The sequence below is a fragment of the Catellatospora paridis genome, assembly GCF_009720365.1.
Classification (GTDB): domain Bacteria; phylum Actinomycetota; class Actinomycetes; order Mycobacteriales; family Micromonosporaceae; genus Catellatospora; species Catellatospora paridis.
The window spans coordinates 301,607-359,277 of sequence record NZ_ML769317.1; the positions used below are offsets into that span (position 1 = coordinate 301,607).

Annotated in this window: 41 protein-coding genes (1 of these 41 cut by a window edge); 17 read left to right on the plus strand and 24 right to left on the minus strand. The window is 71.9% G+C overall.

All coding sequences use genetic code 11. The annotated features are described in order from the left end of the window. Positions 1-99 precede the first annotated feature (99 nt). The 5 genes from F9C41_RS19265 to F9C41_RS19285 all read right to left on the minus strand — a co-directional run bounded on the left by F9C41_RS19265 (position 100) and on the right by F9C41_RS19285 (position 10,224). A complete protein-coding gene (locus tag F9C41_RS19265; RefSeq protein WP_230689751.1) occupies positions 100-3,654 on the minus strand; it encodes a LamG domain-containing protein in 3,555 nt (1,184 codons plus the stop codon). An 801-nt stretch (positions 3,655-4,455) separates the two neighbouring features. After that, on the minus strand, positions 4,456-6,039 hold the full coding sequence (locus F9C41_RS42030; RefSeq protein ID WP_330164775.1) for a SigE family RNA polymerase sigma factor: 1,584 nt from the start codon (positions 6,037-6,039) through the stop codon (positions 4,456-4,458). A 99-nt stretch (positions 6,040-6,138) separates the two neighbouring features. Continuing rightward, on the minus strand, positions 6,139-6,933 hold the full coding sequence (locus F9C41_RS19275) for a class I SAM-dependent methyltransferase (RefSeq protein ID WP_155388209.1): 795 nt from the start codon (positions 6,931-6,933) through the stop codon (positions 6,139-6,141). Between the two features lie 66 nt (positions 6,934-6,999). Next, positions 7,000-8,883, minus strand: coding sequence for a hypothetical protein (locus tag F9C41_RS19280; RefSeq protein WP_155388210.1), 1,884 nt, complete (start codon positions 8,881-8,883; stop codon positions 7,000-7,002). Between the two features lie 123 nt (positions 8,884-9,006). Beyond that, a complete protein-coding gene (locus F9C41_RS19285; protein WP_155388211.1) occupies positions 9,007-10,224 on the minus strand; it encodes a serine hydrolase domain-containing protein in 1,218 nt (405 codons plus the stop codon). Between the two features lie 381 nt (positions 10,225-10,605). Here F9C41_RS19285 and F9C41_RS19290 point away from each other — a divergent pair, with 381 nt between their 5' ends. Continuing rightward, on the plus strand, positions 10,606-11,835 hold the full coding sequence (locus F9C41_RS19290) for a hypothetical protein (protein ID WP_230689753.1): 1,230 nt from the start codon (positions 10,606-10,608) through the stop codon (positions 11,833-11,835). Between the two features lie 9 nt (positions 11,836-11,844). Here F9C41_RS19290 and F9C41_RS19295 read toward each other — a convergent pair whose 3' ends face one another. Together F9C41_RS19295 and F9C41_RS19300 are read right to left on the minus strand one after the other, a co-directional pair. Next, positions 11,845-14,409 carry a helix-turn-helix transcriptional regulator gene (locus tag F9C41_RS19295; protein ID WP_230689754.1) on the minus strand — a complete coding sequence of 855 codons (2,565 nt, stop codon included), beginning with the start codon at positions 14,407-14,409 and terminating at the stop codon, positions 11,845-11,847. 52 nt (positions 14,410-14,461) lie between these two features. Further along, a complete protein-coding gene (locus tag F9C41_RS19300) occupies positions 14,462-15,739 on the minus strand; it encodes an Hsp70 family protein (RefSeq protein WP_155388213.1) in 1,278 nt (425 codons plus the stop codon). Positions 15,740-16,028: 289 nt separating this feature from the next. Here F9C41_RS19300 and F9C41_RS19305 point away from each other — a divergent pair, with 289 nt between their 5' ends. The 3 genes from F9C41_RS19305 to F9C41_RS19315 all read left to right on the plus strand — a co-directional run bounded on the left by F9C41_RS19305 (position 16,029) and on the right by F9C41_RS19315 (position 20,267). Further along, positions 16,029-16,898, plus strand: coding sequence for an IniB N-terminal domain-containing protein (locus tag F9C41_RS19305; protein ID WP_155388214.1), 870 nt, complete (start codon positions 16,029-16,031; stop codon positions 16,896-16,898). 100 nt (positions 16,899-16,998) lie between these two features. Then, positions 16,999-18,810 carry a dynamin family protein gene (locus F9C41_RS19310; RefSeq protein WP_230689755.1) on the plus strand — a complete coding sequence of 604 codons (1,812 nt, stop codon included), beginning with the start codon at positions 16,999-17,001 and terminating at the stop codon, positions 18,808-18,810. Further along, the gene (locus tag F9C41_RS19315; protein ID WP_155388215.1) at positions 18,807-20,267 is read left to right on the plus strand and encodes a P-loop NTPase family protein; all 1,461 of its coding nucleotides are present in this window, start codon (positions 18,807-18,809) and stop codon (positions 20,265-20,267) included. The genes F9C41_RS19310 and F9C41_RS19315 overlap by 4 nt, the downstream gene beginning before the upstream one ends. A gap of 25 nt (positions 20,268-20,292) precedes the next feature. On the opposite strand, the gene F9C41_RS19320 is transcribed toward F9C41_RS19315, so the two are convergent. Beyond that, entirely contained in the window at positions 20,293-20,955 is a 663-nt protein-coding gene (locus tag F9C41_RS19320; RefSeq protein WP_155388216.1) for a response regulator, read from the minus strand. Further along, positions 20,952-22,082 carry a sensor histidine kinase gene (locus F9C41_RS19325; protein ID WP_155388217.1) on the minus strand — a complete coding sequence of 377 codons (1,131 nt, stop codon included), beginning with the start codon at positions 22,080-22,082 and terminating at the stop codon, positions 20,952-20,954. Before F9C41_RS19325 ends, F9C41_RS19320 begins: the two co-directional genes overlap by 4 nt. A 228-nt stretch (positions 22,083-22,310) precedes the next feature. Between F9C41_RS19325 and F9C41_RS19330 the strand changes: the two genes are divergently transcribed. Together F9C41_RS19330 and F9C41_RS19335 are read left to right on the plus strand one after the other, a co-directional pair. After that, positions 22,311-22,754: a DUF6223 family protein gene (locus F9C41_RS19330; RefSeq protein ID WP_155388218.1), complete on the plus strand. Its 444-nt coding sequence runs from the start codon at positions 22,311-22,313 to the stop codon at positions 22,752-22,754. A 187-nt stretch (positions 22,755-22,941) separates the two neighbouring features. After that, a complete protein-coding gene (locus tag F9C41_RS19335; protein ID WP_155388219.1) occupies positions 22,942-23,370 on the plus strand; it encodes a glutaredoxin domain-containing protein in 429 nt (142 codons plus the stop codon). 50 nt (positions 23,371-23,420) lie between these two features. On the opposite strand, the gene F9C41_RS19340 is transcribed toward F9C41_RS19335, so the two are convergent. The 3 genes from F9C41_RS19340 to F9C41_RS19350 form a co-directional block, all read right to left on the minus strand. Continuing rightward, positions 23,421-24,317, minus strand: a complete 897-nt coding sequence (locus tag F9C41_RS19340; RefSeq protein WP_155388220.1) for a permease prefix domain 1-containing protein — start codon at positions 24,315-24,317, stop codon at positions 23,421-23,423. After that, positions 24,314-24,727 (minus strand): PadR family transcriptional regulator, encoded by a 414-nt coding sequence (locus F9C41_RS19345; RefSeq protein WP_230689756.1) that lies wholly within the window; start codon positions 24,725-24,727, stop codon positions 24,314-24,316. The genes F9C41_RS19340 and F9C41_RS19345 overlap by 4 nt, the downstream gene beginning before the upstream one ends. An 81-nt stretch (positions 24,728-24,808) precedes the next feature. Beyond that, positions 24,809-25,195: a VOC family protein gene (locus tag F9C41_RS19350; RefSeq protein ID WP_155388222.1), complete on the minus strand. Its 387-nt coding sequence runs from the start codon at positions 25,193-25,195 to the stop codon at positions 24,809-24,811. Positions 25,196-25,381: 186 nt separating this feature from the next. Between F9C41_RS19350 and F9C41_RS19355 the strand changes: the two genes are divergently transcribed. The 3 genes from F9C41_RS19355 to F9C41_RS19365 all read left to right on the plus strand — a co-directional run bounded on the left by F9C41_RS19355 (position 25,382) and on the right by F9C41_RS19365 (position 29,068). After that, complete coding sequence (locus F9C41_RS19355) at positions 25,382-26,785, plus strand: cellulase family glycosylhydrolase (RefSeq protein ID WP_155388223.1); 1,404 nt, start codon at positions 25,382-25,384, stop codon at positions 26,783-26,785. A 183-nt stretch (positions 26,786-26,968) separates the two neighbouring features. Then, positions 26,969-27,619, plus strand: a complete 651-nt coding sequence (locus tag F9C41_RS19360; protein ID WP_155388224.1) for a M23 family metallopeptidase — start codon at positions 26,969-26,971, stop codon at positions 27,617-27,619. A gap of 45 nt (positions 27,620-27,664) precedes the next feature. Beyond that, a complete protein-coding gene (locus F9C41_RS19365) occupies positions 27,665-29,068 on the plus strand; it encodes a mannosyltransferase family protein (protein WP_155388225.1) in 1,404 nt (467 codons plus the stop codon). 61 nt (positions 29,069-29,129) lie between these two features. On the opposite strand, the gene F9C41_RS19370 is transcribed toward F9C41_RS19365, so the two are convergent. The 4 genes from F9C41_RS19370 to F9C41_RS19385 form a co-directional block, all read right to left on the minus strand. Then, positions 29,130-30,536 carry a carboxylesterase family protein gene (locus F9C41_RS19370; RefSeq protein WP_155388226.1) on the minus strand — a complete coding sequence of 469 codons (1,407 nt, stop codon included), beginning with the start codon at positions 30,534-30,536 and terminating at the stop codon, positions 29,130-29,132. Between the two features lie 123 nt (positions 30,537-30,659). Further along, positions 30,660-32,660 (minus strand): FAD-dependent oxidoreductase, encoded by a 2,001-nt coding sequence (locus F9C41_RS19375; RefSeq protein ID WP_230689757.1) that lies wholly within the window; start codon positions 32,658-32,660, stop codon positions 30,660-30,662. 116 nt (positions 32,661-32,776) lie between these two features. Beyond that, entirely contained in the window at positions 32,777-34,444 is a 1,668-nt protein-coding gene (locus F9C41_RS19380) for a heparinase II/III family protein (protein WP_155388227.1), read from the minus strand. A 14-nt stretch (positions 34,445-34,458) separates the two neighbouring features. Then, positions 34,459-35,586 (minus strand): substrate-binding domain-containing protein, encoded by a 1,128-nt coding sequence (locus F9C41_RS19385; RefSeq protein WP_155388228.1) that lies wholly within the window; start codon positions 35,584-35,586, stop codon positions 34,459-34,461. A gap of 330 nt (positions 35,587-35,916) precedes the next feature. Here F9C41_RS19385 and F9C41_RS19390 point away from each other — a divergent pair, with 330 nt between their 5' ends. The 7 genes from F9C41_RS19390 to F9C41_RS19420 all read left to right on the plus strand — a co-directional run bounded on the left by F9C41_RS19390 (position 35,917) and on the right by F9C41_RS19420 (position 46,203). After that, on the plus strand, positions 35,917-36,927 hold the full coding sequence (locus F9C41_RS19390) for a hydroxyacid dehydrogenase (RefSeq protein WP_155388229.1): 1,011 nt from the start codon (positions 35,917-35,919) through the stop codon (positions 36,925-36,927). Beyond that, complete coding sequence (locus F9C41_RS19395) at positions 36,924-39,005, plus strand: DUF2264 domain-containing protein (protein WP_155388230.1); 2,082 nt, start codon at positions 36,924-36,926, stop codon at positions 39,003-39,005. The genes F9C41_RS19390 and F9C41_RS19395 overlap by 4 nt, the downstream gene beginning before the upstream one ends. 26 nt (positions 39,006-39,031) lie before the next feature. Beyond that, positions 39,032-40,300: an ABC transporter substrate-binding protein gene (locus F9C41_RS19400; protein WP_230689758.1), complete on the plus strand. Its 1,269-nt coding sequence runs from the start codon at positions 39,032-39,034 to the stop codon at positions 40,298-40,300. A gap of 61 nt (positions 40,301-40,361) precedes the next feature. Further along, positions 40,362-41,303, plus strand: a complete 942-nt coding sequence (locus F9C41_RS19405; RefSeq protein WP_155388231.1) for a carbohydrate ABC transporter permease — start codon at positions 40,362-40,364, stop codon at positions 41,301-41,303. Next, positions 41,300-42,163, plus strand: coding sequence for a carbohydrate ABC transporter permease (locus F9C41_RS19410; protein WP_155388232.1), 864 nt, complete (start codon positions 41,300-41,302; stop codon positions 42,161-42,163). The genes F9C41_RS19405 and F9C41_RS19410 overlap by 4 nt, the downstream gene beginning before the upstream one ends. Positions 42,164-42,169: 6 nt before the next feature. Beyond that, on the plus strand, positions 42,170-42,811 hold the full coding sequence (locus F9C41_RS19415; RefSeq protein WP_155388233.1) for a DUF624 domain-containing protein: 642 nt from the start codon (positions 42,170-42,172) through the stop codon (positions 42,809-42,811). Between the two features lie 200 nt (positions 42,812-43,011). Next, positions 43,012-46,203, plus strand: coding sequence for a GH92 family glycosyl hydrolase (locus tag F9C41_RS19420; RefSeq protein WP_155388234.1), 3,192 nt, complete (start codon positions 43,012-43,014; stop codon positions 46,201-46,203). Between the two features lie 89 nt (positions 46,204-46,292). Here the strand turns inward: F9C41_RS19420 and F9C41_RS19425 are convergent, their stop codons facing one another. The 8 genes from F9C41_RS19425 to F9C41_RS42035 all read right to left on the minus strand — a co-directional run bounded on the left by F9C41_RS19425 (position 46,293) and on the right by F9C41_RS42035 (position 54,924). Beyond that, positions 46,293-47,750: a right-handed parallel beta-helix repeat-containing protein gene (locus F9C41_RS19425; RefSeq protein WP_155388235.1), complete on the minus strand. Its 1,458-nt coding sequence runs from the start codon at positions 47,748-47,750 to the stop codon at positions 46,293-46,295. Between the two features lie 50 nt (positions 47,751-47,800). Next, complete coding sequence (locus F9C41_RS19430; RefSeq protein WP_155388236.1) at positions 47,801-48,472, minus strand: response regulator; 672 nt, start codon at positions 48,470-48,472, stop codon at positions 47,801-47,803. Then, on the minus strand, positions 48,460-49,791 hold the full coding sequence (locus tag F9C41_RS19435; protein WP_155388237.1) for a sensor histidine kinase: 1,332 nt from the start codon (positions 49,789-49,791) through the stop codon (positions 48,460-48,462). Before F9C41_RS19435 ends, F9C41_RS19430 begins: the two co-directional genes overlap by 13 nt. A 96-nt stretch (positions 49,792-49,887) precedes the next feature. Next, a complete protein-coding gene (locus tag F9C41_RS19440; protein ID WP_155388238.1) occupies positions 49,888-50,508 on the minus strand; it encodes a response regulator in 621 nt (206 codons plus the stop codon). Further along, positions 50,505-51,698 (minus strand): sensor histidine kinase, encoded by a 1,194-nt coding sequence (locus F9C41_RS19445; protein ID WP_155388239.1) that lies wholly within the window; start codon positions 51,696-51,698, stop codon positions 50,505-50,507. The genes F9C41_RS19440 and F9C41_RS19445 overlap by 4 nt, the downstream gene beginning before the upstream one ends. A gap of 20 nt (positions 51,699-51,718) precedes the next feature. Further along, a complete protein-coding gene (locus F9C41_RS19450; RefSeq protein ID WP_155388240.1) occupies positions 51,719-52,540 on the minus strand; it encodes an ABC transporter permease in 822 nt (273 codons plus the stop codon). After that, entirely contained in the window at positions 52,537-53,373 is an 837-nt protein-coding gene (locus tag F9C41_RS19455) for an ABC transporter ATP-binding protein (protein WP_196279844.1), read from the minus strand. Before F9C41_RS19455 ends, F9C41_RS19450 begins: the two co-directional genes overlap by 4 nt. Before the next feature lie 141 nt (positions 53,374-53,514). Then, a complete protein-coding gene (locus F9C41_RS42035; RefSeq protein ID WP_155388241.1) occupies positions 53,515-54,924 on the minus strand; it encodes a SigE family RNA polymerase sigma factor in 1,410 nt (469 codons plus the stop codon). A 190-nt stretch (positions 54,925-55,114) separates the two neighbouring features. Here F9C41_RS42035 and F9C41_RS19465 point away from each other — a divergent pair, with 190 nt between their 5' ends. Beyond that, on the plus strand, positions 55,115-57,671 hold the 5' portion of the coding sequence (locus tag F9C41_RS19465) for a S8 family serine peptidase (RefSeq protein ID WP_230689759.1). Its footprint extends 1,169 nt past the window's final position; 2,557 of the gene's 3,726 nt are visible here — the first part of the coding sequence; it begins with the start codon at positions 55,115-55,117; its stop codon lies beyond the right edge, outside the window.

Consider the following 57,671-nt stretch of genomic DNA (forward strand, 5'->3'; position numbering starts at 1 on the left):
CCCCCCCCCCCCCCCCCCCCCCGCTACTGACCGGCCGGTGGCGCCGGCCCCGAGTCGGGACCGGCGCCACCGGCAGGTATCACCACTCTCCGGAAGGTGTTACGGCGTCTCCGGCACCTCCACCGGCGCCTGTGCCGTGTGGTGCTGGAGCACCTGGGCGTCGGTCAGGGCGCCCTGCCAGACCTGCAGGTCGTCGATGCCGCCGAAGAAGTTGTTGATGTAGCTGCCGTGCCAGAGGGTCCGGCCGACGGCCAGCGGGTTGCCCGAGGTGAACGGGGTGAACCCGACGGCCCGGGTCTGGCTGAGCTCACCGTTGAGGTAGAGCCGCATCATCCCGGCCCCGGCGTCGTAGACCGCGGTGAGGTGCGCCCAGTCGTTGGCCGCCTGCGGCTGCGCCGCGGTGACACAGGTGCCGACCTCGGGGTTGACGTCCTCGTCGGCGAGGCAGAACTGCCAGGTGCCCTGCGAGCCCTGGTACTTCAGCCGCATCGCGCTCTCGACGGTGCCGGGCTGGGAGACGACGGCGTAGTTGCCGGTCTCATCGTCGACGACCGCCCACACCGAGATGGTGAAGGACTGGTCGGTACGCAGCACCGGGGTGTCCTGCCAGTTGGTGCGCTCGAATCCCTGGCCGTCCGGCGGGAGGTAGCCGAGCTTGTAGGCGCTGCGACCGTACTCGGTGGTGACCTGCGTGTAGCCCTCCTCGGGGAAGTACTCGTTGTTCAGGCGCATGCCGATGTCACTGCCGGGACGGCCGGCGGCCATCGAGGTGCCCCGGGTCAGTGCCAGCCAGCGGTTCCAGGCGCGGCCGTCGGGGGCCTCGCAGGTGTCCCGCAGGTTCGTGACGTAGCAGGGCGTGCCCGCGCTGAAGTCCCAGGAGCCGACCTCGACCGGGGACAGCAGGCCGGGCTCGTCGAAGCCGCCCGACTGCGGGTCGGAGGCCAGCTGCCCGGTGAAGTCCTGCGGCACCAGCACCCGGTTGAAGACCTGCAGGTCCGCGAGCTGCACGCCGCCCAGGTTCATGACACCGGTGCTGCCGATCTTCGACCAGCCGACGTGGAACTTGCCGTTGGACGCCCACGGGGCCGCCGTGCGGGCGGTCTCACCGGTCAGCACGCCGTCGCGGTACATGCGGACCTTCTTCTCCGTGGCGTCGTACACCGCGGCGAGGTGGACCCAGACGTTCGGCGTGGCCGGGGCGTACGCGACCGTGCCGGCCGTGGAGGTGGCCGAGTCGGTGTCGTAGAGCAGGAAGCCCCAGTTGGCGGCGTCCTTGGTGTTGTACACCTGGAACCCGCTGGTGTTGACGCCTTCCTGCGAGACCACGTTGCGGTAGGCGTTGGTGGTGTCGGTCAGCTTGACCCACATCGCCACGCTGAACGACTTCGTGGTGTCCACGACGGCGCCGCTGGTCTGCGCCGTGGTGGCGGTGGTGGTGCCGGACAGCGTGGCCGTCTGGCCGTCCATCAGGCGTGTGTCGTCGGTCCAGTTCAGCCCGGACGCCACGGTCAGCGGGGTGTTCGCCGTGGTCGGCTGCTGGTCGGCCAGGGCCGCGGTCTGGTCGATGCCGGGGTAGGTCTCCAGTCCCCACCGCGCGATCGGGCCGGCCGGGTGGCCGACGGTGAACTCGATGGAGCCGATGCCCTCGTTGGCGGTGGCGTCGACCGCGGAGACGTTGAGCACGTTACGGCCGAACTTCGGCGGGGCCACGGTGACCACCGCGTACTTCGGGCCGGTGCCCGAGGCGGTCACCTCGGTGGTCGCCGCGCCCCAGCCGTACTTGAACTTGGTGACGTCGGTGTCCGGCGACTCGATGCGGATGGTGCCGGTCTGGCCCGGGCCCGGCGGGATCGTCACCACCGAGGCGGTCACGGTCGGCCGCTGGGTGTCCACCGAGAACTGGCACCACGGCGACCACGCGCTGGAGAAGTTGTAGGGGGCCTTGTCGGTTGTCTTGGCCCGGTAGGCGTAGAGGGTGTTGGCCACCACGGTGACCGTGTTGCTGGTCGCGCGGGTGTTCGGCGAGATGCCGGTCTTGGCGGGCGGCGCCGTCTCCCGGGTCGGAACGGTGTCGGTCACCGTGGCGATGCCGCCGGCCGGCACCTTGATCCACTCGAACGTCCCGGTGAGCGAGTCGTCGCTGTCGGCGTCGGGGAACACGCCCGAGAACGTCGGGGTGTACGAGCCGATCGGCAGCACTCCCGTGGCAGGGCAGGCCACGCCCGCGACCTGCAGGTTGTTCGGCACTCCCGGCTTGGTGTCGTAGGTGACGTAGAGCGCGGCCTTGTTGGGCAGGAACTTCTTCCACCGGTCCTGCGTGGACTCACCCGATCCGCCGGAGTAGGCGGTGAAGGCGTACGTGATGGTGTTCGCGTTGGCGTTGGCGGCGTTCTGCACCTGCGCCGTGACGGTGCTGCCCGAGTAGTTCATCGGCATGTCCGCCTGCGAATCGGAGCAGCCGCCGGCCTTGTTGGCGTGACCCGACGCCTCGTCGGCGAACGAAACCAGCTTCATCGTCGACCAGGTCGACTTCGGCACGCCGGTGATCGCAGAGCTGAGATACATGGACGAGGGGGTGTTGCCACAGGACCACGAGTGGGTGAGGACCATCGCCACGTACGCCGACGCGATGTGCTTGCCCTTGAGGGACACACCGTTGCTGGCCGTGGTGGAGAACTCGAAGTACGAGCGCCACAGTGCACCGGTGTCGGGGTTCAGCCCGACCCGCGCGACGGAGATGTCGCTGTTGGTCGAGTTGGCGTTGTTCGCATACGCCCACTTGGTCTTCCAGACCCCCCAGCTCGGGTCGATGAAGACCGGGTAGACCGCATCCGGGCTGTCCAGCAGGGTCGTGTCCGGGCGCAGCACCAGCTTGCGGCCGGTGGCCTCGACGCCCACCTTCGCCACGCGGGCCGCGTCACCGGCGCTCGCCGCCGACGAGCGGTCCGCCGCGTGTGCCGAACGCGCGCCGGCGGCCGCCTTCGGCGCCCGCGAGTCCCACATCACGGCGGGCTCGGCCGCTGCCAGCACCTGGCCGCCGCTGACCGCGCGCAACGAGCCGTCACCGCCGTGCACGAGCTGAGCGTCGCCGCCCGTCGTGAACTCGATGTTGCGCAGCTTGGGGCTCTTCGCCGCCGCCGCCGACTTGACCGCCAGCACATGCGTGAAGCCGGTGTCGGTGGCCCGCACGACCAGGTCGACATCGGCCAGCACGTTCGGGTAGGTGACCGAGTCGCCCGATACCGTCGGCGCGGGCAGTGCACCGCCCGGCCAGGACAGGGTCATCTTCCGGCCGTTGCGGGTCAACGTCGCCAGCGGGCCCGTGCCGCCGCTGGAGAACGCCACGTCCGCCACCGAAGCCGCCGGGCGCAGCAGGCCGTCGGCGCTCCGGCTCAGGCCCAGGTCGACCGGGGTCCATGCGCCGTTCTTGCGGACCCGTTGCGGCACCACGGCGGACTCGAACGTGCGCAGGCCGTTCGGGTGCACGGTGATCTGCGTCGTCGCCGTGCGCGTCGAGTCGGCGACCACCGACCGGCCGCACGCGGCTGCCATGGCCGCCGCGGCGGACTCGGTCAGCGCCACGTCGGCGCACGCCGGCGCCGGTGCGGCGGCACCCGATGCCGCCAGGAACGTCACGCCGGCCGCTGCCGTCACGGCGACCGTGACGGCGGCTCCGAACAAGCCTCGCCAGGCGCCTGGGGCACCGGGCGACAGATTGCCATGATGTTTCATGGAAAATCCCCGTTTCTTAAGGTACGGAGCACCGTGCAGGCGCGGCCCCCGATGGGCCCGCCTCGGTGTTCACGGGATCAGATGAGTCCTTCGGCAATGGCGCGCCGAGGCGCGCAGGCCGGTCCGGGTCTGCTCAGGCTCGGCAGACCGCGGGTGAAGGACTTGACACGAAGGTGCTCGGGTCGGCTCCGCCGGCACCGACACACCACGAACGACACGGTTCCGCCGTGCCACCGAGTGCGAAGACGCACTCACTCTCGCGCGTCACGGCCGCATACGCGGCCGTCTGATGACGCCGACGTCCAATCACGCCCTACACCCCCGTGTGAGCAAATATCGACGGCGTCAACTTAGGCGGCCGCGGCCGATTCCATTGCCCCGCGGGGGACTCTCGGAGGGTGTCTGCCGAGTCAACTAATCGTCGCTCTCACTGCCGCGAGCGGCTTCAACAGTCCTGATTACTGAACGCAACCAAGCGCTATCGACGTACATAAATTGTGTGATCCACGCCACAGCCACCCACCGCCTGCCGGAATGTCCTGGTAGCCAGCGTGATACGCGGAAGTATCCGGGCACGGCCCGATGGCGGCGGATTCGCGTAGGCCGCACGTCACCCGGCCGCCTGACGTCGTCGGGTGTGCACAGGGCCTCCGTGTCCGGCGTTGTCGAACAACCCCGGACACGGAGGCCCTCACCCTTTGCGAGCGCGCCGGCCGTGCCGGGTCAGGCGATATCGAGCAGGCAGCCGGGAAGGTGGACGGTGCCGTCGGAGAAGCCCAGGTCGAGGGTCGCCAGGTCGGTCGCGCCGCCGGGCACGGACTGGCGGAGCGCGCGTTCCTCCCGCCACAGCAGGGTCTCGCCCTGCAGGCAGGGGAAGGACAGAGACGAGTCGCGCCCGGCCCGCTCGCCGAGGTCGAGCCGCCGCAGCGGGGCGCCGTCGCGCAGCGAGAACTCGAAGAAGAGCACCCCGTGCGCTGCGCCCCGGGTGTCGGCCTGGACCGCGACCACGTCGTCGTGCACCTGGTACAGCCGCGGGGTCGTGTTCAGCACCCCGATGGTCTCGCCGGGGCGCATCAGTGCGCCGACGTCCACGGTGAACTGCCGCAGCGCGCCCGTGGCGGGGTCGGTCACCGCCAGCGGGAAGGATCCGGCGGTGATGGTCCGGTCGTCGTCGCCGCGCAGCAACGTGCCGTCGTCGAGCACGGTCAGGGACTCGTTCCAGCCGGTGACGAGCGTCATCTCCCGGGACGTGCCGTCGGCGGGGGTGTGGACGAAGGGCAGGGCCGGGAAGTTGTTCGCCAGCAGCACGTGCCGGCCCGACCGGGACCAGGCTCGCACCTCGCCTGGCAGGCGCCGCTGCGTGGCGCCGGCCAGGTCCCGCAGGACGGTGCTGGACTGCCGGTCGGTCCAGCTCAGCCAGCGGCCGTCGGGCGAGAGCCGGATGTACCGCGCCTGCGACTGCAGGCGCAGTTGGTACCAGCCGGACTCGGCGGCGATCTGGAGCACGACGCCGTCGGCGGTCGACTGGGACCGGACCAGCGACGCCCGGCCGACGCCGCGGTCGGCCGGCAGGTCGGGTAGCGCCGTGCCGGCGGCGGGCAGGCTGCTCGGCAGGGTCGGGACGATGCCGAGACCGACCGGTTCGGGCGAGACGCTCGGCGACGGAGTCAGCATGGGCGGCGGTGTCGCGGGGGCCCGCAGCGCGTACACGGCGACGGCCAGCACCGCCGGCAGCAGTGCGAGCGCGGCGGCGGTGACCACCCTGCGTGCCCGCCGCGTCCGGGCCGTGGTGAGCGCGGCGTCCGCGTCGGCGTACTGGCCGGCCTGCTCGGCGAAAAGCGGCAGGGCGCGGCGCAGGTGGCCGAGGGCCACGTGGGTCTGGCTCTTGACCGTGCCGATCGAGCAGCCCATGGCGTCGGCGGTCTCCGCCTCGGACAGGTCTTCGTAGAAGCGCAGCACGACGACGGTGCGCTGGCGCGGGGTCAGGGTGTCCAACGCCTGCCCGAGCGTGATCCGGTCGACGATCTGGCGCGGTTCGTCGGGACCGGCCCAGTCGGGCACCTGCGCGACCGGCCGGGCCGGTCGCCGCCGCCACCACGTGATCCGCTCATTGATCATGATGCGGCGCACGTACGCCTCGGGCTGGCCATGCGCCACGATCTGCCGCCACCGTGCGGCCGCCTTGGCCAGCGCGGTCTGCACCAGATCCTCGGCCGCGTGGTGCTCGCCCGTGAGCAGGTATGCCGTGCGCGACAGCGCACCACCCCGCGCGACGACGAAATCGTGAAAGCCGTCGTACCTGTCCATCCGTCACCTCCGCCACCAACACGCGGCAGGCCGTCGGCAGGTTGGTGATTCACGCACCCGTTTCTCGCCCGGCGCGCCGACCGTCGCAGGCCGGCGATGCTACGCGGGTCTGCGGCCGGACCAGACCCCGGTGACGCGCCGCAGGACCCGGTCGCCGGCGGGAAGCTCCAGCACCCGGCGGTGAAACTCCTCGCGGCGGTCGACCGGCAGGTCCTCGATGAACGCCCGGTAGCCGTGGCTCATCGCCCACCGCCACAGCATCGCGTTGTCCCCGAACTCGATGCGGACCTCGGCCTGCTCCTCCCGGAGGTCCCCGAAACCGGCCTCCTCCAGCAGGTCGGCGGCGTCGACCGGCCGGCCCATGCTGCCGTTCGGCGGCAGGTGGGCCGCGAACTCCTGGAACAGGGCGTCCAGGCGGCGGCCGAGCGGAAACGCGTCGGCGTCGGGCTGAACACCGCGGCCGTCGTAGCTCGTGCGGGCGCTGCCACCGGTGAACGCGAAACGCCCGCCGGGCGCCAGGACGCGATACGCCTCGGCGACCCCGGCCGCGGGATCGTCGAGGACGTGGACGACGAACGAGGACACGACGAGATCGAAGCTCTCGGAAGGCAGGTCCAGGGCCTGCGCATCCATGACGTACGCCGAAGCCGCCGGGAAATCGGCGGCCAGGTGCTCGACCATCGCCGGTGACGCGTCGACGGCCGTCACGGCACAGCCCCGGGCCAGGGCCGGCGCGGTCAGCGCACCCCGCCCGCAGCCCAGGTCGAGCAGCCGGCAGCCGGCGGGCGGATCGAGCACGTCGACGATCGCCCTGCCGAACTCGGCGAAGAACGGAGCCACCTGGTCATAGTCCGCAGCCACACGATCGAACAGCTTCCACGCCGATTCCTCCACAGCGGACGAGTCTCGTGACGATCACCGGCCCGCGCAAGGCGTTTTCCGGTGGTCGGCGTCTCGGCGTCACCGGTACGCGATGATCTCCCGGAGGTCCGGGGCGACCGTGTCGGCGTGGGCGTTGACCGACCCGAACGGGTCGTCGGTGAGTTCGAACCACCACAGCTGCGGCTCTTTCGACCACTGCTCCAGACGGCGTATGCGGCCGTCGGTGTGCAGCCGTTCCAGCCGGTCCAGGCCACCGATCGCGGCCAGGTGCCCGGCACCGAGCAGGTTGCCCCAGTGCACGCCCCGGCTCATCGTGTCCAGCCGCTGCTTGCGCCAGTGCGCGGGGCCGCGCCGCTCGAACGGCGACTGCAGGGAGTCGGCCGATCCCGAGCCGTGGACGTAGCCGGTGACCGCGCCGAACCTGACCGCGGCCCGCTGGAGCAGGTCAACCACCGCGGCGATGCCTCCCGGTACCTGCTCGTCGAGCAGCGACCGCGCCGCGGTGATCACGATCGTGGCCGGGTGGCCGTCGGGAAGCGGGCCGGTGGCCTCGGTGAACTGGTCCCGCAACTCGACGTGGACGCTGATGCCGCGGTGGTAGCTCGATCCGCTGCCCTCGCCGTTGAGGCGGGCCAGCCGCAAACCGAGGGAGTGCAGTTGACCGTCCCGTAGCCGGGCCATGGCGCGGTTCCACTGCGCGGTGCCGGCACCGGTGTACGACCAGCGGCCCTTGACCGACTTCGCGTCGATGCTCGCGGACACCCCGTACGGCGGGGCGCCGTCGCCGGCGGCGGACAGCCAGACCCGGTCCGGGCCGTAGGTCGCGAGCACCGGGTCGATCAGCAGCTGCCGCGCGTCGGTGAGCCAGTCCGCCAGCGCGTCGATGTGCTCGGCCAGGTCGGTGTAGGTGTAGAGCTGGCACACCAGCCGGGGCTCGGCGGCGCGGGCGTGGGGCGAGGCCGACGTCATGTCGATGCCCAGCAGCTGTTCGGGCAGCTCCGTCTCGACGAGCCCGCGGTGGGGCGGGGCGGCGGCCGGCGTCGCGTCGGCTGCCACCTGGGCGCGCGCCCAGGCGACCGCGGCGTCGATGTCGGTGCACTCGGCCGGCACCGCCAGCCAGGGGCCGTGGTCGGGCAGGCGGGGGGCCGCCTCCAGTGTGCCGTGCCAGCCGTACAGGACCAGTGCCGGATTGCCGGTCAGGTAGAACGTCCACGAGCCGAATGTGGTGGCGCCGACGGTAATTTCCCGCCAGGCCGCGACGAGGCAGCCAGGGCGGCCCCAGTCCTCCAGTTCGTGCTGGACGACGAACCGTGCCCACGCCGGCCCGTCGTGGTCGATCGCCGTTGCCAGGAACATCGGGGCGGGCTGCGCCGGTTCGGTGCCTCCTGCGGCGGACCGGGTCAACGCCAGGTGCTGGAACTCGGGGCGTTCGAGGATGTCGCCGGTCTCCTCGGCGTGCTCGGCCTGGTAGAGGTAGCCGTCGGGCGGGATCACCCCGAGCGCGGCCAGGGTCGCGAACAGCCCATCCTCGGCCAGCACGTAGCCGCGGGACAGGATGTCGTCCAGCCGGTCCGGCTCAGCCCCGGTCAGCCCGGCTTCGGCGGCCCACGCCAGCATCGCCGTCACCACGGGGATGCGCTCGGCGGCCTGGGTCTGCTCGTCCGGCTCCTCCGCCCGGCCGGGAATGCCGTAGTCGGCACCGGCCTCCTCGTTGAACAGCCAGCGGAACCGCTCCTCGCCCTTGTCCCAGCCGATCAGCAGCGACACGTCGCTGTCCAGCACGGACGCGGTCAGCATCGGTCCCGGCACCGTCGTCCACGGTGCTCCCGGGTTCAGCGGGTTGGCACTGCGGGCGATGAAGGCCGACCAGCCGTCGACGGTGCCGGCGCCCGGCTCCCAACCGTCCGGGTCAGCGGGTGCCCCGGTGGATCCGACAAGCACGTACGCGGCCCACAAGCCCATGGCACAGCTCCCCTCAGCGTGATCGACGCGCTGAGGTTAGTGGCAGTGGGCGACATCCGCTGCCCGCCAACGGGTCTGCGGGCATGAACGGGGGTCGGCCGACCAGCCGGTGGGCGGCGGGGGTCAGCGGCTGGGCGAGGTGGACGGGGTAGGCGCTGTCCCGTAGAGGGCCTGGATGATCGCCATGGCCAGCGCGTTGGCCGGCTGCTTGCCGTCCGGAGCGGCGAACAGGCTGGTCAGCACGATGACCGTGTCCTTGCGGACGGGGTCGTGGGCCATGAACGAGTTGAACCCTGGGATCTGGCCGTCGTGGCCGTACAGCGGCCCGAACCGGACGAGCGCCAGGCCGTAGCCGACCTCGAACGGTGCCGGGGTCTGGATCGGCTGGATGCTGTCCAGCCGCATCTGCTGTGTCTTCGCGTCGAGCAGCCCACCGCTCACCAGCGCCGTGGCGTACTTGGTCAGGTCCGCGGCCGTGGATATCGCGGCACCGGCCGCCCACGCCCACGACGGGTTGGTGACGGTGACGTCCTTGGGCGCCAGGGTGCCCGCGGCGGCGGCCGCCTGCTCGGCCTGCGGCAGTGCGGGGTCGGCGAGCGTGCTGACGTTCGTGCCGAACATGTAGCCCTGCGGGTGGGGCGCGGGGATGTCGGCGTCCGTCGGCGCGGGCAGGAGCGTCTCGCGCAGGCCGAGCGGGCCGAAGATCCGCTGCTGGAACTCGTCCTGCAGGGAACGGCCGGTGAGCTGCTCCACGATGAGGCCGGCCAGGATGAGGTTGGTGTTGGAGTAGTGGAACCCCGCGCCCGGCGCGAAGTACGCAGGCTTGGCGAACGCGATGGCGAGCAGTTCCTCGGGCTTCCAGACCCGCAGCGGGTCGCTGTCGAGCTGGGCGTTGAACTGCTCGTCCTCGGAGTAGTTGTAGAGCCCGCTGCGCATGTTCAGCAGCTGTGCGATGGTGATGGCGTCGCCGTCGGGCACCTCCGGCCGGTACTTCGACACGGGGTCGTCCAGGCCGATCCTGCCTTCCTGGACCAGTTGCAGGAGCACCGTGCCGGTCATGGTCTTGGTGTTCGAGCCGATCCGGAAGCGGTCGCCGACGGTCACCGGACCGCCGCCGTCGACCGTGCGGGTGCCGAAGGTCTGGGTCCAGTCGCCCTTCTCCGGTGACGTGATCATCACGACCGCGCCGGGCACGCGCATGTCGCTGATGATGGTCTGCAGCGTGTTCTGCAGCTGCGCGGCGTATGCGGGCGTCGCCGGAGCGGGCGTCTGCCAGGTCGCCGGTTCGCCGATCGTGTAGCCGCAGGCGCCCGCGAAGGCCGTGACGGCGACGAACGACATGACCACTCCACCTGCGCTGAACCGTCGCATGCCAGGACCCCCGTCCCTGTCGCAACCTGGCCGTCGAGGGGTCGAACGCCTCGTCACCACTGCACCGAGTACATCAAATGCCAGAGCGCCCGGCAGGGTTTCCTGCAGATGCACGCCAGACCTCCGGCCTCAGGCATCGACACAAACCGTCACCGTTCGATACTCTGCGGACGCCCGACAAGGCCGGCACGACACTCCGATCCAGCCGGTCATGCCATCGACCTCAGGCGACAGGCCAGTCACCGCCCGGCGGGCCGTCATCCTCCGCGATCAGGGCGCGACCTACGAGACCAGGGGGTTCCCGTGGTGGGACTGGGCGGTGGTTCCCGCCGGCGTGAGGTGGTGCGGCTGATGTCGGACGGCGAGCGCTGCTACGGGCGGGGTGACCTCGCCGGCGCGGTCGACCGGTATCAGCGGGCCTGCGCGCTGGTCCAGGACGCCATCCACACCGAACCGTGGGACGCCGACAACGCGCAGCAACTCGGATCGATGTTGTACACCCTCGGTGAGTGGCTGCTGCAGGCGGAGGACTACCCGGCCGCTGTCGACGCGCTCGTCGCGGCCGAGGCAGCCTATGAGCGCCTCGGTGATCCGCCCGGACAGCTCGTCGCCGACGTCGTGATCCGCCGTGCCCGGGCGCACGCGGCGGCCGGCCAGCCGTTGTCGGCGATCGCCGAGGCCCAACAGGCGGTGACCACCTGCCTGGCCCTGACCGCCGAGCACGCCGACCCCGAGGACATGATCCCGGCTGCTCGGGTGGTCGCATTGGCCGCGCAGGTGCAGCTGTCCATCGGCGGCGACCCGGACGTAGCCGTCAGCGCCGCCGACTGGGCCCTGCGGCAATACCTGGCGGCGTTCCGCCGCGGCGGCCAGTTCGCGCTGCCGGCGGTGCACGCCCCCGCGGTGCGCGCTGCGGCGGCCACCGCCTTCATCGTGCACGCCGCCGCGGGTCGGAGCGAACTGGCGCAGACGGCACGGTGGTTCTTCACCGTCGCCGGCGGTGGGCCACTGCCCGGCGGCGACCTGGTGGAGCGGGTGGCCGAGCGTCAGCCCACGCTCGCGCAGGCGCTCGGCGTCGCGGGCCGGCCCGAGCTGGCCGACAGGCTCACCGCGCCGGCCACCGAGGTCAGGATCCTCGTGCCGGCGATGCGATGCTCCCCGCAGCTCGCCCCGGCGTACGCCAAGATCATGGGGGATCTGCTGATCGCCGCGCCCACCTGGGACGAGCTGCTGTTCGGTCTGGAGGCGCACGCGCTGTTCGCGGCGGCGTCCCAGCAGCGGGTGCCGACCATGCGTTACCAGTTCGGCGAGTTCGGCCTGCACTGGGCTGCTGCGGTCGTCAACTTCGGGCAGCGCCATGCCGAGAACGACAACGTGCCGGCCGCACTCGACGCCGCCGCGTGGCTGTCGGGCATCATCGGGCAGCTCGCCCCGCACGCGATGGCCCATCCGCAGGTGCGGTTCAACGCGTTGAGCCTGTCCCAATGGCAGCACGGCCTCTACACCGCGGTAGGCGACACGGCCGCCGCCGCGCAGGTGGCCGCCGTCATCACGACGCTGGAAGCGATGCCCGGCTCGTAGATCGCAGCTTTATGGCCTCCGAACTGCCGTTTCATCGGCACCGGAGCCCGGCACCGGGGTCGGCAGCGGTCCGCTCGCCATCGACCTGAGCCTGGCGAGCAGCTCGCTGCGGCTGTCGCAGCCCAGACGCCGGCGGATACGGGCCATGTGGTGTTCGACCGTCTTGGCGGAGATGAACAACTTCTCGCCGATCTGGCGGTAGGTCAGTCCGGCCAGCACGAGGTCGGCCACCTCCTGCTCGCGCGCGGTGAGCGGGTTCGTGTCGCGGGCCCGGTCGGGTCGTCCCGCCGGGGCGGGCTCGGAGTCTGTGGCGGCCGGGCGGTCCGGCTTCGGCTGCAGGAGCCGGGCGTAGTCGAGCAGCGTGGTCATCGTCCGCCGATCGGCGGTGCGGATGGCGGCCTGGCCGGCGAGTCTGGCCGCGTCCCAGGGCAGGCCGACGCCGTGCAGCCGCCGGGCGGCGGTCTCGACGGCCTGCAGATCGACGACGCCGTGCCACACCTGCCACCAGCTCTCGGCAGCGCCGGCGACCGCCGAGCCGAATCGGGTGTGCCGGACACGCGCGAGCGCGGCCACCAGCTCGGCGGCGGCGGTCTCGTCCTCGGCGACGATGGCGGCGTGCAGGCTGCTCCAATGCAGCGGAGCCGCCCACAGCGGCGGGTCGCCCAGCCGGCCCAGCAGCAAATGCGCCTCGCGCAGATGCTCCCGGACCAGGCCCGGCTCACCGGCCCGCGCCGCGGCGACGGTGAACTCGCCGAGCGGGAGCAGCGTGAACAGGTCCACCGGGTGCCGCATGAGGGCTTCGCGGGCCCGTTCCCAGCCGCGGAGCAGTGCGGGCAGGTCGCTGTTGCGGCGCGCGACACCGACCTCCAGCGCCGTGGCGAACAGCTGGTCGCGGGGTTCCAGCGCGGTGCCGTGGCGGGCCGTGGCGTCGAGGATCGCGGCGGCCGCCGCGGTCTGCCCGCGCATCATATGGATCCACGCCTGCAGCAGCCGGTGGCGCCGGGTCAGCAGCGACCCGCCGATACGGGCCCGCACGGCACGGGCCAGGACCGAGCTGCTGAGGTCGAACTCGCAGCAGTGCAACCCGACGACCGCGGCGAGTGCGGCAGGGCTGTCCGGCAGGAGCTCGGCCCGGCCGGCGGGTTCCAGCAGCGCCGCGGCCTGCGTCAGCGACGACAGGGCGGCGGTCGGTGAGCCGGTAAGCGTCTCCCGCAGCCCCTGGGCCATGAGCACGGACGCGCTGGTGAGCAGGGTCGGTGGAGCCGCCGGTCGCTGATCGGCGGCCGCGTCGAGCAGCTCGGGCCGTCCGGTCGCGGTGGCGGCGATCGCCGCGAACGCCGCCGCGCCGGCGGTGTCCGACCAGCGGTACAGGTCGGCGCTGCGGCCGAGCTGGCCGCGGTGGGCGAGCGCGGCGGCGGTGACCATGGCGGCCTCGGCGCGTACGGCGGGATCCGGTTCGGCCAGTGCCCGGTCCGCCAGGCGCAGCGCGACGTCGAGGTCGCCGGTCAGCGCGGCCGCGCGCGCCCAGCGGGCCGGCGAAGCCCTGCCTCCGGCGGCGGCCGCGGCGGCGAGCAGGTCCGCCGCGAGCGCCGGCTCGTCGGCCAGGACCTCGTCGGCGGCCGCCGCGAGCGGACCGGTCAGGTGGGCGTCGGCGAGACCGGCCCGGCGCAGGACCCGGACCACGGGCAGCGCCGCGCCGCCGCGCTGGAGTTGGATCTCGGCCAGGCGCTGCCAGACATCCTCCCGCAGGTCCGTGGGGCTGTGCGCGACGATCGCGTGCCGCACGATCGGTGACAGCCGGCCGCTGGGCCCGAGCAGGCCCGCCGCGCGTGCCGCCGCGTGCATTGCGTCCAGCTCGTCGGCGGTCCTGCCGAGCAGCTCACAGGCCACCGCCAGCGGCAGGTCCACCCCCGACGCGGCGGCCAGCAGCAGGCGGCGGACGTCGGCTCCCGCGTCGTCGAGGTCGGCGGCGAACGGGGCCAGCGCCGCGGCCGGCAGGTCCACCGGCTCGGCGGCCCGCCGGTGGTCCGGGGCGCCGGCCAGCGCCCGCGCCAGCCGGTCGACGTGTCCGGGCACGCCGCCTGCCTGCGTGTGTACGAAACGGACGGTCGCCGGCGTCGCGGCGTCGCCGAGCACCGCCGTCAGGAGGGCTGACGTCTGCTCCTCGCCGAACGGGCCGAGAGTCAGCGGCGGGCCGTGCCGCCGGAGCACGTCGGCCAGCTCCGCCAGAGCGGCCGGGCGCGGCCACGGCCGGTAGGCGACCACGAGCCGGCACCGGTTGCCCGTGAGGAGTTCACGCAGGCCTCGCAGGCTGTCGGGGTCCAGGGCGTGCGCGTCGTCGACGAGCAGCACGCTGTCGGATGTATGCGGCGTCGAACGGTCGAGCCGGTGGTCGATGACGGTGACGCCGGCGGACCCGTGGGCGCGTGCCAGCTCGCGCAGGACCGTGCTCTTGCCGTGCCCGCCGGGAGCCTGGACGGCGACGCCGGCCAGGAAGGGCGCCTGCTCGGCGAGGAAGTCCCGGACGCTGCCGGGCAGGAAGGGGGACTGGGTGGTCGTCCGCGGGCGGGGCACTGAGGTTCCTTACTGGGCGGGAGCGGGTGGTCCGGTCTGGTCGTCGGCCCGGCTACGGAACCCGGCCGCGGGCGTGCGCGAACATCGCCGACGACCGACTCCTGGGCAGGCTCAGGTCGGTGATGCGCACGGGAGGGCGCGGCGGTGCGGCGTCATGCCAGTCGGTGCCGCCGCCGTCGGGCACCGGGTGGTCGTCGTCCGGGTCGGGTGCGGCGGCGTGCCGGGGCGGCTCGTCCCGCGGCGCCTGCCCGGCCGCGGTGACCAGGCGCTGTGCCACCAGGGCCGCGCCCATGGCCGCCGTGGGCTGGGCGTCGGCGCTGACCGCGACGTCGCCCGGCAGCTGCTCGCCGATCATCTCGGTGAGCAGCGGCAGGTCTGCGGCGGCGCCGGTGAGCAGCACCCCGTCGAGTTGGTCGGGCCGCAGCCCGGCGTCACGCACGGTGCGCAGCAGGGTGTCGACGAGCAGCAGCAGCATCGGGCGGATCGCCTCGCCGTACGCGGCCCGGCCCACGGGCACGGCGGTCAGTCCCAGCGGCAGCGGTACCAGGACCTCGGTCTGCGCGGCGGTCGTGAACGTCAGCCGCGCCTTGGCGCAGGCCGCCTGCAGGTCCAGCAGCGCCAACCGGATCTGCGGATCCTGCAGGTAGCCGCGTCCGAACTCGCGGGTCAGCCGGGCCCGGACCAGCTCGGCCAGCGCCTCGTCGAAGTCGTCGCCGCCGAGCGGGTCGACGCCCTGCCGGCAGCTGGGCATGGTGGATCCGGTCGGCGTGCGGCGCACCACGGATGTCTCGAACCCGTTGCCGCACATGCTCAGCACGGCCAGTGTCCGGCCGTCGAACTCGCGCCAGGCGTGGGCCGTCGCGGCCGCCACGGGTGCGGGCAGCAGCGTCGCCTCGCCGAGTCCGGTGTCCCACAGGGCCCGCCGCAGCAGGCCGCGGCGGTGCTCGCCCCAGGTCGCCGGGTGGCTGACCGCCAGGTGCTCGGGGCGGCTGCCGGTCTGCGCCTGTGCCCGCTCGACGGCCCAGTCGACCAGCACGGCGGTCAACGTGTGCGGCAGGCACGGCTCCCCGGCGACGACCTGCGGCACGTCGTCGCCGACCCGCTGCACGAAGCCGCGGGCGATGCGGCGGCCGTCGACCATGGGCCCTTCGGCGACCTGGTCGCCGACGGAGAACGCCCCGTCGGCGGCGACCCGCAGCACGGCAGGCACGGTGTATGCGTTCGCCCCCAGCCGCAGGGGCTCGGGCGGGCCCCACGTCCAGCTCGCGAAGCTCGATCTGGCGGCGCTCAGGTGAGTGTCGCTGAGATCGATCCCTAGGACGTACGACATCGGACTCCTTCCCCCGCGGGGCACCGCCCCGGTGGGCCCCGGTGAGGTCCACGGGGTGTGTATCGTCCTGGCTCCCCCATTCGTTACAGCCGACCTCCCGAACGGGTCCCGCGTCACACCGAACAGGTAGCCCCTAACCCCCTAACGCCCGAGGGGGGTGGTTCCCCGGCCCCGGGCCGCGGTGATCGGGGCCGCGTCCCCGACGCCCGGCGGGACCGGCGGACCCTACGGTCGGAGCCGATCAAGGACCACGGATCGACCACCGACACCACTGAAGGAGACCGTCACCATGGACGGACACCAGACGCTGCGCGACTTCGTGCTGGAGCTGATCACGGACTCGCAGGCCCGCGCGGCGTTCGAACTGGACCCGGAGGGCAGCCTGCAGGCCGCCGGGCTCGGTGACCTGACCCCGGCCGACGTGCAGGACGTCATCCCGCTGGTCGCCGATCTCGCGCCGGCCCAGGCCATCACCAGCCCGGTGCAGTTCGCGCAGAACCTGGGACTCGACACCCTGCCCACCGACGGCACCGCCGCCGTGAGCCAGTTGCAGCACCTCGCCGAACTGCTGCCGGTCGGGGGGCACTCGGCCAACAGCGACCTCAACTTCGCGACCCTCGGCGCGGTCTCCACCGCCCCGGCGCTGTCCGCCCTCGGCGGCGGCCTGTTCGCGCCCACTGTGGTGGGCACGGGAACGGGCGCCGCCTTCGGCACCGGCGACGGGACGGTCGGCCTGACGTCCGAGCACGACGTGTCCGGCACCCTGGACGCCGACCTGACCATCCCCGGCCTGCCCGCGACCGGGCCGCTCCCGGTCGGCGGCGACGGCGGGCCGCTGCAGCCGGTAGAGGGGACGCTGGGCACCGTCACCTCCGTCATCGACGGTGTCGGCGACCTTCCCGTCCTGGGCTCTGTCACCGGCGAGCTCGACAGCGTGCTCGGCGGCGCGGGCGGCCTGACCGGCGGCCTCGACGGCACGCTCGGCGGCGACGGCGGGGTCGGCGGCCTCCTCGACGGCACCCTGCACGCGACGACCGACGTCACCGGCGACCTCGGATCCACGCTCGGCGTCGGCCACATCACGGGTGACCTCGGCCTGAGCGGCGACGCGCACGCCGGCGGCACCGGCGTGCTCGGTCTGGCCGACGGCCTGCTCTGACCAGGCGTTCGACGTCGCACCGACGGCTGGACCGCCCGGCGACGGGCGGTCCAGCCACTCGCTACTTGATAATTCCTCTGATATCGGCAGAATCCATCCCGTGATAGCACCAATCTGGCTCGACGTACTCGACGAAACCGCCCGCCTCAGCGCGGCCCACGGCCGCACCGACCTGGTCGAGTCGGTGCAGCAGAAGCGCACCCAGCTGCTGGACCCCCGACTGCGTGTCCTCGTTTTGGGCGAGCCCAAACAGGGCAAGAGCCAGCTCATCAACGGCCTGCTCAACGCCCCGGCCTGCCCGGTCGGCGACGAACTCACCACCGTGCTGCCGACCGTCGTCACGCACGCCGAAAACCCGTCCGTCGCGCTCGTGCACACCCCGCCCGCCCGCAACCGCCCCGGCGGCACGATCACCGAACCGGACCGCACGCCCCTGCCGCTCGACCAGGTCGCGGCCGCGGTCGGCGGCAAGCTCGGCGGCCACCCCGGCGCGGCACACGTCGAGATCGGTCTGCCCCGGGCCCTGCTGGCCAGCGGCATGGTCCTCATCGACACTCCCGGCCTCGACGTGCTCGACCCGGCACAGCTCGACGCGCTGACCGCCTTCGCCCGCGCCGACATCGTCCTGGTCGCCTCCGACGTCAACAGCGAACTGTCACCGTCGGAGATCTCGACCATCGGGCACCTCGCCCAGTCGCACGCGCGGGTCGCCCTGGTGCTCACCAAAATCGACCTGTCGCCGCGGTGGCGTGACGTCGCCGAGCAGTCCCGCCGCCGCCTGGCCGCGATCGGGGTGCGCCCCGCGGTCATTCCCGTCTCCGCCGACCTGCGGCTGCGGGCCGCGGGCAGCAACGACAGCACCGTCAACGCCGAATCGGGGTTCCCCGCACTGCTCGCGCGCCTCAACACCGACCGGGCCGCCAAGACCGACGAACTGGCCCGGGCCGCCGTCGGGCAACTCACCCGCACCGTCATCGAGCAGTTGGCCGCACCGCTGCGCACCGAGCCGCCCGAGGCGCAACCGGCGCCGGCCCCCGGGCCGATGTCACGGCTGCACGAGGCCCAACGCACCGTCGACGAGCTGCGCCGATGCTCCGTACGGTGGCAGCACACGCTCAACGACGAGATGGCCGACCTGCTCTCCGACCTTGAATACGACCTGCGCGACCGGACCCGCAAGATCCTGCGCAAGGTCGACGAGGTGTTCGACAAGGCCGACCCGCTGTCGGACTGGGACACCTTCGCCCAGTGGCTCGACGAGAACCTCCTCGAAGCCGACGAGGCCAACCACGGCTGGATGCTCCAGCGCTTCGACGTCATCAGCCGCCGCGTCGCCGAACACTTCCTGGCCTACGGCTACGGCGACGACACCGCGCCGCGCTGGTCGCCGACCTCCCGCGACCACCTCACCGAGAACGTCCCGCTCATGGAGCAGCCCTACGTCGACAGGTTCACCTACGCCCAGAAGTTCTTCACGGGACTGCGCGGGTCCTACGGCGGCATCCTCATCTTCGGCCTGGCCACGAGCCTGGCCGGCATGCCGCTGATCAACCCGGTCTCGCTCGGCGCCGGCGCCCTGTTCGGCGCAAAGACGGTCCTGGACGAGAGCCGCGGGCTGCTCAAACGGCGGCAGGCCACGGTGAAGGCGGCCGCCCAGCGCCACGTCGACGACTTCTTCCTCCTGGTCAGCAAGGACTGCCGGGACATGGTGCGCCAGCTGCAGCGGCTGCTGCGCGACCACTACACGGCGCTCACCGAGCAACTGCAGCAGGAGATCGTCGAGTCCCTGCGCCGCGCCAAGCTGGCGGCCGACGCCGACGTCGCCGAACGTGACCAGCAGATGCGCCAGCTGGCAGTGCTGCAGGAGCAGGCCCGCCGGCTCGCCGCGGCACCCGCCGGAGCCCGGGCATGAGCCGCGACGCCCGCAGCCTCGACGACGCGGTGCGCCGACTCATGCAGGAGGCCTGGAACCTGAGCGGGGAGGACGGCCGCGCCGCGGCACAGCTCGACCGCCTGTACGGCCGGCTCCAGGGGCCGCTGCACATCGCCGTCGTCGGGCCGGGCCGCTCCGGCAAGTCCACGGTGGTCAACGGGCTCATCGGAGACCAGGTCGCCCCGCTGCCGCTCGGCGACGGCCACGACGTCGTCACCTGGTACGCCGACGGGCCGCAACCGCACGTCACCGCATGGACCGCCGACGGCGCCGCCCGGGAACTGGCCACCACCCGCACCGCCCACGGCCTGCGGGTGGACCCGCGCACCACACGGCGCTCGGGGATCACCGACCTCAAGGTGGCCTGGCCGGCCCGCTCACTGCGGCACCTGACCCTCGTCGACACCCCTGGCGCCGACCCCGCCGACGACGGACACCGTGCCGCGGCCGAGCCAGCCGTCGGCGAGGCCGATGCGATCCTCTACGCCAGCCCGGAGATCCGGGGCACCGACCTGCAGCTCCTCCAGAACGCCCAGCACGGCGCCGTCGCCACGGCGACACCCGTCAACACCGTCATCGTGCTGACCCACGCAGACCAGGTGGGCGGCGGCCGCATCGACGCGCTGCTCACCGCCCGCCAGCTCGCCCGGCGCCACCAGCGCGATCCCGCGGTCGCGGCGACGTGCGCGGGCGTCGTCGCCTACGGCGGCCTCGTCGCTCTCGCCGGCCGTACCCTGTCCGACGCCGACTTCACCGCCGTGGCCGCCATCGCGGCAACACCACGCGACACCCAGGACGCGTGCCTGATGTCAGCCGACCGTTTCGCCGGCGACGACTGCCCGCTGCCGGTCGACCCCGACGTGCGGCGCGGGCTGCTCCACCGCCTCGGCATCCACGGCGTACGCCTGGCGGCGACGCTGGCCCGCACCGGCTGCGCCAGCCGAGCCGAACTCGCCGCCGAACTCGTCCGACGCAGCGGACTCGCCGAACTCCGCGAGGTCATCATGGGCTGCTTCGTCGAACGGCGTACGGTCCTCAAGGCGCGCACCGCGCTGGCGGGCCTGGAACGGCTGGCGGACCGCCTGCCCGGCCAGGACGGCGTCCACCTGCGCGCGCGGATCGAACAGCTGCTCGCCACCGCGCACGACTTCCGCGAACTGCGGCTGCTGGCGGCGATGCGCTCCGGGCAGGTCGCCTTCACCGCAGAGGCCGGCGCCGAAGCGCAGCGGCTCCTGGGCGGCAACGGCACCGACGCCGCGGTCCGGCTGGGCGCCGACCACGAACTGTCCGGCGGCGAGCTGCGGGACCTGACCGCCGACGCCATGCACCGCTGGCAGCAGCACGCGGAAGACCCGCGGCTGGACCTACACCAGCGGCGGGCCGCAGCGGCCGTCGTACGCAGCTGCGAAGGCCTGCTGGTCGGCCTGGGCCGGTGACGACCTCGCCCGCGGGCCGTCGAAGTCAGCGCTCACGCGGCGTCACCAGGCCGCACTCGTAGGCGAAGACGACGAGCTGGGCGCGGTCGCGGGCGTGGAGCTTGGCCATCGCCCGGTTGACGTGGGTCTTCGCGGTCAGCGGGCTGATCACCATGTGCTCGGCGATCCGGTCGTTGGACAGCCCCCGCGCGACCAGGACGACGGCCTCACGTTCGCGGTTGGTCAGCCACTTCAGGCCGTCGCCGGCCCCGGTGCGCGGCGGCTCGGCGACGTACCGGTCGATCAGCCTGCGGGTGATCGACGGGGCGAGCAGCGCGTCGCCGCGCACGGCCACCCGCACGGCATGCAGGAAGTCCTCGGGCTCGACGTCCTTGACCAGGAACCCGGCGGCACCGGCCCGCAGCGCGTCGAAGACGTACTCGTCCAGGCCGTAGTTGGTGAGGATGACGACGTGCACCCCGGCCAGGGCCGGGTCCGCTGCTATCCGCCGGGTCGCCTCGATGCCGTCGACGACCGGCATCTGGACGTCGATGAGCGCGACGTCCGGCAGGTGCCGCCTGGCGAGTTCCACGCCCCGCTCGCCGTCGGCGGCCTCGGCCACCACCTCGATGTCGTCCTCCGCGTCGAGCAGCGCGCGGAACCCGCTGCGGATGAGCGGCTGGTCGTCGACGAGCAGAACGCGGATCATCGCGCTCGGTCCACCGGGAGCTCGGCGTGCACGGTGAAGCCGCCCTCGCCGCGCGGCTCCGCCCGCAGGCGGCCACCGAGGGCGGTGACCCGTTCCCGCATCCCGAGCAGCCCGACGCCGGGCGTCGGGGCGGTGTCCGCGACGGCGGCGCCGTCGTCGTCGACCTGTATCGCTAGGGAGCCCGGACGGTAGTCGATCCGGACCGAGGCCGTCGCGGCAGCGGCATGACGGGCGATGTTGGTCAGCGACTCCTGAACGATCCGGTACGCGGTCCGATCCACGGCGGCCGGCACGTCGTGCGGCCGACCGACGACCGTCAACGTCGCGTCCAGGCCGGTCGTGCGGGCCCGCTGCAGCAACGCCGGGACATGGTCGAGCCCGAGCGGCGGGGTCTTGCCGTCGTCACGCAGGGCCTCCAGGGTCGCTCGCAGCTCCCGGGCCGCCTCCCGGCCGGCCTCCTCGATCGCCAGCAGCGCCTCCGGCACCTGTTCACCACGTTTGCGAGCCAGGTGGACGGCGACCGCGGCCTGCACCTTGATGACCGAGATCTGGTGGGTGAGCGAATCATGCAGCTCCCGCGCGATGTGCAGCCGCTCCTCGTTGGCGCGCCGCAGCGCGGTCTCCTCCCGGGTGCGCTCGGCTTCGTCCGCCCGCCGCTCGGCCTGCCGCAGCGCTTCGCCGGCGGCGCCGGCAGCCACCAGCCACGCGATCTCCAGGGCACCGCGCGAGCGGGCGAGCGCTTCACCGACGGGCGTGTCCGGCGACAGGGCGACAACCGCGAGCGGAAGCGCGGCCAGCACCGTCACCGCCGACACGACCGTGACGATCCGGTGACCCGCGCGCACGGCTGCGTACACCGCGAACAGGAACGCGACGGCCGGCACGTCGAAACCGAGCGCCTGATGCCCGACCGCGCACAGCCCGGTGACGACCAGGACGGCGACCGGAGCCCGGCGGCGCGCGACCAGCGCCAGGCCGCCGGCCGCCAGCAGCACGTAGCCGAGCAGGTCGAGGCCGTCGGCGGAGCGCTGCCCGGGCAGGCCGGCGACCAGCAGGGTCACCGCGACGCAGACGGCGATCGCCCCGTCGGTGACACCGGCCGGAATCCGGAGCCGTTCGGTGCTCATGGGCGCACCCTAACCGGATCCTGCCGCGGGCGACTCCTCCCCGCAGACGAGCGGCCGCATACCGCACCCGCAGTACCCACCCGGCGGCTACGGCGGGCGCAGCAGCCGGATCCGGCCCCGGTGGCAGCGGGAATCGCCTCCGTACGCACGACGACCGGCCGCCCGCACCGCGACATGCTCAGGTGACGTCCGAACCTCGGAAGCCGGACGCACGAAGGAGGAGCGGAAATGAACACCTCGAGAGCCCTGACGCCGGTCCGGCTGGTGCTCACCGTCGCCGCAGCCGCCCTGGCCGGCGGCTTCGCCCTTGCCGCGCCGGCGGCCGCGCACCTGTCGGCCCAGCCCGCCGCCGCGGACGTCTACACCATGAGCGCCGGGCGACTCGGCGCCAGCGTCGGCGGCCTGCTGGGGCTGGCCGGCATGATCATCGGTGGGCTGGCGCTGGCCCGCCCCACCGGCCGACTCGGCACCGCCACCGGGCGGTTGGGAGCCACCATGGCCCTGGCTGGAGGGCTGCTCAGTATCGCCCTCGGCGGGCTGGTCGCGGTGACCTCCGACAGCGGCATCGGCACCGGCAACGGACGCGGCGGGGCCTACGTGGCCCTGGTAGTGGGACTGATCGCCGTGATTCTCGGCGGGCTGGCCACGGCCCGCTCCCGCCGCACCGGCTGACCCGGTCCGCGCCTCCTGGGTGCGGGACGACGCCCGGTCGCCAGCCAGGGTGTCGTTCCGCGCCTGAGATCGGCGCGCGTGGGGCGGCAGATGGATGGGCCGAGGGCCAGGCGAGGATCGGTCGAGCGGCGAGGACCTCGACGACCAGCGCGTGGACCGCACGACGTCCTACGACTAGCGTGGCCGCATGACGCGCAGGTGGGTACTCCCGATTCTCTTCGTGTTGATCGGGATTGCAGTGGCGGTGCGGCAGGTCAGCACCGGGTCGACCGGTGCCGGGGTGGCACTGGGGCTGGTTTTCGTGCTGCTCGCCGTGGGGCTGTCGCCGCTGGTCTTTCCCCGGTCGCTCGCCGCGGCCGAGGCACAGCGGCGCAGCGCGGTCGACGGCAGGCCGATCATCTACTGGCGGCCAGGTTGCCAGTTCTGCCTGCGGCTTCGTATCCGCCTGGGTCCTGCGGGCCGACGTGCGCACTGGGTCGACATCTGGCGCGACCCGGACGGCGCGGCGGCGGTGCGTGCCATCACCGGCGGTGACGAGACGGTGCCGACCGTCGTGGTCGCGGGGCAGCCGCACGTCAACCCCGACCCTGGCTGGCTGCGCGGACAGCTCGCCTGATCACCGGAAACGCGTGACCGGCCGGGTGCTGTCGCACCCGGCCGGAGTTCTCAGCGTTGTGCGGGACTGTGCGGGTCGGAGCCGTGCGGGCGGAACATGGTGCGGGCCATGATGAGCAGCATCGCCAGGAGGCCGCCGAGCAGGGCGAGCCATGACCAGGCCCAGCCGACCGTGAAGGTCAGCACGACGAATCCGCCGAGCGCGGCGAGCCAGATGGCCGCGGTGTAGATGCCGAACCGTGCTGCGGCGGCCGGATCGCCCGCGAACACGTCACCGATCTCCTGGTGTTCGCGCTGCATCCGGACCACCCACGGCTTGTGGCGGTTGGTCTGGGTCACGCCCAGGTAGGTGAACGCGACGGCGGCGGCGATCAGGAGCACGCCGGCGGCGACCAGCAGCCCCACCGGCCACTGCGGATAAGCGGCCGCCACGCACCCGGCGCCCGCCAGGCCCGTCGTCGTGGCCGCGCCGTAGCCGAGCGCGCGGCCGACGGGCAGGGGATAGCTGGTGGTGGTCTCCTGGCGCAGCGCGTCGGCCACGATGACGCCGCCGGCCACCGCCAGCACCGCGACGGCGAGCGGCTGCCAGCCGGCCACCGCCGTGTCCAGCACGGACCAGGCCAGGACGGCCAGCGCCGCCGCTGCCGGCAACGACAGCAGCAGGGTCCGGATGACGTACGCCGGTCGCGGCCGGACCCGCTGGTCGAGCCATGCCGGCGCGGACGGCGTCGCGGCGGCCTCCGTCACGATCGACCGGATGTCGCCCAGTTCGGCCATCGCGCGCTGCGCGCAGACGTCGCGGCTGACGCCGGACCGTTCGAGTTCGGCCATCCGGGCGACCAGGTTGGCGCGCATCTCCTCTTTGAGATCACGCGCTTCGGGGGTCATGTCGATTCCGGCGAACGCCTCGTCGAGGAGGCGGTGGATCGCCAGGCTGTCGTCGGTCATTGCTGCCGCCTTCCGGGTCGCGTGGAGCCCGTGCGGGCTGCCTTGCCGAGATCGAGCAGGGTGTCGATGAGGCCTCGGGTGATCTCCCAGGCTCCGACGTTGTCGTGGTACACGGCACGTCCCGCATCGGTGATGCGGTAGTACTTGCGGCGGCCGCCCTGGGTCTCGTCGCCCCAGTAGGCCTCGACCAGGCCGTCCTTGAGCAGGCGGCGGTAGCTCGCGTAGAGCGTCGCCTCCTTGATCTCGTAGGCGCCGCCGGTGGCGTCACGGATCGTCTTGAAGATCTCGAAGCCGTAGCTCTCGCCCTGGCTCAGGACCGCCAACACGATCGTGTCGGTATGCCCTCGCAGGAGGTCGGCGGCGAACGCGTCGCTCGCCAGAAAGGTATCGCTGTCAGACTTCTCAGGCACGTTGAGTACTGTAACAGATAAAGTACTGAAGGTGTGAGGTGTCATTCGCCTGTCCAGCGCAGGCTGTTGCCGGACGTCACCTCACCGGGTGTCCCGGCGCAGCGGATGGTCGCCGGGGACCTCGACGAGCACGATGGCCACGCCGTCCGGGTCCTCGATCCACATCTCGTCCAGGCCCCACGGCTCGCGCCGCGGCTCGCGAACGATCACCGCGCCCACGGCCGCGAGCCGCTCGTGCTCCGCCCGCAGGTCGCGGACCTGCAGCCAGATCCGGATCGGCCCGGTGGTCGCGCCGTCGGCCCGGCCGGACACCTCGAGCATCCCCTGGCCGAGGAAGAAGACCAGGCCGGGATCGTCGGGCGGCCCGAACTCGCGATACACCGCCAGCCCGAGCACGTCCCGGTAGAAGCGGCGGGACAGCTCGGGGTCGGCCGGGCGGAGCAGGATACGGCTGCTGAGAACCTCCATGACCCGATCATCGCGCGACAGCGGCGCGGGCACCGGCAGCTCCGTATTAGTTGCACGTACCGACGAATGCGCATACGCTGACCTCCGCGCGGAAACGAGTCAGGGCAGCGACCAGCGATCGGGCATACACGCCTGCGGGCATGACGCGATCCGCCCCTGTCCTGGGGCCTCCTCCAGAGGTAGGTCATGAAACGACTGCTCACATCCGTCGGTGTCGCCGTGCTGGCCACCGCCGCATCCGTCCTCGTCGCCGTCAGCCCCGCTGACGCGGCCGTAGGGCTGCACATCAGCGGCCGCAACATCGTCGAAGCCAACGGCCAGAACTTCATCATGCGCGGCGTCAACCACGAGCACGTCTGGTTCACCGGCCAGACCAGCTCGTTCGCCAACATCAAGGCCGCCGGCGCCAACACCGTCCGCGTCGTGCTCGGCAGCGGCAAGCGCTGGGGGCCGTCCACCGACGTCGCCAACGTCATCTCCCTGTGCAAGCAGAACCGGCTGATCTGCGTCCTGGAGGTGCACGACACCACCGGGTACGGCGAGGACGGCGCGGCCGCCACGCTCGACGAGGCCGTCAACTACTGGATCAGCCAGAAGACCGCGCTGGTGGGCCAGGAGAACTACGTCGTCATCAACATCGGCAACGAGCCCATCGGCAACACCAACGCCGGCCAGTGGACCGCCGCGACCACCGCGGCGATCCAGAAGATGCGCACCAACGGCTTCCAGCACCTGCTCATGGTGGACGCGCCGAACTGGGGCCAGGACTGGCAGTACGTCATGCGCGACAACGCGCAGACGATCCTCAACGCCGACACCCAGAAGAACACGGTGCTGTCGATCCACATGTACGACGTGTTCAACACCGCCACCGCGATCCGCGACTACCTCGACCGCTTTCAGAACAACGGCTGGCCGCTGGTCATCGGCGAGTTCGGCTGGCAGCGCTCACCCAGCAACGTCGACGACCAGACCCTGATCGCCGAGGCGAACGCCCGCGGCCTGGGCTACCTCGGCTGGTCCTGGGCCGGAAACAACGACCCGTATCTGGACATGACGGTCAACTTCGACCCGACCCAGCTCACCGAGTGGGGCCTGCGGCTGTTCAACGGCGCCAACGGCATCAAGGCCACCGCCAAGGAGGCCACGATCTTTGGCGGTACGCCGTCGCCGAGCGCCACGGCGTCGCCACGTCCCTCCGCCTCGCCGAGCACCTCCCCGTCGCCGAGCCCCTCGCCGTCGCGGAGCACGTCGCCCTCGCCGAGCGCGTCCCCGTCACCCGGCGGGCGCGGCTGCACCGCCGTGTACTCGGTCGTGGGCCAGTGGCCGGGCGGCTTCCAGGCCGACGTGCGGGTGACCGCGGGCAACACGGCGATCAGCAGCTGGACGGTGACCTGGACGTTCGCCAACGGGCAAACGGTCACCCAGGCCTGGAGCGCCACGGTGACCAGCAGCGGATCGGCCGTGACCGCTCGCAACGTGAGCTACAACGGCAGCCTGGCCGCCGGTGCCGGCACGAACTTCGGGTTCCTCGGATCCTGGAACGGCAGCGCGAACGGCGTCCCCGCGGTGACCTGCACCGCGAGCTGATTGTCGGTGGAGAGCCGGCCCGGGCGGTCAACACCCGGGCCGGCGCTCGCCGAGCAGCGGACCCTGTGCGTGCAGGCCAGGGCGGTAGCACGGGTGCGTGCTCGGCGCGTCGGCCGCTGCACCGTCTGTACAGCAGGCCACAGCCGGATCCGTGACCTTGCCCGGGCCTGCCATGCTCGGTCCGTGCCGACCGTCTACCACAGCAATGGCAACCGCCGCCGCCGCCGCGGCCGCGGCCGCCGTGCCCGCGTACTGCGCACGCTCGGCATCGTCGCGGCCGTCGCCGCCGTCGCGGCCGCCGCCGTGTGGCTGTGGCCCGCCGGTCCCCGGCCGCTGTTCCAGCTGCCCGCCGCCTGCGGCGAGAAGTGGCAGCTGGGCACCTATCCGGGCCACGGCGAGGACGACGTCGACATGTTCCCGATGTCCGGGCAGTCCTGGGGGCATCCCGTGCTCGCGTCCTACGGCGGGACGGTCGTCGAGGCCGGGATCAACGGGGAGCTGGGCGGGCGCACGCCGCAGAACCCGCGGGGCCCGCGCGGCAGCGGCGGCGGCTACTGGGTGAAGATCGACCACGGCGGCCGGTGGACGACCGTGTACATGCACCTGCTGGAACCGCCGATGGTCAAGGAGGGCCAGCGCGTCGAGCAGGGCCAGCAGATCGGCAAGGTCGGCAGCACCGGCGACTCCGGCGCGGCGCACCTGCACTACGAGCAGCGCCGCGGTCTGCAGACGGTGGAGAGCTACTTCGACGGGGCCGCGTCGGGCATCACGCACGACGACCGGGAGTACACCGTCCTGCGCACCAGCAACAACTGCGCCGCCAGGAAGCTGTAGCCCGGCGACGCCGCTGTCTGGTCGCCGGTGCTAACGTTCCCGCCCGTGTCTGACTTCCCCGGGCCTGGGCTCGTTTCGGTTCGTCGCCCGCCGGCTGGTGCGCCGGACGACATGCTTGCCGACGGCCTGCCTGTTACGCCCGATATTTCAGCATACGACAACATGTCGGGTGATGCGGCGTCGGCCGACGGCGCGGCGCCGGCTGGGATCGCGACGGTCGGTACCGGGACGCCGTGGCGGCGCTGGCGGCCCTCGGTGGTCGCCGGGCTCGCGGTCTGGGCCGGTGGGCTGTTCGTGTACTTCCTCGTCACCGCCGCGGCCTGGATGCCGCTGGGGAAGGTGCTAGCCCAGGCCGAACCGATTCCGTCCACGTTCCGGCAGCTCATCGCGACCTGGTACGTCTGGGACACGACCTGGTACCTGAGCATCGCGGACTCGGGGTACCGCCACATCGAGCAGAGCACCGCGTTCTTCCCGCTCTATCCGATGACCGTGCGGGTGGCCAACTACCTGCTGCCCGGCGACTCCCTCGAGGCGGCCCTGCTGGTCGGGGCGCTGTGCTGCCTGGCCGTGCTGATCCTGGCGCACCGGCTGGCCACCGACCTGATCGGCGCCGAGGACGCCCAGCGGACGATCATCTATCTGCTGGCCTTCCCGACGGGGTTCTTCCTGATGGCGGGCTACAACGAGGCGATGTTCGTCGCGCTCGCGCTGGCCTCGCTGTACTGCATGCGCCGCGGGCGCTGGTGGTGGGCGGCGATGTTCGCCGGTTTTGCCGGCGCCACCCGCATGGCCGGCATCATGCTTGGTGCGGCGTTCGTCTACGAGTACCTGCGCCAGCACGGTTTCTCCATCCGGGAGCTGACCGCGGCAGCTCGCCAGGGCCGGCTTCTGCGCGCGCTGCGCGCACTGGTCGATCGCCACGCCTTCGCCGTGGTGCTGGTGCCTGCCGGGGTCGGGGCGTACATGCTCTACTGCCGCCTCACCTTCGGCAACGCGCTGCACTTCCTGGAGTCGCAGAAGGCTTGGAACAGGGACGGCTTCACCTTTCCCTGGACGGTGATCGGCGACACCGTCGTGCACATCAGGAACTTCGAGTCGATCTTTCATCCCGACTCGATCCGCAACATCGCGAACCTGATCACGGCGCTGGGTGTGCTGGTGTTGCTGGTGCTCGCTCTGGCCGGCCCGTGGCGCCTCGGCGCCGAGAACGCCTACCTAGTGATCTTCGCGGCGGCGATCATCCTGATGCCGCTGTCGAACCCGATCCGCGCGCACGTGGTCCCGCTGGACTCGTTGTGGCGGTTTGCGCTGGAGTGCACGGTGGTGTTCATGGTGCTGGCCAGGATGGGGCGCAGCGCGGCGTTCGACCGCCTCTACCTCACGACGATGATGGCCGTGCAAGGCGTGATGCTGGTCGTGTTCCTGCATTTCAACTTCGTTGCCTGACGGCCACCGGCCGTGAACGAGGGCGGACGGGTCTTGCGGTGAGTAACGAGCTGCACGGGCCTCAGTAGCCGAGCCCACCGCTGCGCGCTGTGCCGAAGCGGTGGACAGCCGCACGCCGACCCCGGTACGGCTGCCAGCCGAGTTCGGTCAGCCCGGGCGCGCCGCCGGCCGCGAACGACAGCCACGCCGAACGCAGCGCCCTGCCGTGTTCGGTCACGTCCTCCCAGCTCTGACCGGCGAGCATCGGCGCCTGCGCCCACGCGGCCTCGTCGCCGAACAGCCAAGGCAGGTCGCTGCAGTGGCCCGCCCGGTAGGGCGACGCAGAGGCCGGGCCGTCGATGCCGTACACGAAGACCCGTGCGCCGGCCCCGCTCAGCAGCCTGGCGAACCGCAGCGTCGGCCGGGTGAAAGCCGTCCAGGTGACCACGCCGATGACGCCGTTCTCGACGGCCCGCCCGACCAGCGGCACCCGCTCGGAGATGCGACCGCCGCCCAGGAAGTAGGCCATCTCGCGGCGGGTCGTGCCGAGCACGACTTCAAGGTCGGGCGCGCCCGCCCGGCACGCGGCCAGCCAGCCTTCGGCGTCGGGCAGCGGATCCGCGCCGGCCACCGGCCCGTACGCCGGGGTGAACCCGCGCCCGGCGACGTCGCGTTCGGCCGCCTGCTGTGCCGCGAGCAACTGCTCGAGCGAGGCCTCGTACGGGTCGCCGCCGAGCCGGGCGAGGAAACGCTCGCCCAGCCGCCCGGTGTCGGGCGCGCCGCCGAGTCCGAGTCCCAATGGCGGGCTCTGCAGCACGACGCGGCGGAACAGCGACCTCGCCTGCGCCACGCCCAGCAGGCAGGCGATCGAGTGGGCGCCGGAAGACTGCCCGACCAGGGTGACGTTGCCGGGGTCGCCGCCGAGGTCGGCGGCGTTGTCGCGGACCCAGCGCAGCGCTTCGAGCTGGTCCAGCAGGCCCAGGTTGCCGGGGGAGACGCCGGGCGCGGACAGGTAGCCCAGCGCCCCGAGCCGGGAGTTGACGCTGATCACGACCACGTCGCCCTCGCGGGCCAGCCGGTCGGTCCGGTAACGGTCCCAGGAGCCGGCCCCGGAACGGTACGAGCCGCCGTGCAGCCAGACGATCACCGGCCGGCGCGCTCCGTCGGCTGCCGGGGTGACGATGGTCAGGTTGAGGCAGTCCTCGGACTGGTCGCCGATCTCGGGCGAGCCGCCGGCCGAACCCGGCCGGGCCGGTGGCTGCGGGCTGACCCCGCCGTGCTCGACCGCGTCGCGTACGCCGGACCAGGGCTGCTCCGGCGTCGGCGGCCCGAACCGCGGGGCGGTGGCGTAGCGGACGCCGCGCAGCACGGTCAGGCCGTTCTCCCGTCGCCCGCGCAGCGCGCCGCAGCCGACCGTGACCAGCACGTCCTGCGGGGCCTCAGCGGAGCCGATCGGGTCACCGCTGCGGGTGGGGGAGTCGGACAGCACCGATGACCTGCCTTTCGTTCGGCGTCGACGGACGCGAACGGGGGCTGGTCCGCGGCCTGACGCGACGATTCCACGATATTCCGGAGAAGTCCGTGGATGCGCCCCGGCGGTGTGCCGATCCGGTCACGCCGAGGCGACGGCCTCGTCGTCGCGCCGCTGCCCGGCGCTTCGCTGCGCACCCGGCAGCGCCGCTGTGCCCAGCGCGCTCTCCAGCTGCTCCCAACGGGTGACCAGATCCGTGATCATGAGCATCATGACGTCGGGAAACGCGTACAGGAACGTCTTGTAACGGTAGTGGTCCAGGTAGTAGAGCTCGACGTCGCTCAGGGCGGTGACGGTGGCGGTGCGGGCGCTGAAGAACAGGTCGTGCGCGCCCAGCAGGGCGCCGCGGGTCATGGTCGTGCGCTCGTAGACGCCGCCGAAGTCGACCTCGACCTGCCCGCCGGCGATCAGGTAGATCCCGTGGGCGTCGTCGTCCTCGCGGCACACGTCCTCCCCGGGGGCGAAGGACAGCTCGTCGAACATCGAGGCCAGCGTCTCCAGCTCGGCGTCGACCAGCGGCGCGAACAGGCGCACTCCGTACGGGTCGACGCTGCCGCGCAGGCAGGCCACCCGTTCGCGCAGATCGTGGTCGCTGATGTGGCTCATGCGCATACGCGCGAATCGTTTCATCCGGTCGATGTCGCGCCGCTGGCGGCGCGGGGTCTCCGCGCTCGGCGCGGTGTAGAGGGTGGTGTCGCCGCTGATGCGGGCGGCCTCGCGCAGGCCCGACTCGTATGCGCTGTGCACGCAGCCCCAGTGGTAGCCGTTGGTGGCCTCGCCCGCGAAGTACAGCCGGCCGCCGACCGGTTCGGCGAGCACGCCGATGTCCTTGGGGGAAGCGTCGACGCCGATGCACGAATAGGAACCGCGGGTGAACGGGTCGCCGGACCAGCCGGTGCGGGAGACGTGCGCGGGGGCGGGCGCGTCGGGGCCGAAGATGTCCTGGACCACGGTGGCGCTGTAGTCGGCGACCTGCTCGTCGGACCAGGTCTCCAGCTCGCGGCCGAGCGAGCCGCCCAGCAGCATCACCAGGATCGGCTTGCCGTGCGATCGCCACATGCTGATCACGACCGTGGGATGGCGGTCGGTGTCGCGGCACAGGTAGCCGAAAGCGTACTGCTCCTGCGGCCAGAACGGCTCCGGGAAGTGCAGGGCGATCTTGTTGAGCGTGCCGAAGCCCAGCCGCGTGATCGCCGACCGCTTCGCTTCCGGCAGCGGCGGGTCGAAGGCCACGGCCCCGCTCTTGAGGACGCCGAGCGGCAGGGTGACCAGTGCTTTGTCGGCCGTGAAGTCGCCCCGGTCGGTGACGACCCGCACGGGACCGTCGCCGCTGTCGATCCGCGTCACGACGTGGTTCAGCCTGATGTCGAGGCCGTCGGCGAGGGCGTCCACGACGGACTGGTAGCCGCGGTGCAGGACGCTGTCGCCGTGGCCGTAGACCAGGTAGCCGTCCTCCCAGTGCTTGAGCGACAGCCGGTCGGCGTCCTCGGCGACGTCCTCGCGCAGCACCACGTTCAGGTGATAGCGCACGGCGTGCTCGTCTTCGGGGCCGTAGCCGCGGGAGGCGAGAATCTGCCCGATGGCCTCGGCGAGGGAGGTGTCGGGATGTCCCCGCTTGCGCGCCCGCTCCGCGCGCTGTTCGAGCTCGTGCAGCACGCCGTCGGCCAGCTCCAGGGTGCGGTTCTTCGCGGCCTGGCTGGTGATCCGCCGGTCCGTGCCGAACAGGTCCAGGTTGTCGAAGCCGCCGGTGTAGGAGCTGTCGCCGCCGACGTAGCTGTAGGGGATCTCCAGCCGTTCGACCAACTCGGTGATCGGGTTGCCGTCGGTGCCGTGGATCCAGTGCGCGCCCAGGTCGACACCGTCGGCGTCGGTCCAGATGCGCCCGCCGACGCGGTCGCGGGCTTCCAGGATCGTGACGGGATGGCCGAGTCCGCGCAGCGCCTGCGCCGCCGCCAGTCCGGCGATCCCGGCGCCGATCACGAGAACGCGGGGCAGGCCGGCGGCAGGGCCGTCCGCCGTCGCGGCGGCGTGATCCGGTTCGGGGGACGACGACATGAAGTGGTGCCCGATTTGGTCAGACATACGAAGATTGTGAAGTACGCGGGTCGTGGAGTGGAAGAGGCAGAAAAAGGGGCAGAACGGGCGGCGCGTCGCCCGGTGGCACGTCGGTGTTCAGGACATGGCGAGCGCCGGCTCGCTCACTTCACCTCGAACACGAACCGGTGCACGGACCGCCCGGCAGGTGCGACGGTGATGCAGCTCAGCCGGTACACCCGGTCCGGCCGAGCCTGGTGATCCGAGGCGACCACCTCCTCCACGGCGGCATGCGGGCAGCCGTGCGAGAGCGTGACCAGGTCGCCCCAGCTCGCCGCGCCGGCCGTCAGCGTCGGCTCGCGGCGGCTGACGAAGACCTCCTCGACGGGCAGCTCCCGCCCGGCGTCGATCTCGTCGGTCAGTTCGAGCCGCCCGTCAGGCCACCAGCGGAACCGCCGGATCAGTGACCGCAGGCCGGCCACCTGGTATGCCGAGGTCAGGTCGAGGTCGAAGCGGATCGTGTCGCCGTCATCGTGGAAGAGCAGAACCTCCGCCGCCCGGTCCGCGCCCGGCAGCTGGACCTGGCCGTCGATGACAGGCACCGAGTGGCCGCGCGCCGAGGGGTGCAGACGGTCGTAGCGGTCGGGTCCGAAGTAGCCGGCGGTGTACTCGCCCGCGCCGAGGTCGTCCAGCACGCTCTGGCCGCGGGTGTGCAGGACGAAGTGGCCCAGGTCGTTGTGGTTGTGCGGCTCGTCGTTGTGGCCGCCCTTCGCGGCGAACGCGACCCGGCCTCGATGGACGACCCAGGCGAGATCGGGCAGGAAGCTCGTCGCCTCGACGGCGCTGTCGGGCGCGCCGGGCCGGAACCAGGCCAGCGTGCGCGACAGGTGCCCCCACCGGTAGCAGTGGTCGTCGTGCAACGACGGCACGACCCCCGCGGGCGGGGTGCCGAACCGCTCGGCCAGCCGGGTGAGCAGCCCTGCGGGCAGCCACGGCCGCTCGGAGGCGTCGGAGAACGGGACGTACGCGCCCGCGCCCAGCGCCACGCGGTACGGGAACGCCGCGATCTCGGCCACCTTCGCCGAGTCGAGCAGGTCCTCGCCGGTGTGCTCGCGCAGCGCCTCGGCGAAGTACACGAAGTAGCCGAAACCGTAGACCCAGTAGTCCACGCCCTCGGCGCAGCCGCCGTCGTCGCCGAACCCGGCCAGGTAGCGGTCCATGGCCCGGCGGCTGCGGTCGAGCATCGCGGCCAGCCGTGAGGCGTCGGCGGGGGAGTCGCCCAACAGCGCCAGCGCCGCCATGCCGGTCGCGCCGGCGCACACGGCCTCCCAGTTGTTGCCGTGGCCCTCCCAGTTCAGCGCTCTGGTGTCGGTGTAGGGCACGAAGACGCGGCGCTCCACCTCGGCCCGCACCCGGTCGGCGACACGGCGGTCGAGCCGGTCACCCAGCCCGGCCACGGTCTCGGCGAGAGTGTGCGCGGTCTCGGCGGCGAACAGGTCCAGGCACTGCTCGGGGCCGCGGTCCTGGTCGGCGCTGTGGCGCACGTGCGCGGGCAGGGCCCAGGTGTACTCGTCGCACACCGACCACAGGGTGTCGGCCAGCGGCCCGAGGTCGGTGTCCGGGGCGAGCAGCGCCTGGGCGGCGCGGGCGGCCAGCCGGGCGCGGCGGCGGAAGTAGTGCCGCTCGTACCGGATGCGGTTGCCGGTGTCGAAGTAGTCCCGGTAGGCGGTGAAGCCCAGTTCGGGCATCGAGTCGTCGGCGGCCGCGGCGCGGATGTCGCGCAGCAGCGAGGTCAGCTCGCCCGTCGGGCGGGGAAAGGAACTGTCGGGCATGGTCGCGCCGGCCGTCAGGGGCGGGCGCCGCTGGAGTCGCGCACGATCAGCTGCGGGCTGATCGACACCCGGTGCACGGGCCGTGCCGGGTCCTGCAGGCGCTGGGACAGCAGCTGCATCGCGCTCTCGCCGATGGTGTACTTCGCCGGCCGGACCGCGCTCAGCGCCGGGTTGGCCAGGCCCGCGACCTCGTCGTCGAACGCGACCACGGCGAGGTCGTCCGGGACGCGGATCCCGCGCTCCTCGCACCGCGCTACCAGCGAGATCGCCTCCCGGTCGGAGTGCGCCAGCAGCGCGGTGGTGCCGCTGGCGGTCCACGCGTCGATGCCGCGGTCGATCTCTTCGTCCCATCTGGGGTCGCGGTGATCGGGGCTGATCAGTTCCGGGGCGTCGAGTTCGAGCCCGATCGCGGCGATGGTCTGCTGCCAACCGCGCCGCACCGCCGGGGTGTGCGGGCTGCTGGCCGAGGCCAGGAAACCGACCCGGCGGTGGCCGCGCGCGGCGAGGTGTCGTACGGCCAGGCTCGCGCCGAACGCGTGGTCGGTGAAGACGGACTCGATGTGCTCCTGGTACAGGCCGACCGTGGCGGTGCGCTCGATGAACACCACCGGGATGTCCAATCCGGCCAACCAGTCGATGAGCTGTGCGGCGTCGTCGCCGATGGTGGGCGGTGCGATGAGCAGGCCCTGGATGCCGGCGGTCTCCAGCAGCCATGCGGTCTGGCGGCGCACGTCGGCGACGTCGTCGTAAGAGGAGCCGCGCAGCACTATGCGCACCCCGGCATCCGGGGCGGCGTCGCGGGCGCCGCGCACGATCTCCGGCCAGTAGTAGTCCAGTGACGGGACGACCATGCCGACGGCGGGCAGCGACGCCTCGTCGGTGCTCGTGGACCTGCCCGGCTCCTCGACGGCGACGCTGAACTGGGGCTGCCCGTCGCCGTTGCGGGGCAGCCGGATACCGCCGTGGACGCGTTCGATCGCGCCTTCGTCGGCGAGCTGGGCGATGTCGCGGCGCACGGTGACGGTGGTGACGCCCAGCGCGCGTGCGATCTCGCTGACCCGCAGCGTGCCGTGGGCGTGCAGGTCGGCCAGGAGCCGCTCGCGGCGCTGGTCCGGCAGCAGCGGTGGCTCGGACAGGGTCACGGCTGGGCCTCCACGGTGATGTCGCGCGCGTCGGGCTCGATTGTGCACGGACGCGTGGCGTGGCATGGCACGTGGCGGGCCGCCGTCCGGGCGGACATGACCGGCCCGGACGGGCATCGACGGCGGGATGCGCGCACCCTCGTTCCCTCCCTCACACTTCAAACGAACATATTCGTTCACAAAGAAAAGGCCAGGTCTACGCGTTGCGTGTTACAGCTTCGTAACGGGCCCTTGTCGTGCAGTTTCCGGGCTGGTCTACTCATCGCACTGTTCGAACGAACATAAACAAACATATCAGCAACGCACTGGAAACCGGGGAGAGGCCACCGCATGTACCGTCCGCAGGCACTGCTCGTGATGGGGCCCGAACCGTTCCGGCTCCAATTCGGGCCTCGGGAGCTGCAGCGGCTGCGGACGCTGGCCGATCTCGGTGATCCGATCTGGACCGACGACCTCGACGACCCGCACACCCGGGCCCGCCTGGCCGACACCGAAGTGCTGCTCACCTCGTGGGGCGCGCCGACGCTCACCCCGCAGCGGCTGGCCGCCGCGCCGAAGCTTCGCGCCGTGCTGCACTGCGCCGGCAGCGTCCGCAACCTCGTCTCCGACGAGATCTGGCGCCGCGGCATCCTCGTCACCAGCGCCGCCGAGGCCAACGCAACCCCGGTCGCGGAGTACACCCTCGCCGCGATCGTGTTCGCGGGCAAGAAGGCCCACGTGCTGGCCGCCGAGTCCCGGCTGCGCCCGGCCGACTGGGACGCCGTGCACCACCGCGAAGACCTGTCCAACTACGGCCGCACCATCGGCGTCGTCGGCTTCTCCCGCATCGGCCGCCGCGTCGTCGAGCGCCTGCAGACCCTCGACACCGCGCAGGTGCTCGTCACCGATCCGTACGCCGACCCGGTCGCCGTCGCCGCCGCCGGCGGCCGCCTCGTCGACCTCGACGAGCTGCTGGCCAATGCCGACATCGTCTCGCTGCACCTGCCGGAACTGCCGCAGACCCGGCATACCCTCGGCGCCCGCGAGCTGGCCCTGCTGCCCGACGGCGCGACCGTCATCAACACCGCCCGCGGCGCCGTGCTCGACACCGCGGCGCTGGAACGCGAATGCGCCACCGGGCGGCTCAACGCCATCCTCGACGTCACCGACCCCGAGCCGCTGCCCGCCGGATCGCTGCTGGCCCAGCTGCCCAACGTCATGATCACCCCGCACATCGCCGGGTCGCTCGGCTCCGAGACCCGCCGCCTCAGCGCCCAGGCCCTCGACGAACTCGAACACCTCGTCCACGGCCGACCCCCGCTCGACGCCGTCACCAGCGAGGCCCTGGAGGTGATCGCATGAGCGAGCACCGCCTCAGCAGGCTCGGTGTCGCCGACGAGCGCAGCGAGGAGAAGGCGAGCATTTCGCCGTACACCGGCTGGACCCGCAGCGAATGGGCGGCGCTCGCCGACCACCTGCTCGCCTCCGCCTGGCAGCACGCCTCGCCCACCGGCGCGCTGATCACCCCGCCCGGCGCGCCCGGCGGCTACGGCACCGCCGTCGACGGCCTGGAAGGCTTCGCCCGAACGTTCCTGCTGGCCGGGTTCCGCATCGCCGGCGAGCACGGCCGCGACCCCCACCACCTGCTCGAACGCTACGCCGCAGGCATCGCCGCGGGCACCGACCCGGGCTCACCCGAACGCTGGACCACGCCCCGCGAACACGGCCAGGCCAAGGTCGAAGCCGCGTCGATCGCGCTGATCCTCGACCTGACCCGGCCGTGGCTGTGGGACAACCTCGACCCGGGCGTACAGCAACGCGTCGTGGACTACCTCGCCCAGGTCGTCGGCGACCACACCTACCCGCAGACGAACTGGGTGTGGTTCCGCATCGTCGTCGAGCAGTTCCTCGCCTCCGTCGGCGGCCCGTGGTCACCCGACGACATGGCAGCCGACCTGGCCACGCACGAGTCGTTCGCCCGCGACGGCGGCTGGTACTGCGACGGGCCCGAACGCAGCTACGACCACTACGCCGGCTGGGCGCTGCACCTGTACCCGATCCTGTGGAGCCGCATGACCGGCGCGCAGGCCCAGGCCGCCCCGCTGCTGCCCGAGTACACCGCGCGCCTGGACCGCTACCTGCTCGACGCGGTGCGCCTGGTCGGCGCGGACGGCTCGCCGCTGATCCAGGGCCGCAGCCTCACCTACCGCTTCGCCGCCGCCGCCCCGTTCTGGGCAGGCGCCCTGGCCGGCACCGACGCGCTCGCACCCGGACTGCTGCGCCGCGCCGCGTCCGGGATCGTCAAGCACTTCGCCGACCGGGGCGCGCCCGACGCCGACGGGCTGCTCAACCTAGGCTGGCACCACCCCTGGCGGCGCATCGCCCAGCGCTACTCCGGGACCGGCTCGCCCTACTGGGCGTCCAAGGGCCTGCTCGGGCTCGCCCTGCCGGCCGAGCACCCGGTGTGGACCGACGCCGAGCAGCCGCTGCCCGTCGAACAGGCCGACCAGCTCGCCGTCATCACCGCGCCCGGCTGGGCGCTGTCGGCGACCGCGGCCGACGGCGTGGTGCGGGTCTACAACCACGGCACCGACCACGCCCGCCCCGGCGACCGCAGCACCGACTCACCGCTGTACGCACGGCTGGGCTACTCCACCGCGACCGCTCCGGCGATGGACGACGACGGCTGGGACTGCCCGCTCGACCAGTCCGTGGTGCTGCTCGACGCGCACGGCGAAGCCACCCACCGCAGCGGCTTCACCACCCTGGACGTACAGCTGCTCGGCGGCGACGCGGCCGTGCTGGCCTCCCGCGCCCGCTGCCGCTGGGTCAAACCGGACCGCAACGCCCCGGACCACGGCTCCGGCCTGCCCGGCGACGCCGTCGACGCGGCCACCGTCACCACGGTGTCGGTCGTGCGCGGCGCATGGGAGGTGCGGCTCATCCACGTCGACCCCGCCGGTGCACCCGGCTGGGACCAGGTCACCGCGCTGCGCGTCGGCGGCTGGCCGATCCCGGCGGCAGCCGCCGACGACCGGTCGAACCCGGTCGCCTCCCCGCAGGCGGGCCCGGCACCCCGGCCCGAACCGCAGACACCCGGCCGGCTCGTCGCCGAAGCCGTGGGCACGACGCTCACCTCGACCGCGGTGGGGCTGCACGGCCTCGACGTCGCCGGGGTGCACACCGTGCACGACGCCACCCCGCTGGCCGAGTGCACCGCCATCCCCTGGCTGCAGGCCAGGCCGGGGCGGACCGCCTGGCACGTCGCGGCGTTCGCGCTCAACGGCGGCGCACCCGCGCCGCTGGCACAGATCTCGGGACCCGAGGACGCGCCGGTCGTCCGGGTCACGTGGCCCGACCAGGTCACCACGACGGCGGCGCTGCCCGCGCCGCCGACCGGCCCGCACCACCACGCACAGAACAGATCCTCCGCCGCGTGAGCGGCCGTCCTTAGGAAGGAACGTTCGTGAAAAGAAGGAAGATGCTGGCAGCGGTCGGCCTGGCGATGGCAGTCGCCCTGCCGCTGACCGCGTGCGGCTCCGGCGAAGACAACGCCGAGAGCGGCCCCGTCGAGCTGACCGTCGCGGTGTGGAGCCTTGCCTCCACACCGGAGTTCCAGACCCTGTTCGACGCCTTCCACCAGGCGAACCCGGACATCACCATCAAGCCCGTCGACATTCTCGCCGCCGACTACCCGACCAAGGTCACCACGATGCTCGCCGGTGGGGACACCACCGACGTCCTCACCATGAAGACCCTCGCGGACTACGTTCGGTTCGCCGGCCGCGGGCAGCTCAAGGACATCACCTCGGCGGCGACGTCGACCGAGGGCGCCAAGCTCGCCGGGCTCGACCAGTACAAGCAGGACGGCGACAAGTACTACGCGCTGCCGTACCGGCAGGACTTCTGGGTCCTGTACTACAACAAGAAGATGTTCGACGCCGCAGGCCAGCCCTACCCGACGAGCCTGACCTGGGACCAGTACGTCGAGCTGGCCAAGAAGCTGACCTCGGGCAGCGGTGAGAAGAAGGTCTACGGCGCCTACCAGCACACCTGGCGTTCGATCGTGCAGGCCATCTCCGCCGCGCAGACCGGCGGCGACCAGCTCGGCGGCGACTACAAGTTCTTCGCCGACCAGTACAAGACCGCGCTGGCGCTGCAGGCGGCCGGGGCCACGCAGGACTTCGGCACCGCGGTCACCCAGAAGACCGGCTACGCCTCGATGTTCGAGTCCGGCAAGACCGCGATGCTGCCGATGGGCACCTGGTACATCGCCAAGGTGCTGTCGGAGAAGAAGAAGGGCACCACCGACGCCGACTGGGCCATCGCGCCTCTGCCGCAGCGTCCGGGCGCGACCGGTGTCACCACGTTCGGCGCGCCGACCGCGTTCGCGGTGAACAAGAAGGCCAAGCACGCCGCGGCCGCGGAGAAGTTCGTCCAGTTCGCGGCGTCGGCCGCGGGCGCCAAGGCGATCACCGGCATCGGCGTGGTCCCGGCCTACCAGAGCGACGAGATCCGCCAGCAGTACTTCGCGCTGCCCGGCATGCCCACCGACGACCTGTCGAAGAAGGCCTTCACCCCGGACAAGGTGAACCCCGAGATGCCGGTCAGCGACAAGACCGCGAAGGTGGACACGATCCTCAACGAGGAACACCAGCTGATCATGACCAAGCAGAAGTCGATCGACGACGCGATCAAGGAGATGGAGACCCGCGTCAAGAACGAGGTCAACTGACCCACGCGCAGGTACGCGGGGACGGCCGCCCGGCCGTCCCCGCGGAACCCGGGAGGACGAGATGGCAGACCTGCTCACCGCGACACCGGCGACCGCGAGCGCCGCGCCTTCGCCGCGGGCGCGCGACAGACGGCGCGCCCGGCGCAACACGCTCATCGGCTGGAGCTTCATCCTGCCGAACTTCCTCGGCTTCGCCGTGCTCACCCTGGTGCCGATGCTCGCCGCGTTTGCACTGTCGTTCATGGAGTGGGACTCCTACAACCCGCCCGAGTGGGTCGGCCTGGACAACTTCCAGCGGTTGCTCGACGACGAATCCACCAAGATCGCGCTACGCAACACGGCCTACTACGCCCTGGGCCACGTGCCGCTGACCATGCTCGCCGCGCTCGGCCTGGCACTGCTGCTCAACCGCAAGATCGCCGGCGTCGGCTTCTTCCGGGCCGCGGCTTTCTTCCCCTACATCACCTCGCTGGTCGCCGTCGCCATCGTCTGGAACATGCTGTTCAACCCGGAGTTCGGGCCGGTCAACCAGTTCCTGCAGTTCGTCGGCGTCGACAACCCGCCCGGGTGGACCACCAGCACCACCTGGGCCATGCCCGCGGTCATCCTCACCAGCGTCTGGCGCGACATGGGCTACTACATGATCCTGTTCCTGGCCGGGCTGCAGGCGATCCCGGTCGAGCAGTACGAGGCCGCCAAGGTCGACGGCGCGAGCACCTGGCAGCGCTTCCGCGCCGTGACCCTGCCCGGGCTGCGGCCGGTCACCTTCCTCGTGCTCGTCCTGCTGACCGTGCAGAGCTTCAAGGTCTTCGACCTCATCGTCGTCATGACCGACGGCGGGCCGGGCCGCGCCACCCTGGTGCTGTCCCAGCAGATCTACCGCCGCGGCATCATCGAGGGCGAGTTCGGCTACGCCTCGGCGATCTCGCTCGTGCTGTTCCTGGTCGTGCTGGTCTTCACCCTCGCCCAGTTCTGGTTCAACAACCGCAGGGAGCGCCGATGACCACCGCCGACACGGCCGCCGCCCCGCGCGCCCGCGGACCGCTCGCCCTCGCCCGCCGGGTCGTCCTGTACGCGGCGCTGACCCTGGCCGCGTTGTTGATCCTGGTCCCGTTCCTGTGGATGGTCAGCGCCTCGCTCAAGCGCAACAACGACGTCTTCACCATCCCGATCCAGTGGATCCCCAAGGAATTCCAGTGGGGCAACTTCACCGAGATCTGGACGCGGGTGCCGCTGGCGACCTACCTCGGCAACACCCTGTTCCTCAGCCTTGTCATCACGTTCCTGCAGGTGCTGACCGGCAGCTTCGCCGCGTACGGGTTCGCCAAGGTCCGCTTCCGCGGGCGCGACACGCTGTTCCTGCTGTACATCGCCACCATCGCCGTGCCCTGGCAGGCGTACATGATCCCGCAGTACATCATGATGCAGAAGGCGGAGCTGACCGACACCTTCTGGTCGCTGATCCTGATTCAGGCGTTCGGCGCGTTCGGCGTCTTCCTGATGCGCCAGTACTACCTGACCATCCCGGATGAGCTGTGCGAGGCGGCCCGCGTCGACGGCCTCAGCGAGTACGGCATCTGGGCGCGGATCATGCTGCCGCTGTCGAAACCGGCGCTGGCCAGCCTGGCCCTGCTCACGTTCGTCAACACCTGGAACGACTACATGGGACCGTTCATCTACCTGACCAGCAACGACCTGTGGACGATCCAGCTCGGTCTGCGCTCGTTCGTGGGCCAGTACGACGCCGACTACGCGATGATGATGACGGGTTCGGCGCTGTCCGTCCTGCCCATCATGATCATCTTCCTGCTCGGCCAGCGCCACTTCATCCAGGGCGTCGCCTCCTCCGGCATGAAGGGGTGAGCTGACATGCGACTGCTCGCCCGGCTGCCCTACGACACCGTCTTCGGCACGGTGTACGCCGGACTAAAGATCAACCTGTGTCTTGTCGCCGCCTGCCTGCCCCTGCTCGCGGCACTCGCCGTCAGCGGCAGCCCCCTGCAGGCGTGGCCGTTCTTCACCGCACTCGCCGTGGTCTGCGGACCGGCCGCCGCCGCCGCGTTCGCCGCATTCCGGGCCCTGTCCGAAGGCGAGCACCGCGTCGGCCGGACCTTCTGGGCCGCATACCGCAACTCGTTCGGCCGGGCGCTGGCCGTCGCCGTCGCCGCGGCCGTCGCCGTGATCGTGCTCGCCGTCGACTTCCAGCTCGCCCTCGGCGGCCCCTTCGGCGCGGTGACCCCCATGCTGGTGCTGCTCATCGCGCTGGTCGTCGCGACTGCCACCGCGCTGCTGGCCGCGGACGCCAAACCGACGTGGAAAACGGCACTGGCCTGCGCCTACCTGTCGATCCGATACTGGTATCTCAGCCTGGCCAACCTCGCCATCCTGGGCATCCTGGCCGCCGCGGTGGTCGCCAAACCGGCGATCGGGCTGTTCCTGCTGCCCGCACCCGCCCTCTACGCGGTCTGGGCGAACGCCCGCCACCTCACCGCGACCGTCGCCACCCGATAGGCCGCCGGTGCGAGCGGGCGCCCGGGCGCGGTCTGCTCGCACCGGTGGGCCTGCCTGGCTGCCGTGGCCGGTGGCCGCCTCCGTGCGGCAGTGGCACGCCCCCCTGGCATGAGATTGAGCTGCTTCGATGGGTGATGTTCGTGTATAAGATCGCTGATCTTACGTAGCTCGCGCCGTCCCAGATGGAGAACCGAGTGGCCATGCACCGATCCCCTGCCGCTGCCGGGAAGTACCGTCGGGGCGCACGTCTGGTCGCCGGGGGTGTCATCGGCGTGCTGCTCGCGGCGTCCCTGGTCACCGTGCCGACGCTGATCCTCACGGGCCGCCCTGCGGGAGCGGCAGCGATGAACCCGACCTCCCATGTCAACCCGTTCATCGGAACGGACCTCAGCAACGCGCCGGATCCGGTGCCTGGCGGCGCCGGTGGCAGCACGGTGCCGGGTCCGATGCTGCCGTTCGGGATGGTGCAGTTCAGCCCGGACACGCCGAACGCGTCGCCCTCGGGTTACCGCTACAGCGACACGCAGATCGAGGAGTTCAGCCTTACGCACTTCAGCGGCGCCGGATGCGCGAACAACGAGGACATCGGCATCCTCCCGCTCACCGGCGGCCTGACCGCTTCGCCAGGCACGGACGCGAACTGGCGGTCGTACAGCGCGACGTTCAGCAAGGCCAACGAACGCGCGGCACCGGGGTACTACCGGACTGTGCTGGACAATTACGGCGGAACCCAGGTCGAGCTGTCAGCGACGCGCCGCACTGCGGCGATGCGCCTGACGTTCCCGCCGACCGATACCGCGCAGGTCCTGCTGAACACCAGCCGCAGCGCAACCGGTCGCCATGCGGGATCTGTCAACATCAGTGGTAACACAGTCACCGGCAGCTTCACGGGCGGCGGTTTCTGCCATCACACGGGCACCTACCAGGTCTTCTACCGGCTGGAGTTCGACCGGGCCCCGAAGACGGTCGGCACCTGGCTCGGCAGCACGATCTCGGCCGGTTCGACGGCGGCGAGCGGCGTCCAGTCCGGTGGCTACTTCACCTTCGACACGACCACGAACCCTGTCGTGCAGGTGAAGGTCGGGATCTCGTTCGTCAGCCAGGCCGGCGCACAGGCGAACCTTGCGGCCGAGCATCCCGGCTTCGCGTTCGACAGCCTGCGCGCGAACGCCGACAGCGAGTGGAATGCGATCCTCAACCGGGTTCGGGTGGCCGAAGGGTCCGCGTCCGATCTGCAGAAGTTCTACACGGCGCTGTACCACGTCCTGGTCAACCCAAGCCTGGCCAACGACGTCAACGGACAGTATCGCGGCTTCGACAACGGGATTCACACCGCGAGCCACCCGGTGTACCAGAACTTCTCGGGCTGGGACGTGTACCGCTCGTGGGCGGCGTTGATCGCGCTGATCGCCCCCGCCGAGGCGAGCGACATGGCCAAGTCCATGGTGCTCGCCGGTCAGCAGGGCGGGCTACTGCCGAAGTGGTCGCACAACAACATCGAACGCTTTGTCATGAGAGGCGATCCCGGTCCGATCGTCGTGTCGAGCATGTACGCCTTCGGCGCGCGAGACTTCGACACCGCCACCGCGCTGACCCTCATGGACCGCAGCTCGTACGGCGGCACCATGCAGGGCACCGCGATCCGCACCTGGCAGTACGACTACGTCCAACAGCAGTACGTCCACAGCAACGCCTCCGACTCGCTGGAGTACTCGGCGTCTGACTTCGCCGTCGCGCAGTTCGCCCGCGCGCTGGGCGACACCGCGAGGTACAACGCGTACATCCGGCGGTCCCAGTGGTGGCGAAACGTGTTCAATGCCGAGTCGGGGTACATCCAAGCCCGCAACAGCGACGGCACCTGGCCCTGGCCCCTCAACCCGAGCAGCACCACCGGGTTCGTGGAGGGCAACGCGTCGCAGTACACCTGGATGGTCCCGTACAACTACCGGGCGCTGATCGAACTCATGGGCGGCCGTCAGACGGCGATACAGCGGCTCGATCACCATTTCCACCAGCTCAACGGTGGACTGTCCGCCCCGTACTTCTACATCGGGAACGAGCCCGAGCACGGCGTGCCATGGATCTACCACTTCGCCGGTGCGCCCGCCAAGACCAGCACCGTAGTGCGACGTGTGGTGAACGAGTCGTTCACGACCGGGCCCGGCGGCCTTCCCGGCAACGACGATCTCGGCGCGACCTCCGCCTGGTTCGTCTGGGCCGCGCTCGGCATGTATCCGACGACTCCCGGCGCCGACACGCTGGCGCTGCACGGACCGTTGTTCCCCTCGATCGTCGTCGACCGGCCCAACGGCGACATAACGATCAACGCCACGAACGCCGGCCAGGACAACCCGTACGTGAAGGCGTTCTCGCTCAACGGTGAGATGAGCACCGACGAAGGGGTCCGCGCCCCACGAACGTGGCTGCGTTATGCCGATATCGGCAACGGGGCGACGCTTCGCTACACGATGGGAGCCAGCTCGTTGATGATGGCGCCCCCGGCCGAGACACCGCCTTCGTTCGACGATGGGTTCAGCCCGCCGCCGGCGCCTGCATTCGGCCAGAACCTGGCCGCAGGGCAGCCTGCGACCGGATCGCCCCCGTGCGTGGCGGGCGAAGAGGCGGCCCGGGCTTTCGACGGTGACCTCGGCACCAAGTGGTGCTCGCTGACGGCCGGTCCGAAGGTGCTCCAGGTCGACCTCGGCGTTACCCAGGACGTCACCGGGTTCGTGGTGAAGAGCGCCGGCTTGGGCGGCGAGTCGACGGGCACGAATGCGCAGGCCTACACCATCGAGACCTCGCCCGATGGCGCCGACTGGACCGCCGCGGTCAGCGTCTCAGGGCTGCGCACGAGCCGTGTGTACCACCCGATTCCTGCCACCCCGGCGCGCCACGTGCGGCTCACCGTAGCCGGTGTCGGTAGCGGCGCAGCCCGCATCCCCGAGTTCGAGGTGTACGGGGCGGATGGCGGTCCGGCGAATCTCGCGTTGGGCGCTACGGTGACCGCCGACTCTTCCTGCACTCCCGGTGAGGGCCCGGCGAAGGCGGCCAACGGCACGGTCGGCGGCGGCGTTACGGACAAGTGGTGCTCGTTCGGCACGGACAAGTGGCTGCTCGTGGATCTGGGCGCGGCTCACGCAGTGACCTCGATCGTCGTGCGGCACGCCGGTGCCGGTGCCGAGACCCCGGCCTGGAACACCCGCGACTACGACGTGCAGGTATCGGCCGACGGCGCGAGCTGGGAAACGGTCACTGAGGTACGCGGCAACACGGCCAGCGTGACCCAGCACGCGATCGCGGTGAGCGGCCGGTACATCCGGCTCGACGTCCTGGTGCCCACCCAGAACGGTGACGCGTCGGCCCGTATCTACGAACTGGAGGTCTACGGATAGCGTGCCGCACTTGGCGAGTGGCCTTGGCGTGATCACGGATGTCGCTGAGACATCGCAATGATCACGCCAAGGCCGTGAAGACGGCCGCGTCAGCTGTTGTAGATCGGGATCCAGCCGAGGCTCAGCCCGGTCGACGAGAAGACTTCCATCTTGCGTACCACCGAGCCGACCGACGTCGCCGCGACGCTGTTGCCGATGCCGAGCCCGCCGCCCGCGATCACCTTGCCGCTGGTCTTCAGCGAGGCCTGCGCGGTGATCAGGCCCGCGCCGGTGCGCTGTATGACCACGGTCTCGGTCGGCGCCGCGTACGGGATAGCGGCATCGACCGTGTTCCAGGCGATCGTGACCTCGGTCGCGATGCCGTCGGGGTGCTCCGTGGTGTTGCCCGTGACGAAGATCGCCGGCAGTGCCGGATTCGCCTGCCGGACCTGGTTGCCGGTGATCGTCACCTTGGTGGTGTAGAAGTTGGCCGCGATGCAGGTCGCCTTGTAGGTGGCCTTGCTGTTGACGACACGGTTGCCCACGACCGTCGCCCCGGTCGTCTGTATCAGGTTGATGTTGCCGTTGATGGAGTCGATCACCACGTTGCCGGTGATGGCGATGCCGACGGCTCGGCCGTCCACACTGTGGGCGACATCGGCGGTGCCGTCGATCTCGATGCCGTGCAGTTGGCAAGCGAAGATCGTGTTGTCCGCGATGACGACGTTCGAGGCCGCCTCCACCCAGATTCCCGACTGGCCGATCTCGGTGACGGTGTTGTTGGCGATCACCGTGCGGTCCGCGCCGGCGTAGACGCAGATGCCGTCGAAGTAGTCCGAGTCGCTGCCGTATCCGGGGTGAACGCCGTTGTAGCGGCGAGCCTCCTCGGTCGACGGCCAGTCCATCGCCACGTGGTTGTCGGTGATGCGGACGTCGCGGCCGTTGGACGAGATACCGAAGCGGGTGTCCTCCGTGGTGCAGTTGGTGATCACGATGTCGTCGGACGACCGCGGGGTCGCATCGAACACCACGATGCCGTTGAAGCGCACGCTCTGCACTCGGACGCCCTCCACCACGATCCCGGTGGACGTCACGATCCGGACGCCGTCGTACTGGTGTTCGCGGACCGTGTCGTGCAGGGTCAGCCCGACGAGCTTGACCCTGGCACAGTTCTGCAGCCGCAACATCGCCAGTTGCCCCTTGACCGAGGGCGGACCGCCGGCGAGTGCCACGGTCGCGCCGTGACCGGAGATGACGACGTCAGTGAGGCCCTGCGCGGTGAGCTGATTCCGCACCTGGTAGACGCGGCCGGCCGGGAAGTACACGCTCTTCTTGCTGGTGACGGCGGCGTTCAGCGCGGCTTGGATGGCGGCGGTGTCGTCGGTCGTGCCGTCGCCGACGGCACCGTGGTCGAGGACCGAGATCCAGCCTTCGCCGGTGGTGGTGGTGGTGGCGGCGGCGCCGACCGGTGCCGCTTGCGCCTCCGACGCACCGGCCGCCAGCCCGCCGACCACCGCTGTCGAGGCCAGTCCGGCGCGCAGCGCGACACGTCTGCTCAGCGTCTCCATAAGGTACCTCCCCGTTGATTTTGTGAGGGGAGGCTACCGATATTTGCCGTTCATCGCTGACCCTCCGGGTTCGACCGCAGGTACGCGAGCACGGCCAGGACCCGCCGGTTCGTGTCGTCGGTCGGTGGGAGCCCGAGTTTGGCGAGGATGTTGCCGACGTGCTTGCCCACCGCCGCCTCGGTGACCGTCAGCCGCCGGGCGATCGCGGCGTTCGAGTGGCCCTCGGCGACCAGCGCCAGCACCTCCCGTTCGCGCGGGGACAGTGCGGCGACCGGATCACTGCGGTGGCGCAGCAGGCGGCGCACCACGTCGGGGTCGATCACCGTGCCGCCGCCGACGACGGTCCGCAGTGCCCCGACGAAGTCGGCGATGTCGACGACCCGGTCCTTGAGCAGGTAGCCGACGCGCCGCCCGTCGCCGCTGTCGAGCAGCCGCGCTGCGTACTCGGCCTGCACGTACTGGCTGAGCACGACGACCGCCCGGCCCGGGTCGGTGGCGCGCAGTGCCAGCGCGGCGCGCAATCCCTCGTCGGTGAAGCTCGGCGGCATCCGGATGTCGGTGATCACGAGATCCGGATCCTCCGCGGCCACGGCGTCGACCAGTGCGGCCGCGTCGCCGACCGCGGCCACCACGGCGAACTCGAAGCGCTGCAAGACTCCGGCCAGGCCCTCGCGCAGCAGCACGCCGTCCTCGGCCAGCACCACCCTGGTCACGGCAGGCACGGCAGCTCCACGCGTACGAGCGTAGGGCCTCCGGCCGGGCTGGACAGCAGCAGCCGCCCGCCCACCGCCGCGACCCGGTCGGCGAGCCCGGTCAGGCCCGTGCCGCGCGCCGGGTCGGCGCCACCGCGGCCCTCGTCGCGGACCTCGACGACCAGCGTGTCGCCGTGGCGGGCGAGCCGGACCGCCGCCGACGCGGCCCCGGCGTGCTTGGCGACGTTGCCCAGTGCCTCGGAGGCGGCGAAGTACGCGGTGTTCTCGACCCGCGACGGGTAGCGGTCGGCCACCCCGGGCTCGACGCTCACGGTGACGTCGAGGGGGCTGCGGGTGGCCAGGTCGCGCAGCGCGGCGGGCAGGCCGAGGTCGGCCAGCGTCTGCGGGCTTATGCCGTGCACGAGGTCGCGCAGCAGCACCATCAGGTCCTTGGCCTCGGCGTGCGCGCGGTCGAGGGCCGCCGCGGCGGGGCTGTCGTCGGGCAGGTCCAGCCGGGCGACGCCCAGTTGCAGGGTCATGCTGGTGAGCCGGTGCTGCGCGCCGTCGTGCAGGTCGCGTTCGATGCGGCGGCGTTCGGCGTCGAACGCGTCGACGAGCCGGGTGCGCGACCGGGCCACCTCCCGCAGTTCGGCCTGGCCTCCACCGCCGAGCAGCACCCGGGCCGTGGCGGCGTGGCCGGCCGCGAGCAGCCCGGTCAGATACGCGAGCGGGGGCAGCAGCACCAGGCCGAGCAGCACGTACGGGATCGCCTGCGCCGGGGTGGTGATCTGCCAGGGGCCGAGGGTGATCGCATTGGCGACCCCGGCGAGGTCCTTGCCGTCCTTGACCACCAGCAGCGGGCTGATGATCAGGATGCCGACGGTGAACACGGCGAACGCCAGTGTGGCGTACGCGAGCGGTGCGACCGTCGCGAGCAGCACCAGGAACAGCAGCTCGCGCCACGCGGCCGGCGCGGCGTAGCGGGCGGCGAACCAGGACCCCACGCTGCCGGCCCGGGGCGCTCGGTCGACCGGGCGCGGGTCGACGATGCCCAGACGGCGGCGTTCCAGCGCGGCGAACGGGGCCGCCAGCAGCGTGCCGAACATGGCGAGCACGGCTGTCGCGAGCCCCGACACCACCACCAGCGGCGCGGTGTGCATCCCGCCCTCGGCGAGTTGCACGAGCCAGCCGGCCCACGGCAGCGTGACCGGCGACAACAGCAGCGCAGCGACCCCGATGACGGGCAGTGCGGTCAGCACGGACAGCAGAGCGCGCCAGGGCCACTCCGAGATCAGGTAACGCGGTGAGGCGAGTGCGGCGAGGACGTGACTTGGCTGGTCAGAGGGCATGTGGACACGCTAGCCAGCGTGCGCGGCCCGGCCCAGCCGCCCAGGGGGCGGATCCGAGGTAGTGCCAGCCATACCCGGGTGTCCGCGGGGGACGCCTCACAGCAGGCCGCGCGCCATCGCGGTGGTCACCGCGGCGGTGCGGTCGGACACGTCGAGTTTGGCGAACGCGCGCAGCAGGTGCGTCTTCACGGTGGCTTCGCTGATGTGCAGTTGCCGGCCGATGTCGGCGTTGGTGCTGCCCTGCGCGACGAGCCCGAGGACCTCGACTTCGCGCGCCGACAACTGCTGCTGCCCGGGGCCGCCGCGGACCTGCCGGATCAGCCGCCCGGCGACCGACGGAGCGAGCACCGTCTCGCCGCGGCTGGCCGCGCGCACCGCGGCGGTCAGCTCGGCCCGGGTGGCGTCCTTGAGCAGGTAGCCGGCCGCGCCGGCCTCGACCGCGCGCAGGATGTCCGCGTCGGTGTCGTACGTGGTGAGCACGACCACGTGCGTGTCACGCAGCTCGGCCAGGATCTGCCCGGTCGCGGTGGCTCCGTCGCCTCCGGGCATCCGCAGGTCCATGAGGATGACGGCGGGCCGCAGCGACCTGGCCATGACGACCGCCTCGGCGCCGGAGCCGGCCTCCCCGACGACGTCGATGTCGAGCTCGGCGTTGAGCATGCCGCGCAGTCCGTCGCGCACGACCGGGTGGTCGTCGACCAGCAGTACGGTGATCATGCGGGCAGCTCCAGGGTGAGGGTGGTGCCCAGGCCGGGCGCGGAATGGACGGCCAGTTTCCCGGCGACCTGTTCGGCACGGGCGAGCATGCCACGCAGGCCGTAGCCGTCGGCGGCGGTGGCCGGGTCGAAGCCGGTGCCGTCGTCGGAGACGGTGAGGGTGACCGTGTCGGCGGCACCGATCAGGTCCACGGTGACCGTGCTCGCGCCGGCGTGCTTGCGGATGTTGGCCAGCGACTCCTGCAGCGCGCGCACCAGCACCACCTCGACGGCCGTGGGCAGCGCGGGCGGCAGGTTCTCGACGGTGCAGCTGGTGGTCGCGCCGGTGTCGTCGGCCAGCCGGGCGACCTGCCGGGCGACCACCTCGGCCAGCTTCGCGGTCCGCAGCTCGGCCGGGGTCAGCACGGTGACCATCGCGCGGGCTTCGGCGAGGTTGTCGCGGGCCGTGCGGACCGCGAGGGCCAGGTGCCGGTCGGCGGCGGGTCGATCCGTGTCCAGTTCGGACTCGGCCGCTTGCAGCAGCGTGACGATGCTGGTGAAGCCCTGGGCCAAGGTGTCGTGGATGTCGGCGGCCAGCCGGGCCCGTTCCGCGGCGACGCCGGCCTCGTGCGACAGTGCCGAAACCTCGGCCCGGGTGGCCTCCAGGTCCTGGATGAGCTGGCCCCGTTCGGCGTTCTGGCGGGTGACGCGGTCGATGGTGGTGCCGATCAGCACGGAGAACGTCAGGCCCAGCACGCTGATCGCGACACCGGTGCGCATGGCCGCCAGGTCGACCCCGCGCAGCAGGTTGATCGGCAGCGGGGCCAGGTTCAGCACCGCCACGGCCAGCAGCGCGGGCCGCTGCGACAGGCACAGGAACACCATCGGGCACAGCGCGAACAGGGTGAACGTGCTCATCTCGTCGGCCGTCACCGCCACCACGAACAGCACCGTGAGGAAGACGACGTACCAGCGGCCGCCGACCGTCTCGTGGTCGTGATCGTCATCGACGGGTGCGGTGCGCCGCCCGACGGCCCAGCTCAACACCATGATCACGATGCAGGTCAGGGCGACGGCCCGTGGTGCCGCGTCGATCTCGGTGTGCCGGGCCACCGACACGGCCACCACGGCCAGGCAGGTGACCAGGTACATGTCCCAGCGCCACAGCCATCGCCGTGTCGGCGGGCACGGCCCGGCGGTCGGGAGGACCACCGGGCCGGGCTGCGCGGAGCTCAACTCGTGCGCCGATCGGTCCAGCGGAACGTGGCCAGGCACAGCACCAGGCCGAGCACGCACCACGCCGCCAGCACCAGGGCCGTCCTGCCGTGCTCCCACTGTCCCGCCACCTCCTGCGCCGCCAGCGCGTCGGGCAGGAACACCGACCGGAAGCCCTGCCCCATCCACTTCACCGGGAAGAACGACGATACTGCGGTCATCGCCGCCGGCAGCGCGGCGATGTGGACGAAGATGCCGGAGGAGAACTGCAGCGCCAGCACGGGCAGGTTCATCACCGCCGGAGCGCTGCGGGCCGAGCGGGCCAGCGAGCTCGCGGCGATGCCGAGCAGGGTGCAGGCGATGACCGACAGGGCGAGCACCCACCCGAACGTCAGCCAGCGCCCCGCGTCGGTCGGCAGCTGCAGGTCGAACAGCAGCACGCCCACCGCGAGCATCAGCGTGATCTCGGCGAGCGTCGTCACGGCCACCAGGACGACCTTGCCGATGAGGTACGCCCCGGCGGTCGCGGGCGTCGCCCGCAGCCGCTTGAGGGTGCCGTCGTCGCGGTCGCCGCTGATGCCGATGCCGATGCTGATGAACGCCGTCGACACGATCCCGTACGCGATCATCCCGGCCGCGAAGACCTGGCTCGCGTGCACCTGGGCATAGCCTTCCAGTGGCTCGTCGAAGATGAACCCGAGCATGATCAGGATGCAGGAGGGCAGGGCGAAGGTGAACACCACCGCGTCCCGCTCGCGGAAGAACTGCTTGATCTCGACGGCGCCGCGCGACAGTCCGGTGCGCAGGGTCGAGGGCAGGGGCACGGTCAGGGTGGTCACCGGGCTTCTCCGATCAGGTCGAGGTAGACGTCTTCGAGGCTGCGGCGCTGCACCCGCAGGTCGGTCAGCTGCGGATCGTTGCGGCCGGCGAGCCCGGCCAGCAGGGCGGTCGGGTCGGCCACGGAGACCTGGTGCGTGCCGTCGGCGTCGCGCCAGCTCACCGTCGACTCCTCGGTGCGGCCGCCGATCGTGGCCGGTGTGCCCTCGGCCACGATCCGGCCGCCGGCCAGCACCACGAGCCGCCCGGCCAGCGCCTCCACCTCGTCGAGGTAGTGGCTGGTGAGCACGATGGTGGTGCCCTCGGCGGCGAGGCTGCGGATCAGCGACCAGAACTGCCGCCGTGCCTGCGGGTCGAAACCGGTCGTCGGCTCGTCGAGGAACAGCAGCTCGGGGTCGCCGACGATGCCCAGTGCGACGTCGACCCGGCGGCGCTGGCCGCCCGACAGCGTGCGCAGTTTGGCGTCGGCCTTGTCCGACAGGCCGCACAGGTCGATGACGGCGTCGGGGTCGCGCGGCGCCGGGTAGAAGCCCGCCACGTGCCGGACCACCTCGCGTACGGTCAGCCCCGCGCTGTCGTTCGCCTGCTGCAGCACGACCCCGATCCGTGCGCGCCAGCGCCGGCCCGCCGTGCCCGGGTCCTCGCCGAGCACCCGCACGTCGCCGCCGTCACGGGGGCGGTATCCCTCGAGGATCTCGACCGTGGTGCTCTTGCCGGCGCCATTCGGGCCCAGCAGCCCGAACACCTCGCCGCGCTCGACGGTGAGGTCGATGCCGTCGACGGCCTGATGCCGCCCGTACCGTTTGCGGAGTCCGTGGACTTCGATGACTGCCATGCCTCGATCGTCGCGTTCGGAGCACCGCCCCCGGGACGACCACGCGATGGAATCCGGCTGTCCACCGGTCGACGGACACGACGGCCGGACCGGGGTGAACCAGCAGCTCACCCCGCAGGCGGAGCGTCATCGGTACCTGGACTATCCGGTGAGGAAGTGCCCGTCGAGGGTGATGCTCTCGGCGATGCGGATCAGGTCCTCGAACCGCAGCGGCACCAGCCGCATGTCGTGCTCGATGATCACCATCCGGGTGTCGTCGAGGAACACCCGCAGCGCCGGGCGCTCGGCAGTGCCGGTGCGCTGCGCCGGCAGCCAGCCGACGTTGAACTGCGGCGCTCCGACGACGTGCTCGGCCTGCTGCAGCCCGACGCACAGGGTGTCGAAGACGTACGCCGGGTCGGTGGCCGGCGCCGCGACTGCCCGTACACAGATCCCGTCGGGCCGCATCGACCAGACCTGGTATCCGGCCGGCGCGAGACCCAGTCGCAGGCGTGAGGTGACCGGTCGCGCGGCCGGACGCAGGCCCTCGGCGAACGCCTGCGCCTGTGCCACGGTGAGCAGGCTGTTGCTGGTCAGCTGCAACCAGCGGCCGTCGCGCTGCCACCAGAGGTCGAGCTGCAGCCCGCGGTCCCACGCGGTGCCGCGCATCAGGAAAGCCTGTGTGCCCCCGATCGTCGTCGTTTCCGTGGCCTGCGTCATGTCGGGGCGCGCGGCAGTCACGCGAAGCTCCATGCTGTTCCAGAGCCGCGTCGGGCTGGCGAAGGTGAGCACCAGCGCGGAGTCCGTCACCGCGACCGTGCTGGCCATCCCGGCCAGCGGGCCGGGCAGCACGGTCGGCTCGTAAGGGAACACCGACAGCGGGGCAGAGAACGGAGCCAACGGCAGCACGCTGGGCGACGGCGACGGCGTGATGACCGGCGGCGGGGTGTGCGGGAGCAGGAACGGCACCAGTAGCGCGAGCACGGTCAGCGCCAGCGCGGCGGCGCCCGCGGCTATCCCGCGGTGGCGTCGCTGCGCGGCTCGCCGCCGCACCGCGGCCACCGGCACCGACGGCGGCGCCTGCGCCGTGCCGGACACCGGGACGGCCAGCCGGGAGCGCAGCTGCGCCAGTCCCCGATGCGCGTGCACCCGCACCGTGGCCGGTGACCGGCCCGTCAGCTCGGCGATCTGCCGGTCGTCGAGGTCCTCGAAGAACCGCAGCACCAGCACGGTGCGCTGGCTGCGGGGCAGTGTCGCCAGCAGTTGCCACAGCGCGGAGCGTTCCGCGTGCCGCTGTGCGAAGTCGGTGCCGCAGGCCGTGTCGGGCGGCTGCTCGACCGCGGACTCGCGGCTGGAACGCCGCCGCCACCAGGTCGAGTTGGCCCAGATGAGCCCGCGACGCAGGTACAGGTCCGGGTCGCCGTCCGCGATGCGCCGCCACCGGGGGTAGGCCTTGGCGAGCACCTCCTGCACCAGGTCTTCGGCCAGGTGCCGGTCGCCGCACAGCACGTGCGCGAAGCGCACCAGGTGCCCGGACCGGGTCTGGACGTACTCCTCGAAGTCGGTGTGCACGGCTCTCCTCGGCTGGCGTCGACTGCTGTGCAATACGACTACGCGAGACCCGCCGGACGTTTACCCCCGATCACCCGGGGTGGCGCGATAGGGCGAGTCACATCTGCGCCACGGGTGATGTATCCCGTGCGGCCTGCGTCGTTGCGACGATCTTCGGGCGTTCATCCCCCGCACGAACGGAGTCCGCCTCGTGGCCGCACTTCCCTCACCGAGACGCCGCGCCCCCGCGCACGCCCTGCTGGCGATAACGCTGGCACTGGGCGCGATCTCGGCCGTTTCCCCCGGCAGCGCCGTCGCCGCCGTGCCCGCTGCGAAAGCCCCGATCAAGCCCGGCGGTTCGCACACCATCACGCTGATCACCGGCGACCGGGTCACCGTCACCGCGCTGCCCGGTGGCCGCACCACCACCAGCGTCCGCAGCCCACACGGCGGCACGGCCGGCGCGCACGTGCTGACCTACGGCACGGACACCTACGTGTACCCCGACGCGGTCACGCCGTACGTCGCCGCGGGCCTGCTCGACGAGCGCCTGTTCAACGTCACCGACCTGATCGCCGACGGCTACGACGACGCCCACCGCCCACGGCTGCCGCTGATCGTGCAGTACGCCGACGGCACGGCCGCCCGCCGCGCGCCGCTGCCCGGCTCGGTGCAGGTACGCGGCCTGGACAGCGTGCACGGCGCGGCCGTCGAGCAGCAGCGCGGCGACGCCGACCGGTTCTGGGCGGCGCTGACCGCCCCGAGCGCGGCCAAGCGCGCCGACGCCCGGCCCGCGCTCGCCGGCGGGGTCACCAAGGTGTGGCTGGACGGCAAGGTCCGCGCCGCCCTGGCCGACACGACCGCGCAGATCGGCGCACCCCAGGTCTGGGCGACCGGCAACACCGGCTCCGGTGTCGCGGTCGCGGTGCTCGACACCGGCGTCGACGTCACCCACCCGGATCTGGCCGGGCAGGTCGCGCAGACGGCCAGCTTCGTGCCGGGGGAGGAGGTCACCGACCGGCACGGGCACGGCACGCACGTCGCGTCGACGATCGCGGGCACCGGCGCCGCGTCGGACGGCCGCGAGCGCGGCGTCGCCCCGGGCGTACGCCTGCACGTCGGCAAGGTCCTCAACGACCTGGGCGAGGGCCAGGACTCCTGGATCATCGCCGGTATGGAGTGGGCCGCGCGCCAGCAGGGCGCGAAGGTCGTCAGCATGAGCCTCGGCGGTGCGCCCACCGACGGCACCGACCCGCTCAGCAGCGCCGTGAACGAGCTCAGCGCGCAGACCGGCGCGCTGTTCACCATCGCTGCCGGCAACTCCGGCCCCGACATGCAGAGCGTCGGCGCGCCCGGTGCAGCCGACGCCGCGCTGACCGTCGGCGCGGTCGACAGCCTCGACCGGATCGCGTTCTTCTCCAGCCGCGGCCCGCGCCGCGGCGACAACGGCCTCAAGCCCGACATCACCGCCCCCGGCGTGGACGTGCTCGCGGCCCGCTCGCAGCAGTCGAGCGAGGGCGAAGGCCTGTACACGACGATGAGCGGCACGTCGATGGCGACGCCGCACGTCGCGGGCGTGGCGGCGCTGCTGGCCGCGGCTCACCCGGACTGGTCGGGGCAGCGGCTCAAGGACGTGCTGATGAGCACGAGCCGCACGAGCGAGCGCATCGACCCGTACATCGACGGCATCGGCCGAGTCGACGCCGTCGCGGCCACCGGGGCGAGCGTGTTCGCCACCGGCACCGACTTCACCGACCTGGCCTGGCCCTACCAGCCGGGGCAGCGGATCGACCGGGAGGTCGTCTACACCAACACCGGTGACGCGCCGGTGGACCTGGCGCTGGCCGTCCGCGCGCCGACCGCGCCGGCAGGACTGTTCACCCTCGACGCGGACCGGGTCACCGTGCCCGCGCACGGCACCGCCAAGGCGACCGTCCACATCGCCCTGGACCGCGCGCAGGACGACACCTACGCCCACGTCGCGGTCGACGCCACCGGCCCCGGCGGGCTGCGGCTGCGTACCCTGGTCGGCCTGAACAAGGAAGGCGAGCGCGCCGACCTGACCTTCCAGACCCGCGACCGCGCCGGTCTCGGCCTGGCCGGGCTGATCCTGCTCAAGGACATCACCCGCAACACCGCGCCGCGGCTGTACGCCGTGGACGGCACCGGCCGCCTCACCGCCAACCTGCAACCGGGCACCTACAGCGCGATCATGCAGGCGGAGCTGCCCGGCGTCACCGGGCCGCACTCGCTGGGCCTGGGACTGCTGATCGCACCGGAGATCGTGCTGACCGGCGACCGCACCGTCGTGCTCGACGCCCGGCAGCTGCGGCAGGTCGCCGCCGAGGTGAAGACGCCGACCGCGCGCGCCGACGTCCGCGTCGACTACGGCCGCACCTACGCCGACCTGGTGCCGTTCTTCGACAACTACACGGTGCACAGCCGCTTTCACAGCGTCTGGGCCACCCCGACCGGCGGTGCCGTCAAGCAGGGCCAGTTCAGCCTCGGGTTCCGCTGGAGCCTGGTCGAGCCGCCGCTGACCATCAGCGGGCACGGGCAGCGCTACGACGACCTGCTCATGCAGACCGCTTCGCGCAGCCTGCCGGACGGCCGTGAGCAGCTCGACCTCGCCTTCGCGGGCCGGGGCACCGCCGCCGAGCTGCGGCAGGCCCGGGTCCGCGGCAAGATCGCCGTGGTACGGCACGAGGCCGGGGGCGACGTCGTCGCGCAGGCCGACGCGGCGGCCGCCGCCGGGGCGCGGATGCTGC

Bases quoted from the DNA above. Each gene is read 5' to 3' on its own strand.
- F9C41_RS42030 (WP_330164775.1), bottom strand. From the start codon at position 6,039: ATGGACAGGTACGACGGCTTTCACGATTTCGTCGTCGCGCGGGGTGGT.
- F9C41_RS19280 (WP_155388210.1), bottom strand. From the start codon at position 8,883: ATGGGCTTGTGGGCCGCGTACGTGCTTGTCGGATCCACCGGGGCACCC.
- F9C41_RS19285 (WP_155388211.1), bottom strand. From the start codon at position 10,224: ATGTCGTTCGTCGCCGTCACGGCCTTCGCGGGCGCCTGCGGCTACACG.
- F9C41_RS19290 (WP_230689753.1), top strand. From the start codon at position 10,606: ATGTCGGACGGCGAGCGCTGCTACGGGCGGGGTGACCTCGCCGGCGCG.
- F9C41_RS19300 (WP_155388213.1), bottom strand. From the start codon at position 15,739: ATGTCGTACGTCCTAGGGATCGATCTCAGCGACACTCACCTGAGCGCC.
- F9C41_RS19305 (WP_155388214.1), top strand. From the start codon at position 16,029: ATGGACGGACACCAGACGCTGCGCGACTTCGTGCTGGAGCTGATCACG.
- F9C41_RS19315 (WP_155388215.1), top strand. From the start codon at position 18,807: ATGAGCCGCGACGCCCGCAGCCTCGACGACGCGGTGCGCCGACTCATG.
- F9C41_RS19320 (WP_155388216.1), bottom strand. From the start codon at position 20,955: ATGATCCGCGTTCTGCTCGTCGACGACCAGCCGCTCATCCGCAGCGGG.
- F9C41_RS19325 (WP_155388217.1), bottom strand. From the start codon at position 22,082: ATGAGCACCGAACGGCTCCGGATTCCGGCCGGTGTCACCGACGGGGCG.
- F9C41_RS19330 (WP_155388218.1), top strand. From the start codon at position 22,311: ATGAACACCTCGAGAGCCCTGACGCCGGTCCGGCTGGTGCTCACCGTC.
- F9C41_RS19335 (WP_155388219.1), top strand. From the start codon at position 22,942: ATGACGCGCAGGTGGGTACTCCCGATTCTCTTCGTGTTGATCGGGATT.
- F9C41_RS19340 (WP_155388220.1), bottom strand. From the start codon at position 24,317: ATGACCGACGACAGCCTGGCGATCCACCGCCTCCTCGACGAGGCGTTC.
- F9C41_RS19350 (WP_155388222.1), bottom strand. From the start codon at position 25,195: ATGGAGGTTCTCAGCAGCCGTATCCTGCTCCGCCCGGCCGACCCCGAG.
- F9C41_RS19355 (WP_155388223.1), top strand. From the start codon at position 25,382: ATGAAACGACTGCTCACATCCGTCGGTGTCGCCGTGCTGGCCACCGCC.
- F9C41_RS19375 (WP_230689757.1), bottom strand. From the start codon at position 32,660: ATGTCTGACCAAATCGGGCACCACTTCATGTCGTCGTCCCCCGAACCG.
- F9C41_RS19380 (WP_155388227.1), bottom strand. From the start codon at position 34,444: ATGCCCGACAGTTCCTTTCCCCGCCCGACGGGCGAGCTGACCTCGCTG.
- F9C41_RS19390 (WP_155388229.1), top strand. From the start codon at position 35,917: ATGTACCGTCCGCAGGCACTGCTCGTGATGGGGCCCGAACCGTTCCGG.
- F9C41_RS19395 (WP_155388230.1), top strand. From the start codon at position 36,924: ATGAGCGAGCACCGCCTCAGCAGGCTCGGTGTCGCCGACGAGCGCAGC.
- F9C41_RS19405 (WP_155388231.1), top strand. From the start codon at position 40,362: ATGGCAGACCTGCTCACCGCGACACCGGCGACCGCGAGCGCCGCGCCT.
- F9C41_RS19410 (WP_155388232.1), top strand. From the start codon at position 41,300: ATGACCACCGCCGACACGGCCGCCGCCCCGCGCGCCCGCGGACCGCTC.
- F9C41_RS19415 (WP_155388233.1), top strand. From the start codon at position 42,170: ATGCGACTGCTCGCCCGGCTGCCCTACGACACCGTCTTCGGCACGGTG.
- F9C41_RS19420 (WP_155388234.1), top strand. From the start codon at position 43,012: ATGCACCGATCCCCTGCCGCTGCCGGGAAGTACCGTCGGGGCGCACGT.
- F9C41_RS19425 (WP_155388235.1), bottom strand. From the start codon at position 47,750: ATGGAGACGCTGAGCAGACGTGTCGCGCTGCGCGCCGGACTGGCCTCG.
- F9C41_RS19435 (WP_155388237.1), bottom strand. From the start codon at position 49,791: ATGCCCTCTGACCAGCCAAGTCACGTCCTCGCCGCACTCGCCTCACCG.
- F9C41_RS19440 (WP_155388238.1), bottom strand. From the start codon at position 50,508: ATGATCACCGTACTGCTGGTCGACGACCACCCGGTCGTGCGCGACGGA.
- F9C41_RS19455 (WP_196279844.1), bottom strand. From the start codon at position 53,373: ATGGCAGTCATCGAAGTCCACGGACTCCGCAAACGGTACGGGCGGCAT.